At 63.5% G+C, this 56,263-nt stretch carries 57 protein-coding genes (2 of these 57 running past the window's edge); 34 read left to right on the forward strand and 23 right to left on the reverse strand.

Annotated elements, in window-relative coordinates:
• The 15 genes from pyrH to NHH73_14285 form a co-directional block, all read left to right on the forward strand.
• Positions 1–128, forward strand: partial view of a UMP kinase gene (gene pyrH, locus NHH73_14215; protein ID USX29367.1) — the 3' portion only. 589 nt of this gene lie to the left of the window's left edge; only the last 128 of its 717 coding nucleotides appear in the window; the start codon falls outside the window, past its left edge; it ends in the stop codon at positions 126–128.
• Between the two features lie 47 nt (positions 129–175).
• A complete protein-coding gene (gene frr, locus NHH73_14220) occupies positions 176–736 on the forward strand; it encodes a ribosome recycling factor (GenBank protein ID USX29368.1) in 561 nt (186 codons plus the stop codon).
• 192 nt (positions 737–928) lie between these two features.
• On the forward strand, positions 929–1,681 hold the full coding sequence (uppS, locus tag NHH73_14225; protein ID USX29369.1) for a polyprenyl diphosphate synthase: 753 nt from the start codon (positions 929–931) through the stop codon (positions 1,679–1,681).
• Positions 1,681–2,517 carry a phosphatidate cytidylyltransferase gene (locus NHH73_14230; GenBank protein USX29370.1) on the forward strand — a complete coding sequence of 279 codons (837 nt, stop codon included), beginning with the start codon at positions 1,681–1,683 and terminating at the stop codon, positions 2,515–2,517. Before uppS ends, NHH73_14230 begins: the two co-directional genes overlap by 1 nt.
• 11 nt (positions 2,518–2,528) lie before the next feature.
• Positions 2,529–3,710, forward strand: a complete 1,182-nt coding sequence (gene ispC / locus NHH73_14235; GenBank protein USX29371.1) for a 1-deoxy-D-xylulose-5-phosphate reductoisomerase — start codon at positions 2,529–2,531, stop codon at positions 3,708–3,710.
• The gene (rseP, locus tag NHH73_14240; GenBank protein ID USX29372.1) at positions 3,707–5,143 is read left to right on the forward strand and encodes an RIP metalloprotease RseP; all 1,437 of its coding nucleotides are present in this window, start codon (positions 3,707–3,709) and stop codon (positions 5,141–5,143) included. The genes ispC and rseP overlap by 4 nt, the downstream gene beginning before the upstream one ends.
• Positions 5,144–5,177: 34 nt before the next feature.
• Entirely contained in the window at positions 5,178–7,514 is a 2,337-nt protein-coding gene (gene bamA, locus NHH73_14245) for an outer membrane protein assembly factor BamA (GenBank protein ID USX29373.1), read from the forward strand.
• 70 nt (positions 7,515–7,584) lie between these two features.
• Positions 7,585–8,109: an OmpH family outer membrane protein gene (locus NHH73_14250; GenBank protein ID USX29374.1), complete on the forward strand. Its 525-nt coding sequence runs from the start codon at positions 7,585–7,587 to the stop codon at positions 8,107–8,109.
• A 23-nt stretch (positions 8,110–8,132) separates the two neighbouring features.
• Positions 8,133–9,188 carry a UDP-3-O-(3-hydroxymyristoyl)glucosamine N-acyltransferase gene (lpxD, locus tag NHH73_14255; GenBank protein ID USX29375.1) on the forward strand — a complete coding sequence of 352 codons (1,056 nt, stop codon included), beginning with the start codon at positions 8,133–8,135 and terminating at the stop codon, positions 9,186–9,188.
• A 2-nt stretch (positions 9,189–9,190) separates the two neighbouring features.
• Positions 9,191–9,700, forward strand: coding sequence for a 3-hydroxyacyl-ACP dehydratase FabZ (gene fabZ, locus NHH73_14260; protein ID USX29376.1), 510 nt, complete (start codon positions 9,191–9,193; stop codon positions 9,698–9,700).
• A 2-nt stretch (positions 9,701–9,702) separates the two neighbouring features.
• On the forward strand, positions 9,703–10,494 hold the full coding sequence (lpxA, locus tag NHH73_14265) for an acyl-ACP--UDP-N-acetylglucosamine O-acyltransferase (protein ID USX29377.1): 792 nt from the start codon (positions 9,703–9,705) through the stop codon (positions 10,492–10,494).
• A 1-nt stretch (position 10,495) separates the two neighbouring features.
• Entirely contained in the window at positions 10,496–11,656 is a 1,161-nt protein-coding gene (gene lpxB / locus NHH73_14270) for a lipid-A-disaccharide synthase (protein ID USX29628.1), read from the forward strand.
• A 9-nt stretch (positions 11,657–11,665) separates the two neighbouring features.
• Entirely contained in the window at positions 11,666–12,379 is a 714-nt protein-coding gene (gene rnhB / locus NHH73_14275) for a ribonuclease HII (GenBank protein ID USX29378.1), read from the forward strand.
• Positions 12,376–13,161 carry an RNA methyltransferase gene (locus NHH73_14280; protein USX29379.1) on the forward strand — a complete coding sequence of 262 codons (786 nt, stop codon included), beginning with the start codon at positions 12,376–12,378 and terminating at the stop codon, positions 13,159–13,161. The genes rnhB and NHH73_14280 overlap by 4 nt, the downstream gene beginning before the upstream one ends.
• A gap of 20 nt (positions 13,162–13,181) precedes the next feature.
• Positions 13,182–14,381 carry an EAL domain-containing response regulator gene (locus NHH73_14285; GenBank protein USX29380.1) on the forward strand — a complete coding sequence of 400 codons (1,200 nt, stop codon included), beginning with the start codon at positions 13,182–13,184 and terminating at the stop codon, positions 14,379–14,381.
• Positions 14,382–14,386: 5 nt separating this feature from the next.
• On the opposite strand, the gene NHH73_14290 is transcribed toward NHH73_14285, so the two are convergent.
• Entirely contained in the window at positions 14,387–15,361 is a 975-nt protein-coding gene (locus tag NHH73_14290) for an endo-1,4-beta-xylanase (protein USX29381.1), read from the reverse strand.
• A 76-nt stretch (positions 15,362–15,437) separates the two neighbouring features.
• Entirely contained in the window at positions 15,438–16,286 is an 849-nt protein-coding gene (locus tag NHH73_14295; protein ID USX29382.1) for a kinase/pyrophosphorylase, read from the reverse strand.
• 174 nt (positions 16,287–16,460) lie between these two features.
• Between NHH73_14295 and ppsA the strand changes: the two genes are divergently transcribed.
• The 4 genes from ppsA (at position 16,461) to NHH73_14315 (ending at position 20,897) form a co-directional block, all read left to right on the forward strand.
• Positions 16,461–18,890 carry a phosphoenolpyruvate synthase gene (gene ppsA / locus NHH73_14300; protein USX29383.1) on the forward strand — a complete coding sequence of 810 codons (2,430 nt, stop codon included), beginning with the start codon at positions 16,461–16,463 and terminating at the stop codon, positions 18,888–18,890.
• 174 nt (positions 18,891–19,064) lie between these two features.
• The gene (locus NHH73_14305) at positions 19,065–19,496 is read left to right on the forward strand and encodes an NfeD family protein (protein ID USX29384.1); all 432 of its coding nucleotides are present in this window, start codon (positions 19,065–19,067) and stop codon (positions 19,494–19,496) included.
• 23 nt (positions 19,497–19,519) lie between these two features.
• Positions 19,520–20,470, forward strand: coding sequence for a paraslipin (locus tag NHH73_14310; GenBank protein USX29385.1), 951 nt, complete (start codon positions 19,520–19,522; stop codon positions 20,468–20,470).
• 7 nt (positions 20,471–20,477) lie between these two features.
• Positions 20,478–20,897: a DUF4259 domain-containing protein gene (locus tag NHH73_14315; GenBank protein ID USX29386.1), complete on the forward strand. Its 420-nt coding sequence runs from the start codon at positions 20,478–20,480 to the stop codon at positions 20,895–20,897.
• Between the two features lie 10 nt (positions 20,898–20,907).
• Here NHH73_14315 and NHH73_14320 read toward each other — a convergent pair whose 3' ends face one another.
• From NHH73_14320 to NHH73_14335, 4 genes are read right to left on the reverse strand one after another with little or no spacing between them, the layout of a single operon-like run.
• Positions 20,908–21,612: a TorF family putative porin gene (locus tag NHH73_14320; protein USX29387.1), complete on the reverse strand. Its 705-nt coding sequence runs from the start codon at positions 21,610–21,612 to the stop codon at positions 20,908–20,910.
• On the reverse strand, positions 21,609–23,111 hold the full coding sequence (locus NHH73_14325; protein USX29388.1) for a S8 family serine peptidase: 1,503 nt from the start codon (positions 23,109–23,111) through the stop codon (positions 21,609–21,611). The genes NHH73_14320 and NHH73_14325 overlap by 4 nt, the downstream gene beginning before the upstream one ends.
• Positions 23,108–23,866 (reverse strand): zf-HC2 domain-containing protein, encoded by a 759-nt coding sequence (locus NHH73_14330; GenBank protein USX29389.1) that lies wholly within the window; start codon positions 23,864–23,866, stop codon positions 23,108–23,110. The genes NHH73_14325 and NHH73_14330 overlap by 4 nt, the downstream gene beginning before the upstream one ends.
• Entirely contained in the window at positions 23,863–24,447 is a 585-nt protein-coding gene (locus NHH73_14335; GenBank protein USX29390.1) for a sigma-70 family RNA polymerase sigma factor, read from the reverse strand. The genes NHH73_14330 and NHH73_14335 overlap by 4 nt, the downstream gene beginning before the upstream one ends.
• Before the next feature lie 147 nt (positions 24,448–24,594).
• On the opposite strand from NHH73_14335, the gene NHH73_14340 reads away from it, so the two are divergent.
• Positions 24,595–25,422 carry an NAD-dependent protein deacetylase gene (locus NHH73_14340; GenBank protein USX29391.1) on the forward strand — a complete coding sequence of 276 codons (828 nt, stop codon included), beginning with the start codon at positions 24,595–24,597 and terminating at the stop codon, positions 25,420–25,422.
• Positions 25,423–25,434: 12 nt separating this feature from the next.
• Here NHH73_14340 and NHH73_14345 read toward each other — a convergent pair whose 3' ends face one another.
• The 3 genes from NHH73_14345 to smpB form a co-directional block, all read right to left on the reverse strand.
• Positions 25,435–25,989: a FlgO family outer membrane protein gene (locus NHH73_14345; GenBank protein USX29392.1), complete on the reverse strand. Its 555-nt coding sequence runs from the start codon at positions 25,987–25,989 to the stop codon at positions 25,435–25,437.
• On the reverse strand, positions 25,989–26,660 hold the full coding sequence (locus NHH73_14350; GenBank protein USX29393.1) for a hypothetical protein: 672 nt from the start codon (positions 26,658–26,660) through the stop codon (positions 25,989–25,991). Before NHH73_14350 ends, NHH73_14345 begins: the two co-directional genes overlap by 1 nt.
• A 200-nt stretch (positions 26,661–26,860) precedes the next feature.
• Complete coding sequence (smpB, locus tag NHH73_14355) at positions 26,861–27,310, reverse strand: SsrA-binding protein SmpB (protein ID USX29394.1); 450 nt, start codon at positions 27,308–27,310, stop codon at positions 26,861–26,863.
• Positions 27,311–27,409: 99 nt separating this feature from the next.
• On the opposite strand from smpB, the gene NHH73_14360 reads away from it, so the two are divergent.
• The 4 genes from NHH73_14360 (at position 27,410) to NHH73_14375 (ending at position 29,812) form a co-directional block, all read left to right on the forward strand.
• Entirely contained in the window at positions 27,410–27,844 is a 435-nt protein-coding gene (locus NHH73_14360) for a type II toxin-antitoxin system RatA family toxin (GenBank protein ID USX29395.1), read from the forward strand.
• Positions 27,834–28,118: an RnfH family protein gene (locus tag NHH73_14365; protein ID USX29396.1), complete on the forward strand. Its 285-nt coding sequence runs from the start codon at positions 27,834–27,836 to the stop codon at positions 28,116–28,118. The genes NHH73_14360 and NHH73_14365 overlap by 11 nt, the downstream gene beginning before the upstream one ends.
• A gap of 170 nt (positions 28,119–28,288) precedes the next feature.
• Positions 28,289–28,963, forward strand: a complete 675-nt coding sequence (locus NHH73_14370) for a hypothetical protein (GenBank protein ID USX29397.1) — start codon at positions 28,289–28,291, stop codon at positions 28,961–28,963.
• 18 nt (positions 28,964–28,981) lie between these two features.
• Positions 28,982–29,812, forward strand: a complete 831-nt coding sequence (locus NHH73_14375) for a hypothetical protein (GenBank protein ID USX29398.1) — start codon at positions 28,982–28,984, stop codon at positions 29,810–29,812.
• Between the two features lie 65 nt (positions 29,813–29,877).
• Here the strand turns inward: NHH73_14375 and NHH73_14380 are convergent, their stop codons facing one another.
• The 7 genes from NHH73_14380 to NHH73_14410 form a co-directional block, all read right to left on the reverse strand.
• The gene (locus tag NHH73_14380; GenBank protein ID USX29399.1) at positions 29,878–32,142 is read right to left on the reverse strand and encodes a glycoside hydrolase family 3 C-terminal domain-containing protein; all 2,265 of its coding nucleotides are present in this window, start codon (positions 32,140–32,142) and stop codon (positions 29,878–29,880) included.
• Between the two features lie 27 nt (positions 32,143–32,169).
• Positions 32,170–34,551: an NdvB protein gene (locus NHH73_14385; GenBank protein USX29400.1), complete on the reverse strand. Its 2,382-nt coding sequence runs from the start codon at positions 34,549–34,551 to the stop codon at positions 32,170–32,172.
• A gap of 44 nt (positions 34,552–34,595) precedes the next feature.
• Positions 34,596–35,942, reverse strand: coding sequence for an MFS transporter (locus NHH73_14390; GenBank protein ID USX29401.1), 1,347 nt, complete (start codon positions 35,940–35,942; stop codon positions 34,596–34,598).
• 254 nt (positions 35,943–36,196) lie between these two features.
• Complete coding sequence (locus NHH73_14395) at positions 36,197–36,718, reverse strand: gluconokinase (GenBank protein ID USX29402.1); 522 nt, start codon at positions 36,716–36,718, stop codon at positions 36,197–36,199.
• A 145-nt stretch (positions 36,719–36,863) separates the two neighbouring features.
• A complete protein-coding gene (locus NHH73_14400; GenBank protein USX29403.1) occupies positions 36,864–37,892 on the reverse strand; it encodes a LacI family DNA-binding transcriptional regulator in 1,029 nt (342 codons plus the stop codon).
• Positions 37,893–37,965: 73 nt separating this feature from the next.
• Positions 37,966–38,499 carry a DUF4124 domain-containing protein gene (locus tag NHH73_14405; GenBank protein ID USX29404.1) on the reverse strand — a complete coding sequence of 178 codons (534 nt, stop codon included), beginning with the start codon at positions 38,497–38,499 and terminating at the stop codon, positions 37,966–37,968.
• A 176-nt stretch (positions 38,500–38,675) separates the two neighbouring features.
• On the reverse strand, positions 38,676–39,389 hold the full coding sequence (locus NHH73_14410; GenBank protein ID USX29405.1) for a hypothetical protein: 714 nt from the start codon (positions 39,387–39,389) through the stop codon (positions 38,676–38,678).
• Positions 39,390–39,708: 319 nt separating this feature from the next.
• Here NHH73_14410 and NHH73_14415 point away from each other — a divergent pair, with 319 nt between their 5' ends.
• The 3 genes from NHH73_14415 to guaA all read left to right on the forward strand — a co-directional run bounded on the left by NHH73_14415 (position 39,709) and on the right by guaA (position 43,654).
• A complete protein-coding gene (locus NHH73_14415; protein ID USX29406.1) occupies positions 39,709–40,359 on the forward strand; it encodes a PEP-CTERM sorting domain-containing protein in 651 nt (216 codons plus the stop codon).
• 145 nt (positions 40,360–40,504) lie between these two features.
• On the forward strand, positions 40,505–41,977 hold the full coding sequence (guaB, locus tag NHH73_14420) for an IMP dehydrogenase (protein ID USX29407.1): 1,473 nt from the start codon (positions 40,505–40,507) through the stop codon (positions 41,975–41,977).
• A gap of 66 nt (positions 41,978–42,043) precedes the next feature.
• Positions 42,044–43,654: a glutamine-hydrolyzing GMP synthase gene (gene guaA / locus NHH73_14425; protein USX29408.1), complete on the forward strand. Its 1,611-nt coding sequence runs from the start codon at positions 42,044–42,046 to the stop codon at positions 43,652–43,654.
• Positions 43,655–43,796: 142 nt separating this feature from the next.
• Here guaA and NHH73_14430 read toward each other — a convergent pair whose 3' ends face one another.
• Positions 43,797–44,795, reverse strand: coding sequence for an SDR family oxidoreductase (locus tag NHH73_14430; GenBank protein ID USX29409.1), 999 nt, complete (start codon positions 44,793–44,795; stop codon positions 43,797–43,799).
• Positions 44,796–44,996: 201 nt separating this feature from the next.
• On the opposite strand from NHH73_14430, the gene NHH73_14435 reads away from it, so the two are divergent.
• Complete coding sequence (locus tag NHH73_14435; GenBank protein ID USX29410.1) at positions 44,997–45,227, forward strand: hypothetical protein; 231 nt, start codon at positions 44,997–44,999, stop codon at positions 45,225–45,227.
• Positions 45,228–45,248: 21 nt separating this feature from the next.
• On the forward strand, positions 45,249–46,157 hold the full coding sequence (locus NHH73_14440; protein ID USX29411.1) for an alpha/beta hydrolase: 909 nt from the start codon (positions 45,249–45,251) through the stop codon (positions 46,155–46,157).
• Between the two features lie 19 nt (positions 46,158–46,176).
• Here NHH73_14440 and NHH73_14445 read toward each other — a convergent pair whose 3' ends face one another.
• Positions 46,177–46,761 (reverse strand): ester cyclase, encoded by a 585-nt coding sequence (locus NHH73_14445; protein ID USX29412.1) that lies wholly within the window; start codon positions 46,759–46,761, stop codon positions 46,177–46,179.
• Between the two features lie 116 nt (positions 46,762–46,877).
• A complete protein-coding gene (locus tag NHH73_14450; GenBank protein ID USX29413.1) occupies positions 46,878–47,780 on the reverse strand; it encodes a LysR family transcriptional regulator in 903 nt (300 codons plus the stop codon).
• 153 nt (positions 47,781–47,933) lie between these two features.
• Between NHH73_14450 and NHH73_14455 the strand changes: the two genes are divergently transcribed.
• Positions 47,934–48,707 (forward strand): SDR family oxidoreductase, encoded by a 774-nt coding sequence (locus NHH73_14455; protein USX29414.1) that lies wholly within the window; start codon positions 47,934–47,936, stop codon positions 48,705–48,707.
• Here the strand turns inward: NHH73_14455 and NHH73_14460 are convergent.
• Both NHH73_14460 and NHH73_14465 read right to left on the reverse strand, forming a co-directional pair.
• Positions 48,704–49,543: a hypothetical protein gene (locus NHH73_14460; protein USX29415.1), complete on the reverse strand. Its 840-nt coding sequence runs from the start codon at positions 49,541–49,543 to the stop codon at positions 48,704–48,706. The genes NHH73_14455 and NHH73_14460 overlap by 4 nt on opposite strands.
• Positions 49,540–50,517 carry a prolyl oligopeptidase family serine peptidase gene (locus tag NHH73_14465; GenBank protein USX29416.1) on the reverse strand — a complete coding sequence of 326 codons (978 nt, stop codon included), beginning with the start codon at positions 50,515–50,517 and terminating at the stop codon, positions 49,540–49,542. Before NHH73_14465 ends, NHH73_14460 begins: the two co-directional genes overlap by 4 nt.
• Positions 50,518–50,688: 171 nt before the next feature.
• Here NHH73_14465 and NHH73_14470 point away from each other — a divergent pair, with 171 nt between their 5' ends.
• The 3 genes from NHH73_14470 to NHH73_14480 are packed head-to-tail and all read left to right on the forward strand — an operon-like array spanning position 50,689 to position 51,705.
• Positions 50,689–51,021, forward strand: coding sequence for a helix-turn-helix domain-containing protein (locus tag NHH73_14470; protein ID USX29417.1), 333 nt, complete (start codon positions 50,689–50,691; stop codon positions 51,019–51,021).
• An 8-nt stretch (positions 51,022–51,029) separates the two neighbouring features.
• Positions 51,030–51,266 carry a hypothetical protein gene (locus NHH73_14475; GenBank protein ID USX29418.1) on the forward strand — a complete coding sequence of 79 codons (237 nt, stop codon included), beginning with the start codon at positions 51,030–51,032 and terminating at the stop codon, positions 51,264–51,266.
• A 22-nt stretch (positions 51,267–51,288) separates the two neighbouring features.
• Positions 51,289–51,705 (forward strand): hypothetical protein, encoded by a 417-nt coding sequence (locus tag NHH73_14480; GenBank protein USX29419.1) that lies wholly within the window; start codon positions 51,289–51,291, stop codon positions 51,703–51,705.
• 48 nt (positions 51,706–51,753) lie between these two features.
• On the opposite strand, the gene NHH73_14485 is transcribed toward NHH73_14480, so the two are convergent.
• Together NHH73_14485 and NHH73_14490 are read right to left on the reverse strand one after the other, a co-directional pair.
• Positions 51,754–53,031 (reverse strand): aminotransferase class V-fold PLP-dependent enzyme, encoded by a 1,278-nt coding sequence (locus NHH73_14485; GenBank protein USX29420.1) that lies wholly within the window; start codon positions 53,029–53,031, stop codon positions 51,754–51,756.
• Between the two features lie 141 nt (positions 53,032–53,172).
• Positions 53,173–54,156, reverse strand: coding sequence for a glycoside hydrolase family 27 protein (locus NHH73_14490; protein USX29421.1), 984 nt, complete (start codon positions 54,154–54,156; stop codon positions 53,173–53,175).
• A gap of 376 nt (positions 54,157–54,532) precedes the next feature.
• Between NHH73_14490 and NHH73_14495 the strand changes: the two genes are divergently transcribed.
• Positions 54,533–56,263, forward strand: the 5' portion of a protein-coding gene (locus NHH73_14495; protein ID USX29422.1) for a TonB-dependent receptor. Its footprint extends 1,113 nt past the window's final position; only the first 1,731 of its 2,844 coding nucleotides appear in the window; it begins with the start codon at positions 54,533–54,535; the stop codon falls past the right edge of the window.

Below are 56,263 nucleotides of genomic sequence, written 5' to 3' on the forward strand. Positions count from 1 at the left end.
TGGACGCGACCGCTTTTGCGCTGTGCCGCGACCAGAAATTGCCGATCAAGGTGTTCTCCATCACCAAGCCAGGCGCGCTCGCACGCGTCATCATGGGCGAGGATGAGGGTACACTGGTCCACGTGTAACGTCTTTAATACCATCATCATTTATATCCGATCACAGGAGAGCAGCAATGTCCGTAGCTGACGTTAAAAAGAATGCGCAAGAACGCATGACCAAATCGCTGGAAACCTTGCGCGCCGATCTGGCCAAGGTCCGCACCGGCCGCGCCCATACCGGGATCCTCGACCACGTGATGGTCGAGTACTACGGTTCGCCGACGGCGTTGACCCAGGTGGCCAACGTCACCCTGATGGACGCGCGCACCATCGGCGTGCAGCCGTTCGAAAAGAAAATGGCCTCGACCATCGAAAAAGCCATTCGCGACGCCGACCTGGGCCTGAACCCGTCGTCGCAGGGCGACATGATCCGCGTGCCGACCCCGCCGCTGACCGAGGAACGCCGCAAGGAAATGGTCAAGCTGGTCAAGAGCGAAGCCGAGGACGCCAAAATCGCGGTGCGCAACATCCGCCGCGACGGCAATGAATCGCTCAAAAAGCTGGTCAAGGACAAGGCCATCTCCGAAGACGACGAGCGCCGCGCCTCCGACGACGTGCAAAAACTGACCGACAAGTTCATCGCCGACATCGACAAGATGGTTGTCGAAAAAGAAAAAGAAGTGCTGACGGTCTAAACCCTCAAGGCGCCAGCTGTCGACCCGCAGTCCCCGGCTTAGGGGTCGGACCCCGTACGGGGTCCGACCCCGTACGGGGTCGGACCCCGTACGGGGTCCGACCCCGTCACGCTTTTGGGGTGCGGGTTACCGTGCTACCTTGTTTTTTTGCGTCACACCTGCAATACTTTATACTTTGGCACCAAAGTTTTCATGAAATATACGAGTTCGACTACTGAGGTTCCGGAAGCCCCGAATGTTCCGCGTCACGTCGCGATCATTATGGATGGCAATGGCCGCTGGGCGACCAAACGCTTTCTGCCGCGCGTCGCCGGCCACGTCAAAGGCGTGGAAGCGGTGCGCACCGTGGTCGAGGCCTGCGCCCGCCGCGGCGTCGAATACCTGACCCTGTTCGCCTTCAGCTCGGAAAACTGGCGCCGCCCGGAAGAGGAAGTGTCGCTGCTGATGCGCCTGTTCGTCACGGCGCTCGACCGCGAGGTCTCCAAACTGCACGCCAATAATATCCGCCTGAAGGTCGTCGGCGACCTGAGCCGCTTTGACGCCAAGCTGCAGGGCATGATCGCCAACGCCGAGCGCAAGACCGCCAACAATACCCGCATGACCGTCACCGTCTGCGCCAACTACGGCGGGCGCTGGGACATCATGCAGGCGGTCGGCAAGATGGTGGCGGCCCATCCTGGTAGCGGCGATTTCACCGAAGAACAGCTGGCGCCGCACCTGGCGATGGCCTACGCGCCCGAGCCGGACCTGTTCATCCGCACCGGCGGCGAGCAGCGCATCTCCAATTTCCTGCTGTGGCAGCTCGCCTATACCGAACTGTTCTTCACCGAGACGTACTGGCCCGATTTCACCATCGAATGCCTCGACGAGGCGATCGCCTCCTACCAGCACCGCGAGCGCCGTTTCGGCCGCACCGGCGCGCAACTGGCCGAAAAGACAAACTAATGCTGAAAACACGGATTATTACCGCGGTGCTCTTGCTGGCGGTGTTGCTGCCGGTCCTGTTCTTCAATTATTTCCCCGCGTTCGCCGTGGTCGTCACCTTGTTCGTCGGCGCCGCGATGTGGGAGGGCGCGCGCCTGTTCGGCCTGTCGCCCACCGCCGCCAAGGTCACCGGCGTGGTCAGCTGCGGCCTGTTCGTGCTGCTGATGTACAGCGCCAAGCCGGGCGCCGTCACCGCGCTGTACGGCGTGGCCGCGCTGCTGTGGCTGATCCGCTATGCGCCGACCCTGGGCCTGGGGCTGCCGCCGCTCAAGGGCGCGGCCAACTGGTCGATGGCCATCACCTTCAGCTTCGCCATTTTCGCCTGCTTCTTCGCCATCGTCGGCCTGTACATGGTATCGCCGCTGTACCTGCTGTCGGTGCTGGCCCTGGTGTGGATCGCCGACATCGGCGCCTATTTCTCCGGCAAGGCCTTCGGCAAGCGCAAGCTGGCGCCGACCATCTCCCCCGGTAAATCGTGGGAGGGCGCCATCGGTGGCGGCATCGCCGTGCTGGCGATCGCTTCGCTGACCATCGTGCTGGCCGCTTCCGTTCCGTGGTTGCAGGACACCTTCGCCGTGCGCCTGCAGGCGCGCTTCGGCTGGGCGCTGACCCTGCTGGCGCTCCTGGTCGTCGTCGCCGCCTCCGTCATCGGCGACCTGTTCGAATCCCAACTCAAGCGCCGCGCCGCCATCAAGGACAGCAGCAACCTGCTGCCGGGCCACGGCGGCGTGCTCGACCGTGTCGACGCGCTGATCCCCGTGCTGCCGCTGGCCGCGCTGCTGACCGCCTGGCTCTGAAAGACATTCCTATGCAACGCATCACCATCCTTGGCGCCACCGGTTCGATCGGCGTGTCCACGCTGGACGTGCTCGCCCGCCATCCCGAACGCTATTCGGTCTACGCGCTGTCCGCGCACAGCCGCGTCGACGAACTGGCCGCCCAGTGCGTCCAATTCCGTCCGCTGCGCGCCGTTGTCGGCACGGCCGACGCCGCCGAGCGCCTGGGCGCGCTGCTGCGCGCGGCCGGCGTCGCCACCGAGGTCGAATACGGCGAGACAGCCCTGTGCGCCATCGCCAGCGCTCCCGAGGTCGACAGCGTCATGGCCGCCATCGTCGGCGCCGCCGGCCTGGCGCCGACCCTGGCCGCCGCCCGCGCGGGGAAGAAAGTGCTGCTGGCGAACAAGGAAGCGCTGGTCATGTCCGGCCAGCTGTTCATCGACGCGGCCGCCGAAGCCGGCGCCGTGCTGCTGCCGATCGACAGCGAACACAACGCGATTTTCCAGTGCCTGCCGTCGTCGTACGGCCGCCAGCCGGGCGCCAGCGGCGTCGCCAAGATCCTGCTGACCGCTTCCGGCGGTCCGTTCCTGACGCGCGCCGTCGAGACCCTGGAAGACGTCACGCCGGAGCAGGCCTGCAAGCATCCCAACTGGTCGATGGGCCGCAAGATCTCGGTCGACTCGGCCACGATGATGAACAAGGGCCTGGAAGTGATCGAGGCGCACTGGCTGTTCGGCGCCCCGGCCGACCAGATCGACGTAGTCATCCACCCGCAGTCGGTGATCCATTCGATGGTGTCGTATGTCGACGGCTCGGTGCTGGCGCAACTGGGCAACCCCGACATGCGCACGCCGATCGCCCACGCGCTGGCCTACCCGGAGCGCATCGACTCCGGCGTCGCCCAGCTCGACCTGACCCAGATCGCCACCTTGCAGTTCGAGCGTCCCGACTTCGCCCGCTTCCCCTGCCTGGCGCTGGCCTTCGACGCCCTGCGCGCCGGCGGCACGGCGCCCGCGCTGCTCAACGCCGCCAATGAGATCGCGGTGCAAGCCTTCCTCGACCTGAAGATCGGCTTCCGCCAGATCGACCGCGTGATCGCGCAGGTGATGGAAAAGCTGCCGCACGGCGCAGCCGATAGCATCGAGGCTGTCATGGCGCAGGACGCGCTGGCGCGCGACGCCGCCGAAACCATCATCGCCGGGATGGCAAAATGAATTTCCTGCAAACCGTGCTGGCGTTTGTCGTCTGCCTCGGCTCCCTGATCGTCTTCCACGAATTGGGGCACTACCTGGTGGCGCGCTGGTGCGGCGTCAAGGTGCTGCGCTTCTCGGTCGGCATGGGCAAGGTCGTGTGGTCGCGCCGCTTCGGCCCCGACCAGACCGAATGGGCCGTGTCGGCGCTGCCGCTGGGCGGCTACGTCAAGATGCTCGACGCCCGCGAGGGCGACCTGACGCACCTTCCGCCGCAGGACCTGAAGCGCGAGTTCACGCGCCAGAACGTGTGGAAGCGCATCGCTATCGTCGCCGCCGGCCCGCTGGCCAATTTCCTGATCGCGATCGTGCTGTTCGCCGGCCTGTACATGTATGGCGTGGAAGAGCCGGTCAGCAAGATCAGCGTGCGCGCCAGCGAGGTGGCCGTGCTGGCGACCGACGCTACGGTGGCAACGAACGACGCCGATGCGGGGCAGGGCAAGCAGGCCGCCTCCGCCACGCCCGCGTGGCAGGCCGGCCTGCGCAGCGGCGACCTGGTCACCGCCATCAACGAACAACCGGTGACCGTCTGGTCCGAGCTGCGCTGGAACCTGATGCAGTCGGCCATCGACAAGAAAGAAGCGCGCCTGACGGTCGAACGTCCGGGCGAGGGCCGCCGCCACTTCGTGCTGCCGGCCGACGTGCTGGCCGCGCTCGACCTCGACGGCGACGTGCTCGGCAAGCTGGGCCTGGGCGTGGCGCGGCCGGCGCCGGTGGTGCAGCAGGTGCTGCCGGGCGGCGCGGCCGAGCGCGCCGGCCTGCGGATCGGCGACCTGCTGCTGTCGGTCGGCGGCACGCCGGTGGCCGACGGCATCGCCTTCATCGACATCATCCGCGCCTCGGCCGGCAAGACGGTGGACGTGGTGGTGCGGCGCGCCGGCCAGCCGGTCACACTGGCCGTCACGCCCCAGGCCGAGCAGGCAAAAAGCGGCAAAGGAACTGTAACAGTCGGTAAGATCAGCGCTTACGTCGCTTTGCAGCCGGATATGATCGTCGTGCCATCGTCGCCGCTCGAGGCGGTGGGCAAGGCCATGGCCCGCGTCTGGGACACTTGTACGATGACGCTGAAGATGATCGGCAAGATGATCGTCGGCGAGGTCTCGCTCAAGAACGTCACCGGCCCGATCACGATCGCCGATTACGCCGGCCAGACCGCGCGCATGGGCGTGGTCAGTTATTTAAGCTTTATCGCCTTCATCAGCATCAGTTTAGGGGTCATGAATTTGCTACCGATTCCGGTTCTAGATGGGGGGCATTTGCTGTATTATTCGCTGGAAGTTTTAACTGGGCGTCCTGTGCCGGAACGTTTTAACGAGATTGCACAGCGAGTTGGCATCGGTTTGCTGATGACGTTAATGCTGTTGGCGGTATTTAACGACGTCGCCCGGCTTTTATAAAGTAGTTCGTTGATTTAGCCATTGAATAACCCCAATGAAATTATATTCTGACCGTATTACTTCACCTTCTTTACGCCGCAGCCTGATCGGCGCCGCCGTCCTGGCGCTGTGCGCCGGCCGTGCCATGGCGATCGAACCGTTCGTCATCAAGGACATCCGCGTCGAAGGTATTCAGCGTACGGAGGCCGGCACCGTGTTCAGCTACCTGCCGGTGCGGGTGGGCGAGACCTTCAACGACGACAAGAGCGTCACCGCCATCAAGGCGCTGTACGCCACCGGTTTCTTCAAGGACGTCAAGCTCGAAGCCGACGGCCAGGTGCTGGTGGTGCTGGTCGAGGAACGCCCGGCCATCTCCAAGGTGGAGTTCACCGGCACCAAGGAATTTGAAAAAGACACGCTGGTCAAGGCGCTGAAGGACATCGGCGTCGGCGAGGCCAAGATTTTCGACAAGGCCTCGGTTGACCGCGCCGAGCAGGAATTGAAGCGCCAGTACCTGTCGCACGGCCTGTACGGCGTCAAGATCGTCACCACCGTCACGCCGATCGAGCGTAACCGCGTCAACATCACGTTCGCGGTCGACGAGGGCGACGTCGCCAAGATCAAGCAGATCAACATCGTCGGCAACAAGGTGTTCGACGATAAGGAATTGAAGCAGCAGCTCGCGCTCAACACCGGCGGCTGGTTCAGCTGGTACACCAAGGCCGACCAGTACTCCAAGACCAAGCTGACCGGCGACATCGAGTCGCTCAAGTCCTTCTACCTCGACCGCGGCTACATCGAGATGAACATCGACTCGACGCAGGTGTCGATCACGCCGGACAAGAAGGACATCTACATCACGATCAACATCACCGAAGGCGAGAAGTACACCGTCTCCGGCATCAAGTTCGAAGGCGAGACCTTCGGCCGCGAAGAGGAACTGCGCTCGCTGGTCCTGCTGCGCAACGGCGAGACCTATTCCGGCGCGCGCCTGACCGCGACCAACAAGCTTATCTCCGACCGCCTCGGCACCTTCGGCTACGCCTTCGCCAACGTCAACGCCAATCCGGACATCAACCGCGAAAAACGCGAAGTGGCGTTCACCTTCTTCATCGATCCGGGCAAGCGCGCCTACGTGCGCCACATGAACATCGCCGGCAACACCACCTCGCGCGACGAAGTGATACGCCGCGAGTTCCGCCAGTTCGAATCGTCCTGGTACGACGCCAACAAGATCAAGCTGTCGCGCGACCGCGTCGACCGCCTGGGCTACTTCAAGGACGTCACCGTCGACACGCCGGAGGCGCAAGGCACCTCCGACCAGGTCGACGTCAACCTGACCGTGGTCGAAAAGCCGACCGGTAACTTCCAGATCGGCGGCGCGTTCTCGCAGTCGGAGAAGTTCACCTTCCAGGCGGCGATCCAGCAGGCCAACTTCGCCGGCTCGGGCACCACCGTCGGCATGGAACTGAACACGTCCAAGTACAGCCGCACGATTTCGTTCTCGCAGACCGACCCGTATTACACCGACGACGGCGTTTCGCGCTCGTACGAAATCTATCTGCGCACGCAAAAACCGCCGGCGCTCAACACCGGTTACTACACGATCAAACAGCAGGGTGGACGCGTCAGCTACGGCGTACCGTTCTCCGAAGTCGATACGGTCTTCTTCGGCATCGGCCTGGAACGCTCGAACATCGAGACCGACGCCACGTCGCCGACCCGCTTCCAGCAGTACGTGCGCGACATCACCGGCATCCAGAGCGGCATCGGCAGCGCCAAGACCAACGCCGTGCCGCTGACGATGGCGTGGGCGCGCGACAGCCGCGATTCGGCGCTGACGCCGACGGTGGGCCGCTACCAGCGCGCCAACCTGGAACTGGACATCATCGGCCAGCAGAAGTACTACCGCGCGGTCTACGAGCAGCAGTGGTACAAGCCGCTGTTCTCGAAGGTGACGCTGGCGCTCAAGGGCGAGATCGACTACGGCCGCGGGCTGCGCGACAGCTCGTATCCGGTGTTTAAAAACTTCTACGGCGGCGGTATCGGTTCGGTGCGCGGCTACCTGAGCTCTTCGCTGGGCGCGGTCGATCCGCGTTACGGCGACGCGCTGGGCGGCGCCTCGCGCTTGATCGGCAACGCCGAGCTGCAGATGCCGTTCCCAGGCTCCGGCCAGGACCGCAGCCTGCGCTGGTTCGCCTTCCTCGACGGCGGCCAGGTCTACCAGGAAGGCGAGAAGATGCGCCTGCAGCAGCTGCGCTATTCCTCCGGCCTGGGCATCAGCTGGATTTCGCCGGTGGGCCCGCTCAAGTTGAGTTATGCTAAGCCTTTGAACGCCAAGGAAGGCGACCGCCTGGAACGCTTCCAGTTCCAGATGGGTAGCGGCTTCTGATGCGGGCGGGTGCGACTTTGCAGCGAACCCACAGCGTACACCGTACCAATATTTACCTCGGAGAAACAAGTTGAAGACTGCATCCGCTAATCTGACCAAATATCTCGCCGTGCTTGCGCTGGGGTGGAGTGCATTGGCGCCGGTGCAGGCCCAGACCTCGGCCTCGCGCATCGCCTGGCTGAGCCCTGAGCGTATCTACAACGAGTCCAAGCTGGCCAAGCTGGCCAGCGAGAAGCTGCAGGAAGAGTTCAAGAGCCGCGAGAAGGCCATGCAGGACATGGCAGGGCGCCTGAAGACGGCGTCCGACAAGCTGGAGAAGGAAGGGCCGGCGCTGTCCGAGGCCGACCGCGTCAAGCGCCAGCGCGACGTGTTCGAACTCGATAAGGAATACCAGCGCCGCCAGCGCGAGTTCCGCGAGGACCTGAGCCAGCGCACCAACGAGGAGCGCCAGGCCATCTCGGACCGCGCCACCAAGATCATCCGCCAGATGGCCAATGTCGAAGGTTTCGACATCGTGCTGCAGGACGCGGTATGGGCGAGCCCGCGCATCGACATCACCGACAAGGTGCTGGCGGCGCTCGATAAAGACAAATAAATCACACAAGATTGGATACCCCGATGGGCACTCGACTGGGAGAATTGGTCGAACGCTTCGGCGGGCAGTTGATGGGTGACGCGAACCTGGAAGTGTCCGGGATCGCGCCATTGACCGACGCCGGCGTTTCGCACATCAGCTTTCTGAGCAACAGCAAACTGCGCGCACAGGCGCTGCAGACGGCGGCGGCGGCATTGATCGTCTCGCCCGCCGATGACGAATTCATCGCCGCCGGCTACACCGGCGCGCGCATCGTCACCCCCAACCCGTATGTATATTTCGCCAAGGCGGCGCAGTATTTCCACTCGCTGACGGCCATCGTGCCGCCGGCGGGCATCCACCCGACCGCCTTCATCGGCGAGGGCGCGCAGATCGCCGCCACCGCCCACATCGGACCGAAGGTGGTGGTGGAGCCGGGCGCCGTCATCGGCGAGCACGCCGTCATCGACGCCGGCTGCTACATCGGACGCGAAGCGGTGATCGGCGAGGGCACGCACTTCTTCGCCAACGTCACCTTCCACGCCTACTGCCAGATCGGCGCGCGCGGCATCATCCACTCGGGCGCCGTGATCGGCACCGACGGTTTCGGCTTCGCCAACGAGAAGGGCGTCTACATCAAGATCCCGCAGACCGGCCGCGTGATGATCGGCGACGACGTCGACATCGGCGCCAACACCACGGTCGACCGCGGCGCATTGGCCGACACGGTGATCGAGGACGGCGTCAAGCTCGACAACCTGATCCAGATCGCCCACAACTGCCATATCGGCGCGCACACGGCGATGGCCGGCTGCGTCGGCATGGCCGGCAGCACCACGGTGGGCAAGTACTGCACCTTCGGCGGCGCCGCCATGATCAACGGCCATATCACCATCGCCGACCACGTGAACGTCGGTCCGTCGACGATGATCCCGCGCTCGCTGACGGAACCAGGCACCTACATCGGCTACTACCCGATGTCGCGCCCGGCCGAATGGGAAAAGTCGGCCGTCATCGTGCGTAACCTGTCGGCCATGCGCGACAAGGTGCGGGCGCTGGAAAAAACAATTAAAACACTGACGAATCAAGAAGAGAAATAATTATGACCACCACTCCGGAAACCACCGAATCGTCCTGCACCAAAAAGTGCCTGGATATTCACGCGATCAAACAGTACCTGCCGCACCGTTATCCGATGCTGCTGGTCGACCGCGTGCTGGATTGGGAGGCCAACAAGCGCATCACGGCGATCAAGAACGTCACCGTCAACGAGGAATTCTTCAACGGCCACTTCCCGCACAAGCCGGTCATGCCGGGTGTGCTGATGATCGAGGCGATGGCGCAAACGGCGGCCATCCTGTCGTTCCTGTCGATCGGCGTCAAGCCGGACGAGAACTCGGTGGTCTACTTCGTCGGCATCGACAACGCGCGCTTCAAGCGTCCGGTCGAACCGGGCGACCAGCTGGTGATGAACGTCGAGATCCTGCGCCACGCGCGCGGCATCTGGAAGTACAAGGCCGTGGGCACGGTCGACGGCCAGCTCGCGCTCGAGGCGGAACTGATGTGCACCATCCGCAGCGCCGTCGACGCCAGCCAGCCTATGGGGAAGTAAGCATGTCGAAGATTCACGCCACCGCCATCGTCGATCCCAAAGCGGAACTCGACAGCAGCGTCGAAGTCGGGCCGTACTCGGTCATCGGTCCGAACGTGCGCATCGGTTCGGGCACGGTCGTCGGCCCGCACGTGGTCATCGAAGGCCACACCAGCATCGGCAGCGACAACAAGTTTTTCCAGTTCTCGTCGATCGGCGCCGCGCCGCAGGACAAGAAGTGGTCGGGCGAACCGACCCGCCTGACCATCGGCGACCGCAACACCATCCGCGAATTCTGCACCTTCAACACCGGCACGGTGCAGGACAAGGGCGTCACCTCGCTCGGCAACGACAACTGGATTTCCGCCTACGTGCACCTGGCGCACGACTGCCAGGTCGGCAGCAACACGATCTTCTCGAACAACGCGCAGATCGCCGGCCACGTCGAAATCGGCGACTGGGTGATCATGAGCGGCTTTGCCAACGTCCACCAGTTCTGCAAGATCGGCGCGCACGCCTTCGTCGGCATGAGCACCTCGCTGACCCAGGACGTGCCGCCGTTCGTGCTGTTGAACGGTAACCCGGCGCAGGCGCACGGCGTCAATATCGAGGGTCTGAAGCGGCGCGGTTTCACGCGCGAGCAGATCAACGGCATCCGCACCGCGTACAAGCTGATTTACCGTTCCGGCTTGACCCTGGAAGAAGCCAAGGCGGCGCTGTTGGCGGAGGAAGAGGCGTCGCCGGCGGCGGTGGCCGAGCACATCCGGTCGATGCGCGAATTCCTCGGCGTCGCCAGCCGTGGCATCGTCCGCTGACATGACGCAGCCGGAACGACCGCCACTATCGCTGGCGGTTGTCGCCGGCGAGCCTTCGGGCGACGTGCTGGCCGCGCGCCTGTTATCGGGACTGCGCCCGCATCTGCCGGACGCGCGTTTCCACGGCATCGGCGGCGAGCAGATGATCGCGCAGGGTTTCGAATCGCACTACCCGCTGGACACGCTGACGGTGCGCGGCCTGCTGGCCGTGATCCCGCGCTACCCCGAGATCAAACGCATCCAGAACGAATTGCGCGACCGCCTGCTGGCCGAGCGGCCGGCGGCCTTCATCGGCGCCGACTATCCCGGTTTTAACCTGGGACTGGAGATGCAGCTCAAGGAGGCGGGCATTCCGACCATCCACTACATCGGGCCGCAGATCTGGGCCTGGCGCGGTGGCCGCATCAAGAAAATCATCAAGGCGGTGTCGCACATGCTGGTGGTCTTCCCGTTCGAGGAGGAGATCTACCGCAAGGCGGGAGTGCCGGTCAGCTATGTCGGCCATCCGCTGGCCGAGCTGATACCGATGGCGCCGGACGAAGCGGGCGCGCGCCGCGTTCTGGGCCTGCCGGAAGATGCCAACGTCGTGACCATCATGCCCGGCAGCCGCATGTCGGAATTGAAGTACAACACGGCGGCCTTCATCGGCGCCGCCAAGCTGCTCAAGGAGCGCGACCGCTCGTTGCGCTTCGTCGCGCCGATGGCGGGCGAACGCCAGCGCCGGTACTTCCTCGAACTGGTGGCGCAGGCCGGCCTGCAGGACGTGGAAGTGCAGCTGCTGGACGGCCAGTCGCACACCGCCATCGCCGCGGCCGACGCCGTGCTGGTGGCGTCGGGAACGGCGTCGCTGGAGGTGGCGCTGTTCAAGAAGCCGATGGTCATTGCATACAAGATGATGGCGGCCGAATACCAGATCCTGCGCCACTTCGGCTACCAGCCGTGGATCGGATTGCCGAACATCCTGGCGCGCGAATTCCTGGTGCCGGAAATGGTGCAGCATGAGGCCAGCCCGCAGGGGCTGGCCGACGCCATGTGGAAGCAACTGAGCGACGTGCCGCATCGCCTCAAGCTGGTGCAGCGCTTCAGCGACATGCATCACAGCCTGCTGCGCAACAGCGCGGTGGAGAGCGCGGCGGCCGTGCTCAAGGTCATTTCAAGATAGAGAATCAACGTGAAAAATCAACATCCCGGTCTGTTCGACGATCTGCCCGATTCGGCCGACGAGATCATTTGCGGCGTCGATGAAGCCGGCCGCGGCCCGCTGGCCGGGCCGGTGTTCGCCGCCGCCGTCATCCTCGACGTCTCGCGGCCCATCGTCGGCTTGCGCGACTCGAAAAAGCTGACCGAAGCCAAACGCGATTTGCTCGCGCCGCTGATCAAGGCGCAGGCGCTGGCCTGGGCCATCGCCGAGGCGTCGGAAGAGGAAATCGACAAGCTCAATATCCTGCAGGCGTCGATGCTGGCGATGCGGCGCGCGGTGGAGGCGCTGAAGACCGTGCCGACCTTGGCCCTGATCGACGGTAACCGCTGCCCGGTCATGAAAATCCAGAGCATCGCCGTCATCGGCGGCGACGACAAGGTGGACGCGATTTCGGCGGCGTCGATCCTGGCCAAGACAGCGCGCGACGCCGCGCTGGTTGCGCTGCACGCGCAGTATCCGCATTACTGCTTCGACCAGCACAAGGGCTACGGCACGGCGCTGCACATGGAGCGCCTGCGCGAGCACGGCGCCTCGCCGGTGCACCGCCGCTCGTTCGCGCCGGTGCGCGAGGTGCTGGAGCTGCACGCGATGCGCAATGGCGTCGTCGTCGAGACCGTGAAAGTGACGCAAACGGTGCAAACCGCGTACACCATGGACTTGCTGCCCGCCGGAGGTTTCGCATGAAGACCATCACCTCGCGCGGCAACGCGCAATACAAGGAACTGGTCAAGCTGGCCGGCAGTTCGCAGGCGCGGCGCAAGTCCGGGCGCACCTTGCTGGACGGCGTGCATTTGTGCCAGGCCTATTTGCAGCTGCGCGGCCTGCCGGAGCAGTGTATCGTCAGCGAGACCGCCTTGCAGAACCCCGAAGTGATGGACATCGTCGGCCAGCTCGAGGCGAAGCACGCGCACGTGCTGGCGCTGCCCGATGCGTTGTACAACGCCGTCAGCCAGGTAGAACACGGCGTCGGCGTGATGTTCTCGGTGCAGACGCCGGAGCGCGCCGTCACCGAGCCGCTGGCCGTATCGGCGGTGCTGCTCGATAACGTGCAAGACCCCGGCAACGTCGGCTCCATCCTGCGCAGCGCGGCGGCGGCTGGCATCAAACAAGTCTACTGCAGCGCCGGCACCGCGTTCTGCTGGTCGCCGAAAGTGCTGCGAGCGGCGATGGGGGCGCACTTCGTGCTCGATATATTCGAGAACGTCGACCTGGCCTCGTTGGTGTCCACGTCGAAGGTGACGTCGCTTGCGACCAGCGGCTACGCCACGCAGCGCCTGTACGACGTCGATCTGCGGCAGCCGGTCGCGTGGCTGTTCGGCCATGAGGGGCAGGGCGTGGCGGACGATCTGCTATCGATGGCGACGCACCAGGTGGTGATCCCGCATTTAGGCCAGGTGGAGTCGCTGAACGTCGCCGCATGCGCGGCGGTATGCTTTTTCGAACAAGTCAGGCAGAATCAACTGTAGAACGTTTGATCGGAGCCGTCATGGATATCGCGCAGTTGCACTTTCTTGTAGCGGAAGGGGATCAAGTACAACGACACGCGCTGGCCGATATCCTGGTTCACCTGGGCGTGGGCCGGATCACGCAGGCGCCCGACGGCTACACGGCACTGCGCCATTTCAGCGCCGGCATCACGCCTCCGGTTGATATCGCCATCCTCGACCTGGCGCTGCCGGGCATGGACGCGCTGGAGCTCATACGCCGGCTGGGTGAGGCGAAAAGCACGGCCGGCATCATCATCGTCGGCGCGCAAACCAACGCGGTGCTGTTCTCGGTCGAGACCATGGCCGACGCCTACGGTGTCAATGTTCTCGGCGCGATCGGCAAGCCGGTCATCGGCAGCCGCCTCGAAGCGCTGGTAGCCAACTATTTGCATCGCCCGGAACCCCACGCCGCCACCGCCAAGGTGCATCCGATGTCGTTCGCCGAAGTGGGCGCCGGATTGCAGGCGCGCGAATTCGATCCCCACTTCCAGCCCAAGATAGAACTGGAAACGGGGCAGGTCCAGGGCCTGGAAATGTTCGCGCGCTGGCGCCATCCGCTGCATGGCGTACTGGGGCCGGCATCGTTCATGCCGGCGCTGGAGCAGAACCGGCGCATCGACTTTCTTGACTGGAGCATGATCGAAAAGTCGGTCGGCGCCTGCCGCACCCTGCACGACCAAGGCATCCCGATCTCGTTTTCGATCAACGTCGATCAAAGCACGCTAGCGCACCCTCAATTCATGGAGCAGATCGCGGCGTGCCTTACGCGGCACAGCATCCTGCCCGACTACATCACCTTCGAGATGACCGAATCGTCGGTGCTGACCACCGACCCGCACTTCCTCGAGCGGCTGCTGCGGCTGCGGATGAAAGGCTTCGGCCTTGCCATCGACGATTACGGCACGGGGCGCAGCAATTTGCAGCTGCTGGCGCGCATCCCGTTCTCCGAACTGAAGATCGACCGCAGCTTCGTCGACGGCGCCTCCAAGAAGCAAGCGATAGGAACGGTGCTGCGCTCCTGCCTCGGCCTGGCGCGCAGCCTGGACCGGCGCTCGGTGGCAGTCGGCGTCGAAACCAAGCAGGACTGGGACTTCCTGCAAGGGCTGGGCTGCACCTACGCCCAAGGTTACTACATCGCCAAACCGATGCCGGTCGAAGAATTCCCCGCCTGGCTCGCCGACTGGCAGCACTTCTTCTAGAACGGCTATTTCGCGGCGTTGAGCATGCCGGTGAACGCCGGCTTGGGCTTTTGCTGGCGGTCGAACAGCAGCGGCGAGTCGTGGCGGCCTTCGTACTCGCCGTGATTGAGCCAGGTGTGGCTGTCGGAGATGCCCCACAGCGTCACCGCGCGCAGGTCGGGATGCGCCAGGAAGACCTTCATCAGCGCCGCATAGCGTTCGCCCTGCAATTGCAGCAGTTTTTCCTCGGTGTCCGACAGCGACTTGGCTTGATACCGGTACAAGCTCACATCCAGCTCGGTGACCTGGTTCTCCAGGCCTAACTGAGCGAAGCTGGTCAGCGATTTATCGATCGATTCCCCTGACGGGCTGAATACCGAAACGTGCATCTGATGCCCGACACCGTGCACCGGCACGCCTCGTTCGAGCAATCCCTTGACGATCCGTTCCAGGCACTGGCGCTTGGCCGGTTCCTCGGTCGAATAGTCATTGATATACAGCCGCGCCTTCGGATCGGCCGCATGGGCGTAGCGGAAGGCCTGCTCGATATACGCGTCACCTGTCGCGGCAAACCATTTGTCCTTGCGCAGGCAGTTGGGCTGCTTCTCGTCGATGACTTCATTGACCACATCCCAGGCGTACACCGCGCCTTTGTAGCGGCCGACGACCGTGTCGATATGCGACTTCAAACGCGCCAGCACCAGATCGCGCGACGCCGGTTTGCCTTCCCTGTCGGTCCACATCCATTCTGGCGTGCGCAGATGCCACAGCAGCGTGTGGCCGCGCATCGCCATGCCGCGTCCCTGCGCGTAGGCCACCAGCTTGTCGGCGGGCGCGAAATTGTATGCGCCTTCCTTGGGCTGGATATCGGCCGGCTTCATGACGTTTTCGGCGACGATGCTGTTGAAGTGCGCCGCCAGCAGCGGCGCTTCGGTGGACGTCAATTGCGACGGCTCGATGGCGGCGCCGATCGTCAGCCGGCCCGCGTAGGCTTTCGCCAAAGAGGGCGTCTCCTGCGCGGCCCCGTTTAAAACAACAGTCCCCAACAGCATGGTCAACGCGGCGCGGCCGATCATGTCAGTACTCCCGACGGTTAGGTTTGATCTCTTGCAGGATCGTGGTCGAAATCTCCTCGATCGACTTGGTGGTCGACGACAGCCAGCGGATGCCTTCGCGCTTCATCATCATTTCCGCCTCGTTGACCTCATAGCGGCAGTTCTCGATCGACGCGTACTTGCTGCCGGCGCGGCGTTCGTTGCGGATCTCGGCCAGGCGCTCCGGCGTGATCGTCAGGCCGAAAATCTTCGGCTTGAAGTCGTACAACGACGACGGCAGCTTGCCGCGCTCGAAATCGTCCGGGATCAGCGGATAGTTGGCCGCCTTGATCCCGTACTGCATGGCCAGATACAAACTGGTTGGCGTCTTGCCCGAGCGCGAAACGCCCACCAGGATCACGTCGGCCGAGGCCAGGTTCTTGTGCGATTGGCCGTCGTCGTGCGCCAGCGAGAAGTTGATCGCCTCGATGCGGTTTTTGTATTCTTCGCTGTCGACGATGTTATGCGAACGGCCGATGGTGTGCGTCGATTTGACATTCAATTCTTGTTCCAGCGGGGCAACAAAAGTCTGGAACAAGTCCATATACATGCCTTTGCAGGCGCGGATCACGTCCGACAACTGCGTCTGCACCAGGGTCGAAAAAATGATCGGACGTTGACCGTCGGTTGCAAAAGCCTCGTTGATCTTGCGCGCCGCGTCGTGCGCCTTGTCCAGGGTATCGATGAACGGCAGGCGCACCTGGCGGAAGCGCAGCTCGAACTGGGTCAGGACCGAGTGACCAAAAGTTTCAGCCGTGATGCCGGTGCCGTCCGAGACGAAGAACACGGTGCGGGCGGACGACGGCAGGGGAGGACGTTGTTCTTGTGTCATGTGATGTAAGCCTGTCAGGATTGTGAATCGTCAATTTGGGCCGCAAGCTGTAGAATGGACGCCATAGGTAAGATTGTGCTGCACGACGACCAGAATAACAAGAATGAAACACTGTACCGGGAAGGTACACGTCTGCGCACCGCCGCAAGATTTCTATCATCAAAAGGTGTCAATATGTCTAACGCAGCATTGAAGGAGCAAAATAACGAAGCGGTTTACGTCGCATCGTTCGAAAATTTGCGCATGACGGATGTCGAATCCGTCGGCGGCAAAAACGCCTCGCTGGGCGAAATGATCAGCCAACTGGCGGAAGCCGGTGTGCGTGTTCCGGGCGGCTTCGCCACCACGGCGCAGGCGTTCCGTGACTTCCTGTCGCATAGCGTCGACGGCGGCAAGCCGCTGGCCGAGCGCATCGCCGACCGCCTCGCCGATTTGAACATCGACGACGTGCGCTCGCTGGCGCAAGCGGGCGCCGAGATCCGTCAATGGATCGTCGAAACCCCGTTCCAGCCACGCCTGCAGCAGGAAATCGAGACCTTCTACGACAAACTGGTGGCCGATTCGAGCACCGAAATGTCGTTTGCCGTGCGTTCGTCGGCCACCGCCGAGGATTTGCCGGACGCCTCGTTCGCCGGCCAGCAGGAGACCTTCCTCAACGTCGTCGGCATCGACAATGTGCTCGACGCGATGAAGCACGTCTTCGCTTCGCTGTACAACGACCGCGCGATTTCGTACCGTGTCCACAAAGGCTTCACCCACGCCGAAGTGGCCTTGTCGGCCGGCGTGCAGCGCATGGTCCGTTCCGACCTGGGCGCGGCCGGCGTGATGTTCACCATCGATACCGAATCCGGCTTCAAGGACGTGGTCTTCGTCACCTCCAGCTATGGCCTGGGCGAGACGGTGGTGCAGGGCGCGGTCAATCCGGATGAATTCTACGTCCACAAACCGATGCTGGAAAAAGGCAAATCGCCGGTCATCCGCCGCAACATCGGCTCCAAGCTGCTGAAGATGGAGTTCACCAACGAAGCCAAGGCTGGCCGCTCGGTCAAGACCGTTGACGTTCCTGTCGAAATGCGCAACCGCTACTCGCTGAACGACACCGAAGTGGTGGAACTGGCCAAGTACGCCGTCATCATCGAGAACCACTACGGCCGTCCGATGGACATCGAGTGGGGCAAGGATGGCCGCGACGGCAAACTGTATATCCTGCAGGCGCGTCCTGAAACCGTTAAATCGCAGCAGAAGGCGACCGACGTGCAGCAGCGCTTCAAACTGAAATCGAGCGGCACCGTGCTGACCTCGGGCCGCGCGATCGGCCAGAAGATCGGCGCCGGTCCCGTGCGCGTGATCCACGACCCGGCCGACATGGAACGCGTGCAGCCGGGCGACGTGCTGGTGGCCGACATGACCGATCCTAATTGGGAACCGGTCATGAAGCGCGCCTCGGCGATCGTCACCAATCGCGGCGGCCGTACCTGCCACGCGGCGATCATCGCCCGCGAGCTGGGCGTGCCCGCGGTCGTCGGTTGCGGCGACGCCACCGAGATCCTGAAAGATGGCACCTTCGTCACCGTGTCCTGCGCCGAAGGCGACGAGGGCAAGATCTACGACGGCCTGCTGGAAACGGAAGTTTCCGAAGTGGCGCGCGGCGAACTGCCCAAGCTGTCGACCAAGATCATGCTCAACGTCGGCAATCCGCAGCTGGCGTTCGACTTCCAGTCGGTGCCGAACGCCGGCGTCGGCCTGGCGCGTCTGGAATTCATCATCAACAACAACATCGGCGTTCACCCGAAAGCGATTCTGGAATACCCGAACATCGATGCGGACCTGAAAAAAGCGGTGGAGTCGGTCGCGCGCGGCCACGCCTCGCCGAAGGCCTTCTACGTCGACAAGCTGGCCGAGGGTATCGCCACCATCGCCGCCGCGTTCTGGCCAAAACCGGTGATCGTGCGCCTGTCCGACTTCAAGTCGAACGAGTACAAAAAGCTGATCGGCGGTTCGCGCTACGAGCCGGACGAGGAAAATCCGATGCTGGGCTTCCGCGGCGCGGCGCGTTACCTGGCCGAGGACTTCGCCGGCGCGTTCGAAATGGAATGCCAGGCGATGAAGCGCGTGCGTAACGACATGGGCCTGACCAACGTCGAGATCATGGTGCCGTTCGTGCGTACGCTGGGCCAGGCCGAGAAGGTCGTCAACCTGCTGGCCAAGAACGGTTTGGTTCGCGGCGAAAACGAACTGCGTCTGATCATGATGTGCGAAGTGCCGTCCAACGCGATCCTCGCCGACCAGTTCCTGGAGCACTTCGACGGCTTCTCGATCGGTTCCAACGATCTGACCCAGCTGACCCTGGGCCTGGACCGCGACTCGGGCATGGCGCTGCTGGCGGCGGACTTCGACGAGCGCGATCCGGCCGTCAAAGCGCTGCTGTCGCTGGCGATCAAGGCGTGCCGCGCGCAGGGCAAATACATCGGCATTTGCGGCCAGGGTCCTTCCGACCATCCGGACTTCGCGGTCTGGCTGATGGAGCAGGGCATCGAGTCGATGTCGTTGAATCCGGACTCGGTGATCGACACGTGGCAGAAGCTGGCCGCGCTGCAGAAATAAGAATAAAGTTTGACGCAGGCTGAAAATGGTATAGACTGGAGTTGTCGAATTTAGTTGCAAAATACTCTATCAATACATTCTGTCCTGCTGCAAAAACCCTCGTGTCCCACTCCGGGAAGCGGGGGTTTTTGCATTTTTCAACCGTCTTTGATGTACGCACAGAAGGAGATCATCATGGCTGAGTGGAGTTACTGGCTCGTCGCCGCCGGCGCGGCCGTCATCGTGGAACTGTTCATCGGCACGTTCTATCTGCTGATGATCGCGATCGGCCTTGCCGCCGGCGCGCTGGTGGCGCTGTTGGGCCTTGGCGTGGCCGCGCAGACGCTGGTGGCAGCGCTGGTGGGCGTGGGCGCCACCGTCGCCCTGCGCCGCAGCCGTTTCGGCCGAACCGGCGGCCAGGTGCGCGCCGAGCGCGATCCCAACGTCAATATGGATATCGGCCAGACGGTCAATGTGCCGGCATGGCAGGATGGTTCGGCGCGCGTGATGTATCGCGGCGCCTTGTGGGACGTGGAGCTCGATCGCAGCGCGTCGGGTCCCAACCCCGCGCCGGGCCAATACAAAATATGCGAAGTGCGCGGCAGCCGGCTGATTGTGGCCGGCTAAGATTCATTCACTGGAGAGTTTAGATGGATATCAGTTTTGGTAACGTAAGCCTGGTCCTGTTTGTCCTGGCGTTGGTGTTCGTATTCAAGACCATCAATGTGGTGCCGCAGCAGCACGCGTGGGTGGTCGAGCGGCTTGGCAAATATCACGCGACGCTGGGGCCGGGCCTCAACATCGTGATCCCGTTCGTCGACCGCATCGCCTACAAGCATGTACTCAAGGAGATCCCGCTGGACGTGCCGCCGCAGGTCTGCATCACCAAGGACAACACGCAGTTGCAGGTGGACGGCATCCTGTACTTCCAGATCACCGACGCAATGCGCGCCTCCTACGGTTCGTCGAACTACATCGCCGCCATCACGCAGCTGGCGCAGACGACCTTGCGCTCGGTGATCGGCCGCATGGAGCTGGACAAGACCTTCGAGGAGCGTGACCACATCAACACCACGGTGGTCAACGCCATCGATGAATCGGCCGCCAACTGGGGCGTGAAGGTGCTGCGCTACGAGATCAAGGACCTGACGCCGCCGAAGGAGATCCTGCACGCGATGCAGGCGCAGATCACCGCCGAGCGTGAAAAGCGCGCACTGATCGCCGCTTCCGAAGGCCGCAAGCAGGAGCAGATCAACATCGCCAACGGCGAACGCGAAGCGCAGATCGCCCGCTCGGAAGGCGACAAGCAGGCCGCCATCAACCGCGCCGAGGGCCAGGCCGCCGCCATCGTCGCGCTGGCGGAAGCGAATGCGTCGGCGCTGCGCCAGGTCGGCGCGGCGATCCGCGAGCCGGGTGGCGAGGACGCGGTCAATCTGAAAGTGGCGGAGCAGTATGTCGGCGCTTTCAGTCAGCTTGCCAAAACCAATAATTCGATTATCATCCCGGCCAATTTGGGTGAGATGAGCGGCTTGATCGCGACCGCGATGCAAGTGGTGAAGACGCAGAAGGACGCGTCGCTGATCAAACCCGCCAAAGCATAAGGAGCGGATGATGGGTACATGGGCGGTGGACGCCTTCGGCAACGACTACGCGCAGGACTGGGCGCAGGATTTGCAGGAGATTAGTAATCTGGACGCGGTCGAAGACACGCTGAACACGGCGCTCGACACCGGCGCCGGCGAGCTGGAAGCGCCGTTCGCGGCGGAGGCGCTGGTGGCCATCGAAGTCCTCGCGCGGCTTCAGGGCAAGGGCGGCGCGGCCAGCGAGGACAGCGCAGCGGTGGACGAATGGGTCGAGGCGCGCAAGCCGAAAGCGCGCCGGCGCGCGGATCTGGAGGAGAAGGCCTTGCAGGCCATCGCCCGCATCCTGTCCGACCAATCGGAACTGCGCGAGCTGTGGGCCGAGAGCGAACATTACGAGGCATGGCGCGCGTCCGTCGAGGAATTGCGCGCGCGCGTGCAGCCCTGAAAGCGCCGCCTTAAAACGCGTAGGTCAGCCCAAGGCTCCAGGATCTGGGCGGGTGCACCGGATAAAGTGCATAGCGCCGGCCGTCATCCTGCACATATTCGCGGGCGATCTGCACCGTCCAGTTACCGAACGGGATGCCGACGCCAAGGCGCGCGTCGATGCGCGAGGACGTCGGAATGCCGGGCCAGTAGCCGCCGCTGATGTTATGCAGCACGCCCGCGTGGGCGATCAGGTTGAAGCGCGGATGCACCGGGTAGAAGGCGCTGACCTCCGCATACACGGTCTTCACCGGAAAGCCCAGGTACTTCGGCGAGTAATAGATCCGCGTGCTGCCGCGCTCGAAGCTCAAGCCGGCGTAGCATTCCGAGAAGTCGTTCTGGTGCGCCTGCGTGTAGGTGATGCGGCTGCAACCGGCCTCCCAGCTACCACCCGACTGCAGGCGTCGCGCATAGCCGGCGTAGCCTTGCAGCTTGTAGCCTTCGGCGTCGCCGATGGTCATGGCGCTGGCGAACCCGCCCAGATACCATCCCGCCACGCCGTCGATATTGACCGTGACCTGCGGCACGGCGTTGCCCTTGCCGGGGTTCTGTCCGCGATACCGGTACTCCGACTGCAGCGCCACGCTGCCGCTGATATCCATCTCCGCCTGCGCGCGCGCCGGCGGCGCCAGCGCGCAGAGGCAGGCGAGGGCGAAGGCCGCGCCGGGTAACGTCACTGGGTGGCGCCGCGCTGGGTCAGTTTGGCTGGGCAGCGGCAGCTGCAATGGTCGATAAGATGGGAGATGGTGGCGCATGCGTCAATATTAACAGCGTTCAACACTTCTGGCGGTTGCAGCATACGCCGCAACTGGGCGGGCGTGGCGCCCGGTTGCAACTCACCCAGCAGCGCCAGCATGCCGGAAACGTGGGCCGCCGCGTACGAGCTGCCGCTGACGAAGGACCAGCGCGCGCCCGGCGCGGTGGTCGGCACGTCGTTGCCCGGCGCGAATAGCGGCCGCTCCAGGCCGGCCGCCGCCGCCGTCTGCTCCATCAGCGCGGCCGCGCTCACCGGCGCGAAATTGCCGGATACCTTTACGCTCGGCTGCGAGGCCACGGCCAGCACGCCGCGATGACTGGCAGGGAAGGTCGGCGCGCTCGCCTGCGCGTCCACCGCCCCGACCACGCCGATGCCGCGCTGGAGCGCGACGTCCAGTAAACGGTCCAAAAGCCTGTCGGGCGGACCGGACAGGCTCAGGTTGATGACTTTGGCGCCGTTGAGGATCGCGTAGTTGAGCGCCTTGCTCAAGGTGAAGCTGTTGCAGCGGGTGCTTTGGTTGGGCAGTTGCCAACAGGCCCGCAAGCCCATCAATCTGGCCTTGGGCGCCACGCCGAGGATGCCGCCGTTGCCGCTGCGCGCCGCGATGATGCCGGCCACGGCGGTGCCGTGGATTTCCGGCGGCGGCTCGCCATTGTCGACGAAGTTGGCGTTGACCGCCAGTTGCCCCTGCAGATCCGGGTGGCTGCCGTCGATGCCGCTGTCGATCACCGCGACCCGGACTTCGCGGCCGGTGGTGTAGCGGTGCAGGTCGGAGACATGCCAGTAGCGCGCGGCTGGTTGCACCGGATACAGCACGTCGGCGGCGCCGGCCCCTGCGCCGGGCGGCAAACCTGCCACCGGCACGACCGGATTCGTCGATGCGGCCGGTGCGACCTGCGGCCCGGCGTTGCCGCCGGGAGCTCCGCGGGGCGCCTGTTCGGCCATGCCTTCGAACCTGGCCACCGGTTGCGCCCATTCAACCTGGGGATCGCGCGACAGCTGCTCGATGATCAGGCCGGCGTCGGCGTCGTCCTTGTAGCGCATCACGTAGCAATCGATGCCGAGCAGCGACATGGCCCAGCCTTCGACCACCGTCATGCCGTGCTGTTGCGCCAGCGCTTCGGCGCGGCGCCGGCGTCCGCCGCTGCCGCTGTCGTCCATGTAGCGGCCGCCGTAGGTGGCGTCCGGACGGTAGTGCGTGGCGGGCAGGCGCAGCATCACCAGCAGCTGGTTGGCGCCCGGATCATGGGCGCCGTCGTCGGCGGGCGGCAGGATGCGTTCGTCGCCCGCCGGCGGCGCGGCGCTGGCTGCGGGAGCGGCTGCTTGCGGCTCACCGGCGCGTGCCAGGACGGTGCCCGCCGCCGCCGGTGCCAGCACGGCGGCGAGCAAGGCGGCCAGCACGATGGCGCGCGCGTTCAAGGTGTGCCGCCGTCGTCGAGCGCCTCGGCCAATTTGACGGCAGGATCGGCGCGCAGCGCTTGCAGCGCGCGGTCGCGGTTTTCTTGCGGCACGCTGATCAGGTAAGCGTCGGTCACGGTCGGGCCGTCGACCACGCGCGCGCCTTGTGCTTGCAGGATGCGCCGCAGTTCGCGTTCGGTGGTGGTGGGCTGGAACATCACCACCAGGTTGCCGACCGGACTGGCGCCGATACTGTTGCCCAGCACGCGATACGCGGGCGGGGCCTCGTCCGGACGCGCCAGCAGCGCGACCAGGCCGATGATCAGCACCCATTGCGCGGCCACCGCCCAGCGCAGCCAGATCGGCTGGTTGGCCGCGCCCATGGCCCACCAGCGCCGCGGCACCACCGGCGCAGGCGCAGGCGCATCGGCCAGCGGCTTGGCATCGGCGGCTGGCGCGATCGTGGCACTGCCCGTCGGCGCCGGGTTGGCGCGCAGCGGGGCATCGTCAATCTCGTCCACCGGGCCCAGCGCGGGCAAGATCCGCGCCCACGCACGCTCCATGTCCACACCCGGCGGCAGGGCGGTGTCGGCGCTCCCTTGGTCCAGCATCTCGCGCTCCCATTGCAAATCCTGACGGCATTGCTCGCACGTGTGCAGATGCGCTTCCACGCGGTGCGCGTCGTCCGGTTCCAGTTGCGATGACGCATACCACGGCAGCAGCTCCTGCACCGCCTGGTGAGCCGGGACATCCAGTCTGAAGACTCGCCCGTTCATCGCCCGTTCTCTCTCTCGTTCCACAACAAATCCTTCAATCTGTGCCGCGCGTGAAACATCCGGGTTTTGACCGTGTTCACCGGACAATCGACCACTTCAGCGATGTCGCTGTAGGCCATCTCATGATAATAGGTTAGCACCATCACCGCGCGCTGTGCGGCGGGCAACTGATCCAACGCCTCGGCGACCGTGTTCTGCAGTTGCAGGCGGGTGATCGTCTGCTCCGGCTGGTTGCCGCTTTCATCCTCGTACAGCGACGCATCGGACTCCACCGGATCGTCGCTGCCGCGCAAGCCCTTGAGGGTCTTGCGGTAGGCGATGGCGAAAATCCATGTGGAAGGTTTGCAACTGCCGTCGAAGGTCTCGGCTTTTTGCCAGACCACCAACATGGTGTCGTTGACAATTTCCTCGATCAGTGTGGCATTGCGGGTCATCCTTCCGATAAAGCGCGACAGGCGCGAAAAATAACTTCGGTACAACTGTTCGAACGCGGCACGATCCCCGCCCGCTATCCTGCCCAGCAGGCACGCCTCGTTCGCATCCGGTAATGAGCCCGTCGACAGGCCCTGTGATTGACGCATCCGCCATCCTCCATTGTTTGCCGTAGATGCCGTTCCGCCGACAAATGGTTCTACTAAACAGTAAATATATATGCGCAACAAGCGGTAAGCGGCGATGCCGGGTCAAAACCTGTCCATCCCGCATGCTACCACCCGGATTCGGCTACCATGGCATTCATGAACCTGAACGCCCACATCGACCAGCTGCAAACGTTTTTACACCAGCACCGGCGCGTGCTGGTCCTGACCGGGGCCGGCCTCAGCACCGACTCCGGCATCCCCGACTACCGCGACAAGGATGGCGTCCGGCGCGGCCGCACGCCGATCCAGGGCCCGGATTTCCGCCGCGACGAAAGCGTGCGCCGCCGTTACTGGGCGCGCAGCATGGTCGGCTGGCCAACATTGGCGCAGGCCGCGCCCAACGTCGGCCACCGCGCGCTGGCCGCGCTGGAGGAGGCCGGCCGCATCGACGGCTTGATCACGCAAAACGTCGACGGCCTGCACCAGCGCGCCGGCAGCCGCAATGTGATCGAGCTGCACGGCAATATCCACGGTGTTGTCTGTCTGGACTGCCGGCGGGTCGTCGAACGCGCCGCGATCCAGACGGAGTTGCTGGAAGCGAATCCCGGCCTGTTCGCGGTCGACGCCGAGGTGCGGCCCGACGGCGACGCCGAGGTCGAGCTCCAGGCGTTGCAGCACTTCCATGTGCCGGTGTGCGCACATTGCGGCGGCACCCTGCAGCCGGATGTGATCTTCTTTGGGGATAATATTCCGGCAGAGCGCACCGCCAACGCGCTAGCCATGATGGAGCACGCCGACGCCTTGCTGGTGGTCGGTTCGTCGCTGATGGTATTTTCGGGCTACCGCTTTTGCAAGCTGGCGGCCGCTGCGGGCAAGCCCATCGCGGCGATCAACCTGGGCAAGACCCGCGCGGACGACCTGATCGGACTGAAGGTGGAGGCGGCCGCGGCGGACGTGCTGCCGCGCCTGGTGTAAGCTCGGGGCGAGTTAGTTCCGCTGCAACATCGAGCGGACGATGGCTTCCTTGGCCAGCACATAGTCCTGGCCGGCCAGCACCAGGTTGGAGTTCGGCTGGATCACCTTGACGTTGATGAACACCATGTCGCTGGTTTCCGCATAGGAACCGACCACGATCGCCTGGGCATTGTGCGCGGTGGCCACTTCGCCGATTTCGCGGGTGAGCATCAATTCGCCCTGATTGCGCTTCAAATAGACGTTGTTGCGCAGTTTCATCTCGATCATGCGCATGCCGCCCTGCGCCAGGCGGGTCGACACCTGCTCCGACACCAGCCGGCCCAAGGTCGTGGTCTGCTCCAGCGCGTCGATGTTGACGATGGTTGCCATGATCAGCGGCTTGTCGGCGGTCAGCTTGCCGCTGAGTTGATGCATCAGCGAATCGGCGGCCTTGTAGTTGGCGTCGATGAACTGGTTGGACGAGATCGTCGAATAATTGCCTTCCTCCTTGGTGGCGGTGGAAGAGCAGGCCGCCAGCAGCAACGGCAGCGCCAGCGCGGCGGCGCGGGCCAGGGATGTCATCAGCATTACATGTCTCCGCGTACTTTGAAGGTACGGGTCAATTTGGTGAGTTCGGCGTCCGGCTCGAGGACGCCGTACAGTTCGCGGTCGGAATCGGCCACGTAATAGGCCGACGTGGTGCGCGCCAGATAGCGGTACTGGTCGGACACGGACAGGGTGACGATGATCTCGGTCTTCGGCGTTTGGCCGGGGGCGAACTGGGCGTTATTGAGGTCGTACGGGTCCCAGCCGGCGTTGATCGCGTCCTCGTCGGACATCGGCGCCGGCGACAGCTCGGCCATCGACACGCCGCCGGGCAGGGCGGTGCGCTCGCCGATGGGACGGTATTGCGGACGGTGGGCGGCGAAGGTGACGGCCTGGATGTCCAGATCGATCTTGAGCGAACCGGCCGGCGTGCGCGTGACGACATAGCCGTCGTTCACCAGCGAGGTCGTCAGCTGGGTGACCAGCGCGCGCTGGAAGGCGTTGGAATCGGCGGGCTCGTTGATGAAGACCGGGCGGGGCGGGCTCTTTTTGAGCTGGGCCACCAGGCGTTTTTCGATGCTGTTCGACACCACGCCCCAATGGTAGGCCGCTTGCAGCTTGGCCTGCTTGGTGACGGGGAAGTTCGCGGCCAGCGGCGTGGGCGTGTAGCGCGCCGCACATCCTGACAGGACCAGTCCGGCTGCCAGAGCCATTGCAGTTTTCAGCGCCATTGTTGCCTCATCGTCAAAAGTCCACCGTTATCCGGGACCGCGAAAGGTGAGCGGCGGCCGCGAATGTAAAATCATCCAGCGTCCAGTTTAGCATGGATGTTTCCGATTAGAAATTCTGAAGGCGATAAAAAACCCGGTTAGGGACCGGGTTGTGTACGGAGCGCGCAACAGTTTTGGCGGTTTTAGCGGCTGTGGGTCTTCATCGCGGCCGCCACTTCGCGTTTGCCGTCGCGATCTTTCTCGGTGGCGCGCTTGTCGTGCATTTTTTTACCCTTGGCCAGGCCGATTTCACATTTGACCCTGCCGCCCTTGTAATGCAGGTTGAGCGGCACCAAGGTGTAGCCGGAGCGCTCGACCTTGCTGATCAGCTTGTCCATCTCCTGGCGGTGCAGCAGCAGCTTGCGGGTGCGCACGGCCTCCGGGCTGATGTGGGTCGACGCGGTGGGCAGGGCGCTGATGTGGGCGCCGAACAGGAACAGCTCGTCGCCACGGATGGTGACGTAGGCTTCCTTGATCTGCACGCGGGCGTCGCGGATCGCCTTCACTTCCCAGCCTTCGAGCACGATGCCCGCTTCGTAGCGGTCCTCGATGAAGTAGTCAAAAAAGGCTTTTTTGTTATCGGCTATGGTCATGGGGTTCGTAAATCAGCTGAAAACCCGTGCGGGTCGGTTAAACTACTGCTTCGCGTCAAAAAACGCGACTAATTCAACATCATAGCAAATGGTTAGCCAATGGCAGTAGTGCACAAATCAGTTTTCCTCGGTTACAGCGCCCAGCAGATGTTCGACCTGGTGGCCAACATCGATGACTATCCCAAGTTTCTGCCGTGGTGCAGCGGCGTCGAGATCCGCGAGCGCCGCGACAACGTGGTGGTGGCCAGCATCGGCATCAACTATCACGGCGTCAAGCAAAGCTTCACGACCTCCAACGAGAACACGGCGCCGACCGCCATCAAAATGAAGCTGGTCGACGGTCCTTTCAAGTGCCTCGACGGCGTGTGGACGTTCAAGGCGCTGCGCGAGGACGCCTGTAAAATCGAGCTCGACATGCGCTACGAATTCTCCGGCACCCTGCTGGACAAGCTGGTCGGGCCGGTGTTCGGCATGATCGCCAACAGCATGGTCGATTCCTTCTGCAAACGGGCGGAAACCGTCTATGGCGGCTGAACTGATCGACGTACAAGTGTGCTACGCCAGCGACGCGCTGCAGTTCCTGCGCGATTTACGGGTCCCTGTGGGCACCACGCTGGAGCAGGCCATCGCCGCCAGCGGCGTGCTGGCCGAGGTGCCGGCGATCGACCTCACCACGATGCAGGTCGGCATCTACGCCAAGAAGAAGCCGCTGGACACGGTGCTGCGAGAGCACGACCGCGTTGAAATCTACCGCCCGCTGATCGCCGATCCCAAGAACGCCCGCCGCCGCCGAAAGGCCGCCGCCTGACAGCCCGGGGTCAAGTCTGTCATTCGGACACGGCCTGGTCAGTTAGCAGTTCGGTGATGACAGAATTCGACGCTGTGCTTGCCCAAACGCCGTATGTCGGCGGCGCGGCAAGCCGCGACGCCGACTGGCATCAGCTACAATGTTGGCTCACTGTAAATACTGCGGAGCCAATGATCGAAACGCACACCGCACCACAAATCCTGCACCGGGCCGGCGTTGTGCTGCTGGTCGTCGGGGCAGTCGATATCGCCTACATGATCTGGTGCCTGTCCACCGGCGCCAGCTATTCCTACAGCATGACCATTCCCGCCGTGATCGCCGGCGTGCTGCTGATGCGCGGCAGTCTCAGGGCCGCCTCCGCGCTGATCTGGATCGCCGCCATCCTGCTGCCGATGGCCCTTGCCAGCGGCGCGATGTCGCTCATGCAGCCGCTCGACCTGACCTTGACCCAACTGCGCGTGGCGCCCGCCGCGCATTTCGGCGCGGCGCTGCCGCTGGTGATCTTCTGCGGCCTGCTGTATTGGCTGCTGCAACAGCTCGGCCGCCAGCCCGTGCAGGCGGCGATCCAGTCGTCGGGCCGCCGCAAGCCCGCCGTCAACGTCGCGCTCACCGTCGGTGTCGGGCTGGCGATGCTGGCGCTAACCGGCAAACAACTGAGCCACAACGGCGATTTGAGCCGCAAGGCGGAACAGCTGGCGCTGGAAAAGCACGGAGACCAGTTCCGCTACCATGCCACCAGCGTGACGCCGCGCGCCGACATGGAAGGCACCTTCGTCGAGGCCAAGGTGCAGGCCTGGCGCGCCGACCGCGTCGACACGGTCGACGTGTTCTGGAAAGAAAAATAACCAACCGCGAGGTACGCCTTGAATCAACCGGATTTCTCCCGTTACGACGAGGAACAGCTGCGCCAGGTGCGCAGCCGTATCGACGCCGACCGTTTTCCCGAGCGTATCGCGCAAATCGATGCGCGCCTGGCCGAATTGGCGAACGCGCCGCCGCAGCCACCTGCGGACGCTAAACGCCACGTCGCCGACCGCGCCAGCTATCTGCCGCCGATGCGCCGCGCGGGAATGCTATGGCTGGCGCTGGCCATCGCGACGCTCGGCTTCGGCTTCTGGAGCGCGCCGCCGGGGGCGGCACTTTCTCAATTGAATATTTCCGGGATTATCGTCGCCGCGTTCCTGATGGGCGGCAGCCTGCGCGTGGCGGTGGTGATGCGCTGGCTGATGTGGCTGGGCGTGGCGGCGGCGGTCATGATGGTGCCGCTGACCTTCAGCCAGCCGCTCGACCTGAGCCTGACCCAGCTGCGGCTGGCGCCGGCGCTGTATCTGGGCACCGTGTTGCTGACGGTGGCCCAGGCTGCCTTGATGATCTATTCGCTGCGCCTGCTGGGCGATCCCGCCATTCAAGCCGCGCGCGATCTGGAGGGCCGCCGACGCTTCGACATGCGCGTTCCGTTTGCGCTCGGCGTGGTGCTGGGCGCGGCCATGCTGTTTTTCCTCAACGGCCAACTATGGGGCGAGCGTGGCCGGCACGCGGAGCAGCTGGCGATGGCGCAGGGCGGGCCCGGCTACCGCTACCACGCCCACTATATCTTCATCAACTACAACCAGAACGGTGCGTTCGTGACGGCGAACGTCACCGCATGGAATGAACAGACTGTCGGCAACGTCGCGGTCAACTGGAAAGAGTAGAGCCGCGACGCCGCCGGCGCCGCTCGGTTTCCGCTGCTTGGCTGCCGCTACTTAGCTTCCGCTTATTAACGTCCGCTGATGTTCAGCGTACGCGCGTCCAGCTTGACCTTGACGGTGGCCGCAGGCTTGGCGCCCGCCGATTCGGCCAGGGTCACGATGTACTCGCCGCCGGCGATCTTCCAGGTCTTGCTGGCGCTGTCGTACATGGCCAGCAGGCGCGGATCGATCTTCACCTTGGCCTTGCCGCTGGCGCCGGCCTTCACCGCCACCTTGTCCCAGCCGCCCAGGCGCTTCGGCGCTTCCCAGCCGCCGGCCGCCGGCGACACATACACCTGGCCAACCGCCTTGCCGTCGCGCTTGCCGGTGTTCTGCACGCTGAAGCTGACGTCGATGCCGGCGCCGTCGGACGACTTGTTCGCGCTCAGGTCCGCATAGGCGAAGCTGGTGTACGACAGGCCGTAACCGAACGGGAACAGCGGCTTGTGGCCTTTCAGGTCGAACCACTTGTAGCCGACCGCCGCGCCTTCGATGTTGTAGTCGGTGGTGATCTTCTCGATGATGTTTTCATCCTTGGTCACCGCGTCGCCGTCCATCACCGGACGTGGCAACTGCGTCACCGAAGCCGGGAAGGTGGCCGGCAGGCGTCCCGACGGATTGACTTCGCCGGTCAGCACGCGCGCGATCGCCGCGCCGCCGCTGGTGCCCGGATACCAGGCTTCGACCACGGCGCCGACGTTGTTCAGCCACGGCATGACGACCGGGCCGCCGGTTTGCAGCACCACGACGGTCTTGGCGTTGGCCTTGGCCACGGCCGCGATCAGCGCGTCCTGCTTGTTCGGCAGGTTCAGGTCCGGCGCGTCGATGGCTTCGGCCATCCACTGGTTGCCGAACACGATGGCGACATCGCTCGCCGCCGCCAGCTTGGCGGCGGCGGCGGCGTCCTTGCCGTCGTTGTAGACGATTTTGGCGCCCGTGCGCGTGCTCAGTTCCTGCAGCGGCGACGAGCGGTGGTAGACCATCGGTCCTGGGAAGAAGGCCGGGCCTTCGTTGGCGACCGGCGACAGGCCGACCGGATAGACCTGGGCCGAGCCGCCGCCCGACAGAACGCCGACGTTGGCATGGCCACCGATGATGGCGATGGTGCGCACGTTGGCGCCCAGTGGCAGCAGGTCGTTGCTGTTCTTGAGCAGGACGATGGCTTCCTCGGCGTCCGATTGCGAGATCTTGCCGTTGGCGGCGAAGTCGATGCCCGCTTCGTCGGTGGTCGGCGTGACCACGGGATGCTCGATCAAGCCGTTGGCGAACATGGCGCGGGTGATGCGCTTGACCATGTCGTCCAGGCGCGCCTGCGGCACGTGGCCGTTGACCACCGCCTCCTTCAGCGCTTCGTTGAAGTAGGCCGATTTGTCGAACGGGTGGCCCGATTGCTGATCCAGTCCGTGCATCGCGGCCGGAACGGTGGAGTGGGTCGCGCCCCAGTCGGACATGACATAGCCCTTGAAGCCCCAGTCCTGCTTCAGCACCTGGTTCAGCAGGTAGTCGCTCTCGCAGGCGTAGGAACCGTTGACGCGGTTGTACGCGCACATCACGGAACCCGGATCGCCGCGCTCCATGGCGATCTGCAACGCCAGCAGGTCCGACATGCGGCCGGCGGTGTCGTCGATCTTGACGTTGATGTTATTGCGGTTGGTTTCCTGGTCGTTGAAGGCGAAGTGCTTCAAGGTCGAGACCATGTGGTTCGACTGGATGCCGCGAATCTGCTCGCCGACCATGACGCCGGCCAGCAGCGGATCTTCGCCGCCGTATTCGAAGTTACGGCCGTTGCGAGGCTCGCGCAGCAGGTTGACGCCACCGGCGAGCATGATGTTGAAGCCCGTCTTGCGCGCCTCGCTGCCGATCATCGCGCCGCCGGCGAACGCCAGTTCCGGATTCCAGGTGGCCGTGGTGGCCAGGCCGGAGGGCAGGGAAGTGCGCTGGTAGGGTTTTTTGGATGCGGCCTGGGTGGCGACGCCGACGCCGGCGTCGGCCTGCCATTGCGGCGGCAGGCCCAGACGCTCGATGCCCGGAATGAAGCCGGCCGAATCCTTGCGGCCTTCCTTTGGCGCGATGTGTTTTTTGGACTCGAAATCGGTGGAGAAGTAGCCGAACACGGTCTGGATTTTTTCATCCAGCGTCATCGCCTTGACCAGCTGCTCGGCGCGCGCGTCGGGCGTCAGCTTTTTGTCGAGCCATGGACGCTTGGCGTCGGCGGCATGGGCCGCTCCGCTTAACGTGGAAGACAGCATGAGGGGATAAACCAGTGCCAGTGACAGCCAGAGACGCTTCTTCATACGATTACGATGTCCTTATATTTCGATTTATAGGTCCGCGCGCGGGATTAAAACCTCGAGCGCGTATACTCCACCCGCAACGATACCGGTCACGCGCGGTTCAGGCAATCGTTTTCCGTCCAGCGTGACCTGAATTTCGCCCACGTCGCCGCGGCGGATCGACACCTCGAACGTCGCGTAGCGGAAGTGGCGGGTGACCTTGATGCCGTCCCAGTGCTTGGGAAGCTGCGGATCGACCAGCAAACCGTCGGTATCGCCTTTCAAGCCGCACAGCCCCTCGATGAAGCAGCGGTACGCCCACGACACGGTGCCGGTGTTGAACAACTGGCTGGAACGGCCGGCCGTGCGCGGATACTGGTGGTAGGCGCCGCGATAATAATTCGGGATGAACACCGGCAGCTGGCCGCGCTGCAGGTAATCGGCCTCGCTCGGGCCGGGGATCATCTGGCGCAGCAGCTTGTAGGCGCGGTCGCCTTCGCCGACCGTGTACAGGCTATAGATGTAGAAGATCGAGGCGTGGTTGTAGACCGCGCCGTTTTCGGCCGAACCGGGGTGCTTTTGCGTCACGCGGCCCACATCGTCGCGCATGGCGCTGTAGGGCGGCGCGAACATCGCCACGCCGTACGGCGTGTCCAGCTGCTGCTCGACCTGCGCCATCATCGCCGCGCGCTTGCCGGCATCGGCCGCGCCGCCCAGCATCGCCCAGGCCTGCGGGTTCAGATAGATGCGGCCTTCCTTGTCCTTGCTGATGCCGAAGGTGACGTTGTCGTCGGTGATGCCGCGCGCGTACCAGTCGCCGTCCCACAGGTGCTCGTTGGCCGCGCGGTTGACCGTCACGGCGCCGGCGCGGAAGTGTTTCGCGCTTTCCGCCAGCGAGGCGTTGGCCGTGGCGCTTTTTTCGCAGATTTCGGCCCACAGGTTCAGCGCGTAGGCGGTGGCCACCGTCAGCCAGCCCGACACGCCGCGTCCCTTGTAGCCGACCATGTTCATCGGATCGCACCAGTCGCCCTGGGCGATGTAGCTCAAGCCGCGCTTGTCGCGCGCCTGCAGCAGCCAGTCCATCGCGCTGCTCATGCGCTCGGAGACGGTGATGGCGACGCCGCTGTCGTGGCCGACGACGTCCTCGTTGAGGATGTCGTAGTCGCCGGTTTCGTCCAGGTACACCTTGAGCGCCACCGGCAGCCACACGCAATGGTCGGTGTGCGGCACCTGGTTGATGTATTTGAGCTCCGCGCCCTCGGCCAGCAGGATCCCGTCCGGCATCGCGCCGCTGGCCTCCTGCTGCGACAGCGCATGCAGGAAGGCCGCGCGCATCACGCCGGGCTTGATGAAGCTCATGCCCATATTGTCCTGCAGGTAGTTGCGGGTCTGCGGATCGGTGCTGAGGCGATTGACGTCGCCGTGGTAGAACACCTGGCGCGGCAGCCAGTTGTTGACGAAGTTATCGAGTTCCTTGTCGGGCGTCTCGATGCGCAGGCATCCGCGACCGCCGGCGATGTAGTCGGCGTAGTCCTTGCGCGCGTTGTCGAAGGCGGCGGCGCCCAGGTATTTCTCGCGCATGGCGATGATTTCCGCGTCGTCGAAGGCCGGGCCGAAGATGAAGCGGTAGTCGTGCGACTGGCCTTCCGCCAGCGCCAGGCGGTATTGCACCACGGCGGCCGGGGTTTCATAGCGCGCGTCGCCATTGGCCAGCAGCGGCTCCTGGATCGCGCTTGGATAATGCAGGCCGCCTTCGCCCTCGAACGCCTGTTGCTGCACTTCCCACGCCTCCGGCGCCTGCTCGCACAGGAAGTAGGTCTTGTCCTTGAAATCCTTCTGCTTGAAGTAGTCGGTGACTTTTTGATACGGCGTCACGCTGCTCGCCACCACGCCGCCCAGGTCGGCGCGATATTCGCCCGACTGGTTCATCCACGACATGTAACCGATCGGGAAGTAGGGATAGACACTCAGTTTGCGCGCGCGGCCGGACAGATTGGTCACGCGCAGCGACCACAGTTCCACCACGTCGGTGGTCGGAATGCTCAACGTCAGTTCCACGCGAAGGCCCAGGTGCTCGATGGTCCATTCGATGTCGCTTTTGCCGACCGAGAAATTGAAGCTGTCGACCGGCGTGCGCACCGGTTCATACGGCGCCGAGAACAACTCGCCCGTTTCCTCGTCCTTGATGTAGAAGAAGCGGCCCGGATGATGGGCGTAGTAGTTCTGCTCGGGTTGCATGAAGGTCTTGGCCTCCAGGTTCGGCGCGTAGGCGTACTTGGCGGGTTCCGGCTGCATGTACTGGGCGACGGCGTAACCCCGGCAGGTCACCTGGATCATCATTTTCTGGTTCCACAGGAAGCCGGCGGCGCGCGGCATGGCCGTGGCGCTGGTCAGTTCGAAGCGGTCGCCATTGTGGGTTGGGCGTAGCATGAGACGGTCTCCGTAATAAAGCTTAAACTAAATGGAATGTGGGGTTATGCCGGCTTGGCCTTGCGTTGTTCCAGCTCGGCCTGGAGCTCAACCAGCTTTGTGTTGTCGAGGTTATAGAAGAACATGACCACGACGGCCAGCACCGCGAAGGCGGCCGGGATGAACGACATCAGCCAGACGATGCCGGCCTGCGAGCCGACCGACTGCGCCGCGTTGGCGACATACCCGAGCTGCGTGAACAGCGAGCCGATGACGGCGACGGCGATCGCGGTGCCCAGCTTTTGCGAGAAGGTGGCGGCGGCGAAGGTCATCGCGGTGGCGCGGCGGCCGGTGCGCCATTCGTTGTAGTCGGCGGTGTCGGCGTACATCGAGAAGGCCAGCGGCGACTTCGGTCCCAGCGCCAGGCCCATGCCGATCTGCAGCGCGAACATCAACGTCACCTGGTCCTTCGGCACGAAGAAGAAGGCCGATGACAGCACGGCGGTGATGCTCATCAAAATCATCATCAGCTTTTTCTTGTCGACGAAGCGCGTAAGGAAGGGCGTGATCGAGGCGCCGACGGCGGCCGAGATCATATATGCCGGCACGAAGCCCTGCATCAGTTCCGGGCGCCCCACCACGTACTTGAAGTAGTAGGCCGCGCTGGTGGTGCGCAAGGTGATGGTGATCATGATGATCAGCGCCAGGAAGAACAGCACCACCCACGGCCGGTTGCGCGACAGGTCGCGGATGTCCTGGGCGACGTTGGATTTTTGCGAGGGCGGCGGCGCGATGCGTTCGCGCGTGTTCAGGAACGTCAGCACGAACAGGCCGGAGGCGAATATGCTCCACACCAGCATCGTCAACTGCCATCCAAGTTTATCGTCGCCGGCGCCCAGCCACGATACCATCGCCGGCGTGGCGGCGGTGACCAGGGTGCCGCCGGCGAAGGCGAAGATGAAGCGCAGGCCGTTGACGGTGGAGCGCTCCTGCGGATCGGCCGACAGCACGCCGGACAGCGCGTTGTACGGGATGTTGATGCAGGTGTAGCAGACCATCATCAGCAGATAGGTGCCGTAGGCCCAGACGATCTTGCCGTCGTGGCCCAGGTCGGGCGTGGTGTAGGTGAGGATGGCCGCGCAGGCCAGCGGCACCGGCACCCAGACCAGGTAGGGGCGGAATTTGCCGAAGCGTGTGCTGGTGCGGTCGGCGGCGGCGCCGATCATCGGGTCGGTGAAGGCGTTGATGATTTTGATCGTGAACATCATCGACGCCGCCGCGCCGGCCGAGATGCCGAAGACGTCGGTGTAGTAGATCAGCAGGAAGGTCGCGATATTGGTCCAATAAAAATTGAAGCCCATATCGGCGATGCCGTAGCTGATCTTTTCACGCCAGGTCAGTTGTTTATTCACAGTCGCCTTGTCTTAACGATACCCGACAGTTTAACGCCGTCGATTCTTGCACATGTAAAAACAGGCAGTGGAGCCGGAACTCCACTGCCCGAACAGGGCGGAACGCCGGGACCGTACCTATGCGCGCATGCATACGCACGGTCCAGCGCGGCGGGAGACGCCACCCCGAGAGAGCTCGGTTTGCGGCCGTCAGCAGGGGGCTGGCGGCGCGAATTGGGGGGTAATGCTGATAGCGGTAACCGGGATGGATGTCATCATGTCTCCTGCTTGTTGGTTTTTAAGATCTCCCGCACCAGTTCGGACGGGTCCTTGCTAATGTCGAGCACGATGCCGGCTTCGTCGGCCTGCAACGGTTCCAGCGCCGCCAGCTGGCTGTCCAGCAGCGAGGTGGGCATGTAGTGGCCGGGGCGCGCCGTCATGCGCGCGGCGATCAGCTCGCGCGGCCCGTGCAGATGGGCGAAACGCAGTTGCGGGTCGGCGCCGCGCAGCAGATCGCGGTAGCGGCGCTTCAAGGCCGAGCACGACAGTACCAGGCCTGAATGGCGGTCGCGCGCCGCGACAATCTCGGCGTGCAGCGCCTTGAGCCAGTCGGCGCGGTCGTCGTCGGTCAGCGCCATGCCTGCCGACATCTTGGCGACGTTGGCGTACGAGTGATAGGTGTCGCCCTCGAGGAAGGGCGCCCCCAGCGCGGTGGCCAGTTGCAGCCCGACCGAGCTCTTGCCGCAGCCGCTCACGCCCATGACGACCCAGCGGACCTGCGTTGTTTGATTACTCATAGTTATGGGTGCATGTTAGCGCTAACAGATTGTTTGTAGTGTAAGCTTTTGACGGGATTTGTAAACAAGATTCTATGGTGCGCCGCATCAAGGCAAGGGTGTGTGGGGCTCCGCAGCAATGCGGCGCCCGGCCGGCTACCCTGGCTCAGGCGCTTTCCCTGGCCATCAGCGTGAAGCCCAGGTCGATTTGGCGGTTGGGCGGCGCCTCGCCTTTGATGACGGCGCGCAGCAGGGTGGCCGCCTCGAAGCCGATGCGGTAGCGCGGCGTGCCGATCGTGGTCAGCGACGGGTTCATCCAGGCAGAGGCGGGCAGGTCGTTGAAGCCGCAGATCGCCAGCTGGGTCGGCACGGAGATGCCGCGCCGCTGGCATTGATAGATGGCGCCGTGCGCCAAGTCGTCGTTGCAGCAGAAGATGGCGTCGCAGTCCGGCGACTGGGCCAGCATACGCCCCAGCAGCTCGGCGCCGAGCGCGATGGTCGACGGCTCGGCCACCATGACCTCCAGCCGCACGTCGGCCAGGCCGGCCTCGTTCATGGCCTGGCGATAGCCTTCGGCGCGGCGCAGCGTACGCTCGTCGAGCTGCGCGCCGATGAAGCCGATGCGCTTGTGGCCCTTGTCGAGCAGGTAGCGCGTCATCGCCTGGCCCGCCTGGAACTGGGAGAAGCCCACCGTCAGCTGGGCTGGATCGGTGGACATGTCCATCATCGACACCACCGGCACGCGCGAATTGGTCAGGATTTGCTGCACCCGGTCGCTGTGCGACAGCCCCGACAGCAGCATGCCGTCCGGATTCGACTGCAGGTAGGTGCCGATCAGTTTTTCCTCTTCCTGGTCCGAATAGCGGGTGTTGCCGATCAGGATCTGGTAGTCGTCGGCGTCGAGCGCGTCCTGGATGCCGGCCAGCACCTCGGTGAACACGGCGTTCGACAACGACGGCACCAGCACGGCGATCACCTTCGATTGCGACGAGGCCAGCGCGCGGGCGGCGCGGTTGGGCACGTAGCCCAGTTCGATCACCGCCTTGTCGACCCGGTCGCGCAGCGCCTGGGACACCATGTCCGGCTGGGTGATCGCGCGCGAGGCGGTCATGGTCGCCACGCCGGCGTGTTTCGCCACCATCGCCAGGGTGATGCGGCCGCTGGCGCGGCTCCTGCCCGCTTGTGATTTCGTCATCGGTAATACTTATAGTGGTATTGATAGCGATATCATACGGCAGCTTACGCCGAAAGGAAGAGGGGGAAAGTGCTTATTGGCAGCCAGCCAACACTTTTTGATTCTTTTTACCGAATTCGGCGCGCTCCTGGTCGCCCATGATGCCACGTTCACCGTTTTTGTCGACATTGGCCATGCGCACGCCGTCCTCGAGCATGCGCTGGTTTTGCCGGGCAAGATCGCAATTGGCGGCGATATCGGCTTTTTGGCGGACGTCGTCGGCGGCTTTACGCTCGGCGGCGGCGGCATCGGCGCGGCGTTTGTTGAACGCCTCGTTGCGCGCGGCCAGCGTCGGCGCCGGCCTGGGGCCCGCGTTGGCGGCGCCGGATTCGGCAGGCGATCCCGCCGCCCCGTCCGCATCGGCCGGCGCCGGTTCGGCGTTGGGATTGAACAAGGGCTTGCCGGGCGCCTTGAGGATGCGCTTGGCCGGCACCGACGGCGGCGGCGGGCGGTCGGACAGCTGTTTGACGCCCTTGTCGTCGATCCACAGATATTGGCCGAACGCCGCCGGCACGGCTGCGGACAGCGCGCTTGCCAGCAGGGCAAGGGAAGTGAGACGAAAACGCATGGCGTGCTCCACGGGTGCAGGCACAGATTTCGCCACGAATAGTGCTTGGTGTCAATCAATACCGCGCGCTGGCGGCCGATGCTGCCAGGCGCGGCCCCCGCATGTCGCGGCCGCCGCGTGGCGGAGATGGTACCGGGACGGCCCGGCGGCACCGGTTGCAGCGTGAACCTTGTCGGTTACGCCTCAACGGCCCGTCGTGCCTTGACGTAGCGCACGCGCATCGCCAAGGCCGCCAGGCCCAGGCTCAGCATCGCCACCGGCGGTAATTCGGGCACCGGGCTCGCTTGCGGCACGGTCTCGAACGACAGCGTGAACGAGGTAAGGTTTACGGAACCGTAGCTGGTATTCAGGTTGTAGTAGTTGAACGCATACGCGAACAAGGTGTCGTAGTTGCCGGCGGCGCCGGTGAAACTGGCCGATCCGGTGAGCGTGCCGCCGGTTGGCAGGGTCGACTGCGCCCCGTCGCCGGCGTAAATCTGGCCGAGGTGCACGGAATCGAAGGGTCCGCAACTGTCGCAGTTGGGCTTAAGTACGTCGATGGTGGACGAGAATGAACCCGTGTAATCGCCCTGGTAAGGCCATGGCAGCGGTGGCGCGGCGAGTTGATAGCTGGCCTGGAACGACATGCTCATATTACCGGTCAGCGCTTTGCCCTCGTGCGCACTGACGATGAACAGGTCCTTGTAAATGCCCGGGGTCCAGTTGCCGTCCGGCGCGTAGGGGCCAGCGCTTGCAAAGGTGAATGAATTACCGGAGTTCGACACGGCGACGTAGTTCGGGTTGTAATAAAGGTCCACATCGGCGCCATTGGCGACCTGGGCGACGGCCGGCGCCGCCATGGCGGCCAGCAGCGCCGCCACTGAAAGGACATGAAATATCGATTTACCCACGTTATTTTCCCCTTAGATGATGAAATGCATCTTATTTCGCAATAATATCAATATGCCAAAACCGCATGTCACTATACCGAAGCGCTGTGACGCCAATCTCTCCGAATGTCACAATGTAGAAATATTTATAACAAATCAAGGCCTAGTGCTAATGGCGCCCGGCGTTTTCAATGCAAGTGCAGCAAAAAATTAAACAGATGATATTTTAATTAGCAAAAATATAATATAATGTTGGTGCACTTTTGCGACTTTCGATAGGATGACGATGAAGATGATGAGAATGCTAGGCGCTTTGCTTTTGTTTGCCTGTGCCAGCGGCATGGCCGTCGCTACCACGGTGACGCTGGACTTCGAGGGCTTGGTGCCGCAGCCGCGGCTCTTTCAGGGCACCCATGGCATCGGCGGATTTTATAATGGCGGCCAAAGCGGCTATGGCACCGCCGGCCAGAATTACGGGGTGGGATTTTCCGGCGCTGCGGTTGGCATCTGCCTGAGCACCGCCAGCGACCCGTGCACCAACGGCTCGCATGGCGGCCACGGCGATCCGGCATCTGCCTATACCGCGCTGGGATTCCAAAGCGATGACGCGTACGTCAATGTCGCCGACGGGTTTGTCGGCACCTTGTACTTCAACTACGCTTCGCCGTTCGTGGTGCAGACCGTCAATGTCTGGGAGGGCTACGGCGCCAGCGGCAACCTGCTGGCTTCGCTGACGCTGGCGCGGACCCCGGACGGGCGCGTGGTGGCGGAATGCGGTTTCGGTAATCGTTACTGTCCCTTTGTCGCGGCCGACCTGTCGTTCACCGGCGTAGGCCATTCGTTCAGTTTCACGGGCGCCGGCCGCAACATCGTCGTCGACGACATCACCTTCACGGTCGCCCCGGTACCGGAGCCGGAAACCTATGCCTTGCTGCTGGGAGGCCTCGGGTTGCTGGGACTGACGGCGCGCCGCCGCAAGGTTCGCGCTTAAGCCAGCGCACGCCGAGACACCGCCTTCGGGCGGCTTTTTCATTGGCGGGCGGGGCCGCGAACCGCGCCGGGGAAACGCTGCAATAAGTTCCAGACAGAACGGCTCAAAATCTGTATAATCTGCTTTTGCGCCTATAGGAATTGCTATGCGTCTTCTCCAAAAAGCACTCACGTTCGATGACGTGCTTCTCGTCCCAGCGTACTCGAATGTTCTGCCTGCCGATACGTCCCTCAAAACTCGTCTGACCCGCAATATCACGTTGAACATTCCGCTGCTGTCTGCCGCGATGGACACCGTGACCGAAGGCCGTCTGGCGATCGCCATGGCGCAAGAGGGTGGCATCGGCATCATTCACAAGAACCTCAATCCGAAGGACCAGGCGCGCGAAGTGGCCAAGGTCAAGCGTTTCGAGGCCGGCGTGCTGCGCGATCCGATCACGATCCCGCCGACGATGAAAATCCGCGACGTCATCAAACTGACCGAGCAGTACGGCATCTCCGGCTTCCCGGTGGTCGAAGGCAAGGAAGTGGTCGGCATCATCACCAACCGCGACCTGCGCTTTGAACAGGAACTCGACGCCGAAGCGCGCGCCAAGATGACCCCGCGCGAAAAGCTGGTGTTCATCAAGGAAAGCGGCGACGGCGCCGACCGCGACGAAGCCAAGCGCCTGATGAACAAGCACCGCCTCGAGCGCGTACTGGTCGTCAACGACGCGTTCGAGTTGCGCGGCCTGATCACCGTCAAGGATATCCAGAAGTCCACCGAGCACCCGAACGCCTCCAAGGACCAGCACGGCAAACTGCTGGTGGGCGCCGCCGTCGGCGTCGGCGCCAAGGATGAGGAACGCATCGAGCTGCTGGTCGCCGCCGGCGTCGACGTGCTGGTGGTCGACACCGCCCACGGCCACTCGCAAGGCATCCTCGACCGCGTGAAATGGATCAAGACCAAGTTCCCGCACGTGGACGTCATCGGCGGCAACATCGCCACCGCCGCCGCCGCCAAGGCGCTGGTCGAATACGGCGCCGACGCGGTCAAGGTCGGCATCGGCCCCGGCTCGATCTGCACCACCCGTATCGTCGCCGGCGTCGGCGTGCCGCAGATCACCGCCATCTCCAATGTCGCCGAGGCGCTGGAAGGCACCGGCGTGCCCTGTATCGCCGACGGCGGCATCCGCTTCTCGGGCGACATCTCCAAGGCGCTGGCCGCCGGCGCGTCGACCGTGATGATGGGTTCGATGTTCGCGGGCACCGAAGAGGCGCCGGGCGAAGTGATCCTGTACCAGGGCCGCTCGTACAAGTCGTATCGCGGCATGGGTTCGCTGGGCGCGATGTCGGACGGTTCGGCCGACCGCTACTTCCAGGACGCCACGATGAAGGCCGACAAGTTCGTGCCCGAAGGTATCGAAGGCCGCGTCGCCTACAAGGGCAGCGTGCTGGCGATCATCTTCCAGCTGGTCGGCGGCGTGCGCCAATCGATGGGTTACTGCGGCTGCGCCACCATCGACGAGCTGCGCAACAAAGCCGAGTTCGTCGAGATCACCTCGGCCGGCATGCGCGAATCGCATGTGCACGACGTGCAAATCACCAAGGAAGCGCCGAACTACCGTTCCGGCGACTAAGCAGTCCTTGCAACGCCGGCTAGCAAGCCGGCGTTTTTCCATTCCAGACCTCTTCTGTAGACATCCATGCATTCTAAAATCCTCATTCTCGATTTCGGCTCCCAAGTCACCCAACTGATCGCCCGCCGTGTGCGCGACTCCGGCGTGTTTTCGGAAGTGTTCCCGTACGACGTCAGCGACGAGTTCGTGCGCAACTACGGCGCCGCCGGCGTGATCCTGTCGGGCAGCCACAACTCCACCTTGGACGGCGACTCGCCGCGCGCGCCGCAGGCCGTGTTCGAGCTGGGCGTGCCGGTGCTAGGGATCTGCTACGGCATGCAGACGATGGCGGCGCAGCTGGGCGGTAAAGTGGAGAACGGCCTGGTGCGCGAATTCGGCTATGCCGAAGTGCGCGCGCGCAGCCACACTAAACTGCTCGACGGCATCAACGACTTCGTCACCGACGAAGGCCACGGCATGCTGAAGGTGTGGATGAGCCACGGCGACAAGGTGCTGGAAATGCCGCCGGGCTTCGTCCTGATGGGCAACACGCCAAGCTGCCCGATCGCCGCGATGGCCAACGAAGAGAAGCATTTCTACGGCGTGCAATGGCACCCGGAAGTGACGCACACGGTGCAGGGCAAGGCCATGCTGGGTCGCTTCGTGCACGAGATCTGCGGCTGCAAATCGGACTGGAACATGCCGGACTACATCAGCGAAGCGGTCGAGAAGATCCGCGCGCAAGTGGGCACCGACGAGGTCATCCTCGGCCTGTCCGGCGGCGTCGACTCGTCCGTGGCCGCCGCGCTGATCCACCGCGCCATCGGCGACCAGCTCACCTGCGTGTTCGTCGACCACGGCCTGCTGCGCCTGGACGAGGGCAAGATGGTCATGGACATGTTCGCCAAGAACCTGGGCGTCAAGGTCATCCGCGTGGACGCCGAGGACCAGTTCATGGGCCACCTGGCCGGCGTCGCCGACCCGGAGCAAAAGCGCAAGATCATCGGCCGCGAATTCGTCGAAGTGTTCCAGGTCGAATCGGGCAAGCTGGTCAACGCCAAATGGCTGGCGCAGGGCACCATCTACCCGGACGTGATCGAATCGGCCGGCAAGGGCAAGAAGGGCCAGACCATCAAGAGCCACCACAACGTCGGCGGCCTGCCGGAGACGATGAAGCTCAAGCTGCTCGAGCCGTTGCGCGAACTGTTCAAGGACGAGGTGCGCAAGCTGGGCGTGGCGCTGGGCCTGCCGCATGACATGGTTTATCGTCATCCGTTCCCGGGTCCCGGCCTTGGCGTGCGCATCCTGGGCGAGGTGAAGAAGGATTTCGCCGACCTGCTGCGCCGCGCCGACGCCATCTTCATCGAAGAGCTGCGCAACACGCCGTACGAAGCGGTGGTGGTGCCGGGCTTCGATCAGGACAGCGTGCCGACCAACTGGTACGAAGCGACCAGCCAGGCGTTTGCCGTCTTCCTGCCGGTCAAATCGGTGGGCGTGATGGGCGATGGCCGCACGTATGAATACGTCGTCGCCCTGCGCGCGGTGCAGACGCAGGACTTCATGACGGCGCACTGGGCGCACCTGCCACACGCGCTGCTGGGCAAGGTGTCGAACCGCATCATCAACGAGGTGCGCGGGATCAACCGGGTGGTGTACGACATCTCGGGCAAGCCGCCGGCGACGATCGAGTGGGAATGATGTTTAGCCCGGTAGCCGCTGGCAACGTCGCGTAGATGGATGAGACCAGGCCCCTAACTCTCAGGGGCTTTTTCATTTTGGATGCAGTTGCATCGTCCGGTAAATGAGTGGTCGATAGTTTCGGCTGGAGTATTAGTGGAATTTACGGGCCGCCTCTGCCACCGACTGCGGCATACACCTGGCCGGTCGCATAGCTCGATTCGTTCGAAGCGAGCAGCACGTAGATGCCCGCCAGTTCCGCCGGCTGGCCCGGCCGTTTCATTGGCGTATCGGCGCCGAATTCCGGCAATTTATCCGGCGGCTGGCCGCCCGTGACCTGCAGCGGCGTCCAGAAGGGGCCGGGCGCGACCGCGTTGACGCGGATGCCTTTCGGCGCCAGCTGCTTGGCCAGTCCCTTGCTGAAAATCATGATCGCGCCCTTGGTGGCCGCATAGTCGATCAGGTTTTCGCTCGGCTCGTAGGCGTTTACCGAGGCGGTGTTGATGATCGTGGCGCCAGGCTTGAGCAGCGGCACGGCGGCCTTGGTGATCCAGAACATCGCGTACACATTCGTCTTGAAGGTCTCGTCGAACTGTGCGGTGGTCATGTCGAGGATGGAGTCGCGCGAGAATTGGCGCGCGGCGTTGTTGACGAGGATGTCGAGGCCGCCCAGCTCGCGCGCGGCATCGGCCACGAGCTTTTTGCAGAACGCCTCATCCTTGATGTCGCCCGGGATGGCGACCGCCTTGCGGCCCTCGGCACGTATCAGCGCTACCACTTCGCGCGCATCCGCTTCCTCCGCCGGCAGGTAGTTGATGGCCACGTCCGCGCCCTCGCGCGCGTAGGCGATCGCGGCGGCGCGCCCGATGCCGGAATCGCCACCCGTGAGCAGCGCCTTGCGGCCCTTGAGCCGCCCCGAACCCTTATAGCTGGTTTCGCCATGGTCGGGGCGTGGATTCATCTTGCTGGTCAAGCCAGGCCAGGGCTGCTGCTGTTTCGGAAACGGTGGCGCGGGATAGGCGGTGAGCGGATCTTTCGGCGGCACATCGGCGCCGGCGTCAGCCCCGCTCTTGGCAAGCGATGGCGCCATCGCCGCGCCGAGAAGACCGGTTGCCGCCGCGCCAACGACCGCGCGCCTGCTTGAATTTGGTTTATCCATCATGGCTCCTTTCCAATGGGTGTGACGTCATCTTTCCGGCTTTTCCGGAGGCGTACTGTGCGTTGTCTCGCATAACGTCGTTCTCCGTGCAAATCGCATGGCGAACCCGCTGGCCCCCATTTTTATGCCGGAAAATGTGCGGCACTTCGCATACAGCCGGCACGCCAAAAAGTATCCTGAATTTCATTTTCAAAGGAGAGCGTCATGCCTACAGGTGCCAATGCGAAGCGCGAACGGGAATACAAAAAGATCGAACGCAAATTTAAGAAGGAGGGCCGTTACAAGGGCCGGGAGGAGGAGGTCGCTTCGCGTATCGTCAATAAACAGCGCGCCGAAGCGGGCGAGACGAAGAAACACACGCACAAGCCTGCCCGCCGGTCCGCCTCGCGGCGCAAAAGCAGCGGCGCGCGGGCCGCTTCCCGTCGCGGAAAATGATCAAAGGGAGGGGCATTGGTCATGGCTCAGCTACCCATCTTACACCGCGTGTCCGCAGGTGTCCTGGATGTCGCGTATTACGAGGCGGGTCCTGCGGATGGCGTGCCGACCGTTCTTCTCCATGGCTTTCCCTATGATGCTCATGCCTTTGACGAGGTGACGGCCAGTCTCGCCGGTGCAGGGCACCGTTGCATCGTCCCGTTTTTGCGTGGCTATGGCGCGACCCGGTTTCTGTCGCCCGATACGCCGCGCTCGGGTGAGCAGGCGGCGCTTGGCGCGGATCTGCTGGCATTGATGGATGCCCTCCATATTCAAAAAGCCATTCTCGGTGGTTACGACTGGGGTGGCAGGGCTGCCTGTATCGTGGCTGCGTTATGGCCGCAGCGGGTCGTCGGTTTGGTCAGCGCCGGCAAGGGCTACAACATTCAGGACATCTCAGCCGCCGCCGAGCCAGGTATGCCGGAACAGGAAGCACGCGACTGGTATCAATACTACTTTCACACCGAGCGGGGCCGCAGAGGCCTGGATACGAACCGGCGCGAGATCTGCCGGCTGCTCTGGAAGACATGGTCACCATCCTGGTCCTTTGATGAGGACACATTTGAGCGGACCGCAGTCTCTTTCGATAATCCCGACTTCGTCGATGTGGTGATTCATTCCTACCGGCATCGGTATGGCGTCATCGAAGGCGATCCGGCCTATGCAGGGATCGAAGCGAGATTGGCACGCCAACCCGATATTTCGGTTCCGAGCATCGTGCTGCTGGGCGCGGACGATGGCGTCGATCCTCCGCCTCGGGAAGACGAGGATGCTGGGAAATTCAGCGGAGTCTATGCGCGCCGCGTACTGCCTGGCGTTGGGCACAACGTGCCGCAGGAAGCGCCGATCAGTTTTGCTGTCGCAATTCGGGAACTGGTCGAGCGGAGCTGATCAGCACCTTGGTTTGCGCCTATCCCTTGATCTCCGTCGGCGGCGTCACGTTCGTGGGCATTTTCATTCCCTGGTCGTGCAGGTAATTCGCGAGATCGAGGGAATGGTCGGCGATGTCCCAGCGGACGACCATCCCGTTTTCAATCCGCAGCATAAAGCTCTCGACCGAGGTGCCGCCCTTGCCGGTTGGCGCAATGCCGTTGAAGGGTCCGCCGTCATGCTTCCAGTGCAGATTGATGGTGACCAGGCCCCGGTCGCCGGCGACGAAATGATCGATGAGGTCGATTCGCGGGCGGAACGCGAGCCCGAACGATTTCTGCCATCGCTTCAGGTTCTGCAGGCCGACGATATTGCGCCCGGCGGGACTGTTGGCGACCACGTCGGGGTGGACCACTGCGTCCCACCGGTCGAGCTCATCTGCCGCGAGCGCTTTGTAAATTTCTAGTGCAATATTGGCCTCGGGCGCCGATGCGGGGCGCGGTATGGCCGCCGGTTGCGTTGCAGCCCGCCCGATATTGAGCAGGCCCGTCGCGGCAATCGCACCGCTGGCAAGCATGACGCGGCGTGCCAGGGATACCGCACTTTGAGATTTCAGCTGATTCATTTTTCCTCCGGTGTAGGTAAGTGGAAAACATAGTAGCCGCCGCAAGCGCCGCTGATAATGGACCTATGTCGAATAACCTTGATTCGATCCCGGAATAGATCGGATCGGCGTGCCGTTCAGGAGGAGGTGGCCGCGCCGGCCTGGAGCGCGGCGGCGAAGTAGTCGGTAACGCAGCGTACGCGCGAAGAGACCAACCGGCGATTTGCCCAGATCAGGCTGATGTCCAGGGCTTGTTTCGAAAAATCATCGAGTACCGTGATGATGTCGGGATGGCGCAATTCGTCGCAAAGCGACATGCGCGTGAACAGCCCGATTCCAACTCCGGCCAGCACCCCGGCCCGTATCGTTTCGATGCTGTTCGACCGGAGGTTGCCGGAGACGGGAACGCTATATTGCCCTTGCGGTCCGACAAACGGCCAGGTTTCGGCATTGCCCGTGCCTTCGTAGACCAGGCAATTATGGTGGGCCAGATCCGCAGGGGTGGCAGGGATGCCGTGCTGGTCGAAGTAGCGGCGGGCTCCGACGCAAACCAGGCTGGAGGTCGCCACGCGCCGCACCACTGCATCGAGTTCATTGACAGCGCCGACGCGGATGGCAAGGTCGATGCGGTCGTCGACCATGTCGCGTACGGAGTCCGACAGGACAAGATCGACTTTCAGCTTCGGATAACGGGACAGCAGATCCGGTAGGAGGGGCAGGATATGAAGGCGGCCGAAAGTTGCCGCCACCGCGATTCTGATTTGGCCTGCGACATTCAAGGTCCGGTTGGTAAGTTCGCGGTCGGCCGAATCGATCTCCTCGAGCAGTGGCTTGGTCCGCTGGTAATAACTCTGTCCATCGTCGGTCAACGTCACGCTGCGGGTGCTTCGGTTAAATAACTTCACCCCCAGTCTTTTTTCCAGCGAGCCGACGAGCTTGCTGATCGAGGACTGCGTGTCGCCCGTCCGGCGTGCGGCGGCGGAGAAGCCCCCGGTTTCGACGACCGCGACAAACGCAGCCATTTCATGAAAACGGTCCATGGTTCCTTGCCGTGAAAGTTGAATAGCGGGACGGAACGAGGATATTCATTCCATTCCAGAATCTATCTCATTCAAAATATCGCAATTATCATCCTGTGACAATGGAATTATGATGGCGCTCGTTATCAATCATTAAGCAATGTGAGAAAAACCATGAGCACATCGGAAAATGGAAGCGAACCCTTCGCGAACTCGCCACTAAGCCTTGCCGAGAAAAAGGTCGTGGTCGTCGGCGGAAAAACCGGCATTGGTTTGGGCGTCGCGCGTGCGGCGCACGCGGCGGGCGCGTCCGTGACGGTCGCCAGCCGGCGGACCGCGTCGGACGCCGAACGTCCGCAACTTGCTGATTTCAACCAGGTGGTGCTGGATATCAGCGACGAACCGGCGGTGCGCGACGCATTCGACGCCATCGGACCGTTCGATCATTTGGTTGTCACGTCGGGGCCGGCCTTCGGAACCTGGGAAACGTTCATGGCGGACGATATGCGCGGCGTGCGCAGCTACATGGACACCAAGTTCATGGGCAGCTGGGCCTGCGCGCGTTACGCTGCGCCCCATCTGAAGGCGGGCGGTTCGATTACTTTCCTCACCGGCGGCTTGGCGGCGCGGGCAAAAAAAGGCCTGGCGGCGGTGGTTGCCGCGTTTGCGGCGGTGGAATCGCTGTCCGGTTCACTGGCGCTCGAGCTGGCGCCGATCCGCGTCAACACGATACGTCCCGGCTACGTCGACACGGACCTGTGGAGTGGCTTATCCGCTAGCGAGCGCATTGATCTGAAAGAAAGGGTGCGGAACACTTTTCCGGCGCGCCGGGTGGGTACGGCGGAGGATATCGGGCACGCCGCGCTGTTTCTCATGTCCAATCCTTATGTCACAGGTACCGTCATCGAGGTATCAGGCGGGGAAAACCTGGTGCCCAGCGTGTTCTAACGGGCCTGGCCGGGAGGCAGGTTCAGGCGCAGCCGGCCGTTCAGCTGTAGCGCCCTGATATCGGCACCGAACGTTTCCTCGATCAGGCGCGCTTTGAGTCCGGTAATTTCGGCTTGCCTCAAGGCCCGCTCCAGAATCGGCCGATAGCGCGCGGCCGTTGCGTCGAGATAGAAAATGAAGTCGGCTTGATACGCCAACAGCAAATGCTGCTCCACAACCAATTCCTGATGCGCGCGCGCCTCTTCCAACACCTCGGTGACGCCGCGCGGAAGATAGTCGACGCGGCGGTTTCCCGCAGCGACCATCGCGTAAATCGTACTCCATGGCGCGGTGTGCTCGTAGAGCGGCAAATCCGACGCCTTGAACACCTTGGCATCGTGCCAGCCGGCACCTAGCCCGGCTATGAGTCTGGTGCGCTTCAGATCGCCTACGGATCGGACCCGTGCGAACGCTTCGGCATCGGTTCGACGGATGAGCAGGACACGCTGGCCGATCAGCCCATTGGTCAGCGCGTTACGCACCGGGACGAGCTCCTTGCTGCCATCCTTGTCCTTCGACTGGATGCCGTAAAAAAGATTGATATCACCCTGGCCCAGCATCCACCACATGCGGCGGGCGGGGATGTCCTTGACGTATTGGATATTGTAGGGTTGTTTGATCAGCTTCAATGACTCTTCGAGCAGGCGGACGAAGTAGTCCGCGCGGCCATCGGACACCACGGCGACCCGTAATTCGAGCGGTGCGACGCCTGAAACCGGCACGGGCGCCGACGTCGATGAGGCCGATAAGCACAGGGCGCATGCGGCAAGGAAAATGGAGCGTAGCGCACGTATCATTGTCGGGACGCCGCCGACGCGTCGGGACTGTCGCCTGTCAGTAATTTGCCATCCGCCGCGCGGGCGTAGCGGGAGAAGAACTTCCACATGGCTTCCTCATCGGCAAGCCATGTATGGCCGCCTCCCTCGGTGATATAGGCGGTGACCATGGCGCCGTCCTGGCAGCCATCGTAGAGCTCCTGGTAGACGTTTGCCGAGATCCGTCGTGTGACAGGGCGGCGCTCGCAGCGATTGAGTCCGGCCCATCGCATTTCAGCGGCATGCATGGAGTACTGCCAATATTTGGCGCCACCGCCGGCAATCGGGTTGGTCGTATCGCTGTCGCCGGCAAACGTCACAACGGGAACAGCGGATTCCGGCCGGCAGCTGTCCGGGTCGGGCTGTCGCGGGTCCGACGCAAGCGGCGCGCCCGCGCGCAGGCCTACCACCGGAGCGATGGCGGCGAAGCGTGTCGACGCGACGCATCCCAGCCAGCTTGCCATGCGGCCGCCACCGGAAAAGCCTGTCGCGTAGACGCGGCTGCGGTCGACCAGTCCTTGTTCGGCAAGCAAATCGAGGATCGACAGCAGATATTTCACGTCATCCCGGTCGCCAGCGCCGGGCGCCGCGCCGCCAGCGGTCACCACGCCGGGTATATTCCACGCGAATCCCTGGGCGAGCCGTATCGCGCCGGTCGGCGCCGCGATGATAAAGCCGTGCTTGTCGGCCAAGGTTTTGAGGTTGGAGCGGCGCAGTATGGATGCTCCTTCGCCCGAGCTCCCGTGCAGCAAGAACACTAGCGGGGCCGGCGCTCCCGCTTTGACCGTCTCGGGACGATACACGACGAACGGCGATGCGCCGGGGACGTCGATTTGATGCTCGGCCTGTTGAGCCTCCCTTGCTTGCGCTGCCGACAAGCCGCCCGTCAGGCAGAGCGCGGCAACGCCTGCGGATATCAATGCATTGATTGTGGGCAGGCGGTCGGCAACGGTCATTCGGTCTCTCCAGGCGCGGTCGGGAAAACTCGCAGATTACTCGATTGTAGTCGGAAGTGCGCTCCGGATGGGCGTCGTCGTCTATCCAGGCGACTCGGGGGAGGGCGGTCTATCTCGCGATTTTTGAAATTAAAGTTTGACTCGCTGTCACGTGTAAGATATTGTTGACACATGAAACTGAAAACGCCATCCCCAACCGGAGACCAGCTGCTGGAAATGCTGTCGGCGCTATCGAACCCGCACCGGTTGCGCATCGTGGCGGCACTCACGTCTGGCGGCCGCAATTACGTCAGCCAGCTGGCGCGCGAACTCGGTATCAGCCGCCCGTTGCTGCATCTGCATCTGAAAAAACTGGAAGACGCCGGCCTGGTCACCAGCAAACTGGAATTGTCCGCCGACGGCAAGGCGCTGAATTATTTTGAAGTGCCCGATTTCAGCGTCCAGCTCACGCCGTCCGCGATCGCCGAGGCGGCGCAGTCCTTGTCCACCCATCTCGAAACCTAGAGGCTTTTATGTCCGAACCTATCTATTTGCTGACGATATTCCTGCTACCAATGACGGTGCTGCTGATTTTCGGCATGCGCTTCATTGTGCAGCTCAAGCAAGCCAAGTTGCGCCAGCAAAGCGACAACGACTACCGCCTGCTGGCCGAACGCAGCGTGGCCGCGCAGGCTGAAACGGCCGCCGCGCTGGCGGATTTGAAGTCCCGCGTCATCGCCATCGAAAAAATTCTGAAAGAAGTCGAGTAATCCAATCTCAAGGAGCTTCGCCATGCAAGCAGTATCGCTGACCCGTCTGTATATGTTGAGAATCGTGTACCTGATCATCGCCGTCGGACTGGGCTTGGTGATCTGGCCCGGCGTGATCCACCACGCGCAGCCATGGGGCGTGGCGCAAGGCTTCGTCAACTGCATGCTGGCGGCGTTCGGCTTGCTGTGTGCGCTGGGCATCCGTTACCCGCTGCAAATGCTGCCCGTGTTGTTGTGGGAACTGACCTGGAAAACCATCTGGCTGCTGGTGGTCGCGCTGCCGGCGTGGCGCGCCGGCCCGCTGGACCAGTCGATGCTGGAAAACCTGTTCGCGGTCGGACTGGTCGTCATCATCCCGATCGCCATGCCGTGGGGCTACGTGGCCGCCAGGTACTGGAAGCAACCGGGCGACCGCTGGAGCCGTTCAGTGTCGCACTGAGCGCGAGCGCGGCCGGACGGCTCGCGGCGAGTCGCCGGCCGCGAGCGCTTACGCCTTGGCGGCGAGCACACGGATGGCGGCAACCAGCCGGTCCAGGTCCGACGTGCGGGTGAAGAAGGCCGGCGTCACGCGGATGCAGGCGCCGCCCACCGGGCCGCTGCGCGCGACGGTGAAAATGCCATGCTCGTCCATCAGCCGTTTGGCCAGCGCCACGTTGTCCTCGAAACTGGTCTTGCCGCGCAGGCGGAAGGAGGTCACCGCGCCGTACATGCCGGGCTCCTCGGGCGTGAGGATCTGCACGCCCGGCACGTCCAGCACGCGCCGCACCCAGTAGTCGCGCAGTTCGCGCAGTCGGGCGCTGCGCTCGGCCAGCGGAATCTGGCCGTGGTATTTCAGCGCGGCGGGGATGGTCATGACGCTGGCGGCGTTGACCGTGCCGGAATGGACGCGCGCGCGGATGTCGGTGGCCGGGTAGCTGCTGTTGCCCAGCTGGATATCGATGTCTTGCAGGCGCGATTCGCGGATGTACAGGAAGCCCAGCCCCAGCGGCGCCCCTATCCATTTGTGCAGGTTGGCGCCGACGAAATCGGCGCCGAGGTCCGGGATGCGGAAATCGAGCTGGCCCCAGGACTGCGCGATGTCGACGATGACGTCGACGTTGCGGCGCTTGGCCAGCGCGACGATCTCGGCCACCGGTATCACCAGGCCGGTGCGGTGGCTGATGTGCGTCAGCAGCAGCAGGCGGGTGCGCGGATGCTGCCGCAACGCCTGTTCGTAAGTGTCGATCACCACATGGCGCGTGGCCGGTTCGGGAATGCGCACCGTCGCGACATTGGCGCCGCGACGGCGCGCCAGGTCGTTCATCGCGTCGATCATGGTGTCGTAGTCGAGGTTGCCGACCATGACGGTGTCGCCGGCCTTGAGCGGCCGGTAATTGGCGATCAGGTTTTGCAGCGACTCGCTGGCGCCCCGGGTGATGGCGATTTCCCCGGTGGCGACGCCGGCATGCGCGGCCAGGCTGGCGCGGATGGCTTCGATTCCGTCGCGGTCGAACTGGCTGCGCAGATAGCGCGAGTTCTGCCGGTTCAAGGTGTCGATGTTGCGTTTGAAGTCGTCGGCCACCGGCGTCGGCATGATGCCGTAGTAGGCGTTCTCCAGATTGATGAAGTCGGGCGCCACATCGTAATGCGCGGCCAGGCTCTCCCATTTGCCGGAGGCTTCGGTTGCGGCGGCGCCGCGCGGTGCGGCGGCGAGGCCGACACCGCCAAGGGCCAGGCCGGCGACATCGCGCAACCAGTGACGTCGGTTTCGGGGGAGGGTGATCATCATGCTCCTTGATTTCGATTATTGGTTACTCGAAATTATTGCACTATTGGCCCGTAGTTGCAATATAGTTGCATTTAGATTTTTCCGACGGATCGGACCCTCCCACCAACGTTGTCTGTCATGGGAGGGCTACGGAAACACCTATGGTTTCGCAGGGCCGCCCAGGCGCAACATCAGCACGCTGTGCGGCGCCAGCCTCGCTCGCAGCGTGCCGCTGGTGTCGCCCGTCTTTTTGCTCCACAGGTCGGACCAGCGGTAGACGTTCTCCTTGAAATCGACCGACCGCTTGCTCAGGTCATCGGTCAGCACTTGCTTCTTCCAGTCATGTTGAACGTCGGCCGCCTGGTTGGAACGGTTCAGGAACATCAGTGCCCATTCGCCACCGTCGAGCGGCTTGGCATAGACCTCCAGCGGACCGTCGGCCAATACGCGCAGCGCTTGAATACCCAGCTTGTCCTGGCTCACCGCGATCACGCCGGGGTTGGTCAGGATGCGGCGGGTCGACTCCGACATGGAACGCAGGTCGTTGCCCAGGATCAGGGGCGAGGCCATCATGGCCCAGATCGACAGATGGGCGCGGTCTTCATCTTCGCTCATGCCGTTGCCCACTTCGAGCATGTCCATGTCGTTCCAGCGGCCGGGCCCGGCGAACTTGCGCAGGTTGTCGTCGGCATGCTTGTCGAGGATGCGCAGCACGCCCAGGCCGGTCGAAAAGCCGGGACTGAACTGGCAGTCGAAGCAATTATAGATATCGGGCGTGGTGCGCCACGAATGGCCGACCTGGCCGGCCCATTCCCACGGCTTGCTCATGCCCCATTCGCAGATGCTGAACACCATCGGACGGCCGGCCTTGGCGATCGCGTCGCGCATCGTCGTGTAGGCCGCTTCGGCGTTCAAGCCCGGGGTGTCGCACCAGTCGTACTTGACGTAATCGATGCCCCAGCGCGCATAGCTCCGCGCATCCTGGTACTCGTGGCCGCGGCTGCCGGGACGGCCGCCGCAGGTGGTCGCGCCGGCGTCCGAGTAGATGCCCAGTTTGAGTCCCTTGCCATGCACATAGTCCGCCAGCGCTTTCATGCCGGACGGGAAGCGCTTGGCAACCGGTCTCTCAACGATGAACTGCATTCTGCCGGCCTTGTGCATGGGCCGCAATTCTCAAAATCATCAATGTGGGGAGTCATTTTTCGTGCGCGGGTGAGGCTAAATCGCACAAATGCGACATTCACATGAAAAAAACGCAAGATGCTTTGAGTCGAACGAGGTTTTGCGATAAAGTGAGCCACTTCAAAGCTTTCTTTTCCTTGCGTTTGGCTTTCGAAATATGTTTAAAGCGAGCTTTGGGTCAAGATCATGCGGTGCGAAATAAAACGAAAGTGTCAATCAGGTCAGCGCACGCCAGCGGTTGCAGGGTTCCATCCCCTGAGGTGTAGGCGCGTTCGGACAGTCTTTTGGTTTGCCCCGCATCGCCTTCGCTGCTCCGACAACTTAAAGGAACCGTTTAATGAGTCACCTGCACCGCCGCGCGCACGCCGCCACTCATCCTCGCCTGGTACTGAATCCACTCACTTCCGCCTGCTTGCTCGCACTGGCGGCGGTCGCCGCGCCGGCGCGCGCCCAGCAGGATGCCGTCACCCCCGATGGCGAGGAGGTTGCCAAGGTTGTCGTGACCGGCGCCCGCGCCAGCCTGCAGCAGTCGCTGGCGCTCAAGCGCAACTCCGCCGTCGTGCAGGACAGCATCAGCGCGACCGAACTTGGCCGCTTCCCCGACAACAACGTGGCCGATTCGCTGAGCCATATCACCGGCGTTTCGATCTCCCGCACGGCCGGCGGTGAAGGGCAAAAGGTCAGCATTCGCGGTCTGGGTCCCGACTACACCATCACCACCTTCAACGGCCGCCTGCTGGGCACCGACAGCGCGGGCCGCTACTTTGCCTTCGACGTCTTGCCGGCCGACGTCATCAGCGGCGCGGATGTCGTCAAGTCGACCCAGGCGCAGTTGATCGAAGGCGCCATCGGCGGCCTCGTGAACCTGCGCTCCGCCAGCCCGTTCGACCAGAAAGGCCAGCGCGGCCTGCTGCGCGCGGAAGCCGACCGCAACCAGATGAGCAGCCTGAACGGCAAGAAGCTGTCCGGCACCTACAGCAACACTTTCGGCGACCAGCTCGGCGTGCTGCTCGGCGTCGTCTACGCCAAGCGCGACGTGCGCACCGATACGGCCGGCAACGACGGCGGCTGGTCGCGCAATCCGATCCCCAGCGACCCGAGCCAGTTCTGGGAGTCGGGCAATACCTGGGGCGGCGCCATCGATCCCAACGGCAACGGCATCCTCGACCGCGACGAAGAAGGCCTGATCGGACCCGGCCAGTTCCGTTTCGGCTCCATCATGGAGAAGAAGGAGCGCTTGGCGTTCTCGGGCAAGGTGGAGTGGCGGCCCAGCAGCGACGTCAAAGTGGTTGTCGACGGTTTCAAGACCCGGCTCGACTCGCCCCAGGTCGGCTACCAGCTGTCGTTCTACCCGCTGTTCGCGCCGGGCCGCTGGTCGGACATGAAGGTCAGCAACGGCGTCGTGTCTGACCTCACCTTGTCGGGTGCCGACCCGGAAATGCGGCTCAACCCGGAGATACTCAACAAGACCGAGTACCGCGTGGTCGATACGGCGATGGTTGGCGCCAAGGCGGACTGGAAGATTTCGCCGGCGCTCAAAGTCACGGGCGACATCTACGAGTCCACGTCCAAGCGCCATTCCGGCGGCAAGGACAGCTACGTCGTGCTGCGCATGAACCAGCCCAACGTCACGCGCATCCGGCTCACCGGCGCCGCCGTGCCCGATGTGACGACCACCTTCGCCGACGGCCGCGACCTGCAGAGCGGCCTGGCGCAGGGCCTGTTCAAGGCCAGCGATTTCAACACCCACTTTTACAGCCGGGCGGGCGACAACATCGACGACCGCATCCGTGGCGCAACGGCAAGCGCCGAGTGGAAGCTGGATCGCTTTAACATCAGCCAGCTGAATTTCGGCCTGAGCCAGACCAATCGCAAGAAGTCGCGCGACATGGTCAACAACGCCTTCAATGGCGGCCAGGATCATTACTCGGGACAGAACGCGATCGACGTGGGGACCCTGGGCGGCAACGTCATCAACCAGACCCTGACCCCCAAGGGATTCCTGTCTGGCGTGGGCGGCAACTTTCCGCGCAGCTTCCTCGGCTTTGACATCGCCAACTATGCGCAG

The sequence above is a fragment of the Oxalobacteraceae bacterium OTU3CINTB1 genome (assembly GCA_024123955.1).
Classification (GTDB): domain Bacteria; phylum Pseudomonadota; class Gammaproteobacteria; order Burkholderiales; family Burkholderiaceae_D; genus Rugamonas.

Excerpts from the sequence above, each read along its gene's own strand:
- NHH73_14370 (USX29397.1), top strand. The coding sequence starts at position 28,289 with ATGATCGAAACGCACACCGCACCACAAATCCTGCACCGGGCCGGCGTT.
- NHH73_14345 (USX29392.1), bottom strand. The coding sequence starts at position 25,989 with ATGCTGATGACATCCCTGGCCCGCGCCGCCGCGCTGGCGCTGCCGTTG.
- NHH73_14455 (USX29414.1), top strand. The coding sequence starts at position 47,934 with ATGAGCACATCGGAAAATGGAAGCGAACCCTTCGCGAACTCGCCACTA.
- bamA (USX29373.1), top strand. The coding sequence starts at position 5,178 with ATGAAATTATATTCTGACCGTATTACTTCACCTTCTTTACGCCGCAGC.
- uppS (USX29369.1), top strand. The coding sequence starts at position 929 with ATGAAATATACGAGTTCGACTACTGAGGTTCCGGAAGCCCCGAATGTT.
- NHH73_14380 (USX29399.1), bottom strand. The coding sequence starts at position 32,142 with ATGAAGAAGCGTCTCTGGCTGTCACTGGCACTGGTTTATCCCCTCATG.
- rseP (USX29372.1), top strand. The coding sequence starts at position 3,707 with ATGAATTTCCTGCAAACCGTGCTGGCGTTTGTCGTCTGCCTCGGCTCC.
- NHH73_14405 (USX29404.1), bottom strand. The coding sequence starts at position 38,499 with ATGCGTTTTCGTCTCACTTCCCTTGCCCTGCTGGCAAGCGCGCTGTCC.
- NHH73_14335 (USX29390.1), bottom strand. The coding sequence starts at position 24,447 with ATGCGTCAATCACAGGGCCTGTCGACGGGCTCATTACCGGATGCGAAC.
- guaB (USX29407.1), top strand. The coding sequence starts at position 40,505 with ATGCGTCTTCTCCAAAAAGCACTCACGTTCGATGACGTGCTTCTCGTC.
- NHH73_14360 (USX29395.1), top strand. The coding sequence starts at position 27,410 with ATGGCAGTAGTGCACAAATCAGTTTTCCTCGGTTACAGCGCCCAGCAG.
- NHH73_14400 (USX29403.1), bottom strand. The coding sequence starts at position 37,892 with ATGACGAAATCACAAGCGGGCAGGAGCCGCGCCAGCGGCCGCATCACC.
- NHH73_14450 (USX29413.1), bottom strand. The coding sequence starts at position 47,780 with ATGGACCGTTTTCATGAAATGGCTGCGTTTGTCGCGGTCGTCGAAACC.
- NHH73_14385 (USX29400.1), bottom strand. The coding sequence starts at position 34,551 with ATGCTACGCCCAACCCACAATGGCGACCGCTTCGAACTGACCAGCGCC.
- NHH73_14330 (USX29389.1), bottom strand. The coding sequence starts at position 23,866 with ATGAACGGGCGAGTCTTCAGACTGGATGTCCCGGCTCACCAGGCGGTG.
- NHH73_14465 (USX29416.1), bottom strand. The coding sequence starts at position 50,517 with ATGACCGTTGCCGACCGCCTGCCCACAATCAATGCATTGATATCCGCA.
- NHH73_14430 (USX29409.1), bottom strand. The coding sequence starts at position 44,795 with ATGATGGATAAACCAAATTCAAGCAGGCGCGCGGTCGTTGGCGCGGCG.
- NHH73_14490 (USX29421.1), bottom strand. The coding sequence starts at position 54,156 with ATGCAGTTCATCGTTGAGAGACCGGTTGCCAAGCGCTTCCCGTCCGGC.
- NHH73_14470 (USX29417.1), top strand. The coding sequence starts at position 50,689 with ATGAAACTGAAAACGCCATCCCCAACCGGAGACCAGCTGCTGGAAATG.
- NHH73_14365 (USX29396.1), top strand. The coding sequence starts at position 27,834 with ATGGCGGCTGAACTGATCGACGTACAAGTGTGCTACGCCAGCGACGCG.
- NHH73_14445 (USX29412.1), bottom strand. The coding sequence starts at position 46,761 with ATGAATCAGCTGAAATCTCAAAGTGCGGTATCCCTGGCACGCCGCGTC.
- ppsA (USX29383.1), top strand. The coding sequence starts at position 16,461 with ATGTCTAACGCAGCATTGAAGGAGCAAAATAACGAAGCGGTTTACGTC.
- frr (USX29368.1), top strand. The coding sequence starts at position 176 with ATGTCCGTAGCTGACGTTAAAAAGAATGCGCAAGAACGCATGACCAAA.
- guaA (USX29408.1), top strand. The coding sequence starts at position 42,044 with ATGCATTCTAAAATCCTCATTCTCGATTTCGGCTCCCAAGTCACCCAA.
- ispC (USX29371.1), top strand. The coding sequence starts at position 2,529 with ATGCAACGCATCACCATCCTTGGCGCCACCGGTTCGATCGGCGTGTCC.
- NHH73_14480 (USX29419.1), top strand. The coding sequence starts at position 51,289 with ATGCAAGCAGTATCGCTGACCCGTCTGTATATGTTGAGAATCGTGTAC.
- NHH73_14395 (USX29402.1), bottom strand. The coding sequence starts at position 36,718 with ATGAGTAATCAAACAACGCAGGTCCGCTGGGTCGTCATGGGCGTGAGC.
- NHH73_14230 (USX29370.1), top strand. The coding sequence starts at position 1,681 with ATGCTGAAAACACGGATTATTACCGCGGTGCTCTTGCTGGCGGTGTTG.
- NHH73_14315 (USX29386.1), top strand. The coding sequence starts at position 20,478 with ATGATGGGTACATGGGCGGTGGACGCCTTCGGCAACGACTACGCGCAG.
- NHH73_14280 (USX29379.1), top strand. The coding sequence starts at position 12,376 with ATGAAGACCATCACCTCGCGCGGCAACGCGCAATACAAGGAACTGGTC.
- NHH73_14435 (USX29410.1), top strand. The coding sequence starts at position 44,997 with ATGCCTACAGGTGCCAATGCGAAGCGCGAACGGGAATACAAAAAGATC.
- lpxA (USX29377.1), top strand. The coding sequence starts at position 9,703 with ATGTCGAAGATTCACGCCACCGCCATCGTCGATCCCAAAGCGGAACTC.
- lpxD (USX29375.1), top strand. The coding sequence starts at position 8,133 with ATGGGCACTCGACTGGGAGAATTGGTCGAACGCTTCGGCGGGCAGTTG.
- smpB (USX29394.1), bottom strand. The coding sequence starts at position 27,310 with ATGACCATAGCCGATAACAAAAAAGCCTTTTTTGACTACTTCATCGAG.
- NHH73_14350 (USX29393.1), bottom strand. The coding sequence starts at position 26,660 with ATGGCTCTGGCAGCCGGACTGGTCCTGTCAGGATGTGCGGCGCGCTAC.
- NHH73_14415 (USX29406.1), top strand. The coding sequence starts at position 39,709 with ATGGCCGTCGCTACCACGGTGACGCTGGACTTCGAGGGCTTGGTGCCG.
- NHH73_14340 (USX29391.1), top strand. The coding sequence starts at position 24,595 with ATGGCATTCATGAACCTGAACGCCCACATCGACCAGCTGCAAACGTTT.
- NHH73_14305 (USX29384.1), top strand. The coding sequence starts at position 19,065 with ATGGCTGAGTGGAGTTACTGGCTCGTCGCCGCCGGCGCGGCCGTCATC.
- fabZ (USX29376.1), top strand. The coding sequence starts at position 9,191 with ATGACCACCACTCCGGAAACCACCGAATCGTCCTGCACCAAAAAGTGC.
- lpxB (USX29628.1), top strand. The coding sequence starts at position 10,496 with ATGACGCAGCCGGAACGACCGCCACTATCGCTGGCGGTTGTCGCCGGC.
- NHH73_14475 (USX29418.1), top strand. The coding sequence starts at position 51,030 with ATGTCCGAACCTATCTATTTGCTGACGATATTCCTGCTACCAATGACG.
- NHH73_14310 (USX29385.1), top strand. The coding sequence starts at position 19,520 with ATGGATATCAGTTTTGGTAACGTAAGCCTGGTCCTGTTTGTCCTGGCG.
- NHH73_14460 (USX29415.1), bottom strand. The coding sequence starts at position 49,543 with ATGATACGTGCGCTACGCTCCATTTTCCTTGCCGCATGCGCCCTGTGC.
- NHH73_14485 (USX29420.1), bottom strand. The coding sequence starts at position 53,031 with ATGATCACCCTCCCCCGAAACCGACGTCACTGGTTGCGCGATGTCGCC.
- NHH73_14440 (USX29411.1), top strand. The coding sequence starts at position 45,249 with ATGGCTCAGCTACCCATCTTACACCGCGTGTCCGCAGGTGTCCTGGAT.
- NHH73_14295 (USX29382.1), bottom strand. The coding sequence starts at position 16,286 with ATGACACAAGAACAACGTCCTCCCCTGCCGTCGTCCGCCCGCACCGTG.
- NHH73_14285 (USX29380.1), top strand. The coding sequence starts at position 13,182 with ATGGATATCGCGCAGTTGCACTTTCTTGTAGCGGAAGGGGATCAAGTA.